This is a genomic window from Isoptericola sp. Y541, assembly GCF_059445465.1.
The window spans coordinates 449972-507642 of record NZ_JCAIUJ010000001.1 but is presented as its reverse complement, the minus strand read 5'-3'; the positions used below and the strand labels follow the sequence as shown (position 1 = coordinate 507642).

The window sequence follows — 57671 nt, the reverse complement described above, 5'->3', positions numbered from 1 at the left end:
CGTCGGTGATCTCGTACTCGCCGCGGGTCGACGGCCGCAGCGCCTTGGCGATCTCCACGACGTCGTTGTCGTAGAAGTACAGGCCGGGCACCGCGTAGCTGGACCGCGGCTCGCGCGGCTTCTCCTCCAGGGAGAGAGCGTGCCCGTGCTCGTCGAACTCGACGACGCCGTACGCCGTCGGGTCCGCGACCCGGTACGCGAAGACGGCCCCGCCGACGAGATCGTGGAAGCGCGTGAGCTGCCGGCCGAGGCCGGGCCCGTAGAAGATGTTGTCGCCGAGCACGAGCGCGACCTCGTCGCTGCCGACGAACCGTTCGCCGAGCACGAAGGCCTGGGCGAGGCCGTTGGGCTGCTGCTGCTCGGTGTACTCGATCGACACGCCGAACTGGGATCCGTCGCCCAGCAGGCGGCGGAACTGCTCGGCGTCGTGCGGGGTGGTGATGACCAGGATGTCCCGGATGCCCGCGAGGATCAGCGTCGACAGCGGGTAGTAGATCATCGGCTTGTCATAGACGGGCACGAGCTGTTTGCTCACGCCGATGGTGATCGGGTGGAGCCGGGTGCCGGACCCGCCGGCCAGGATGATGCCGCGCATGGCTGTTGATTGTGTCGCAATCGCGAGTCATCGGCCGGGTGAACTCACTGCCGCTGGTCGAGCCTGTCGAAACCCACGGCGCCGTCTGGGCTCCGACAAGCTCAACCGGCGGAGACGGTGATCCGCTCGCTGTCGCACAGCCGGGCGAGCCGCGCCGGGTCGGCGGCCAGCTCGGCGGCGGCGCCCACGGACGTCAGCACGACGGAGCCGTCGGCGGCCCAGATGGCCAGGAGCTCCCGCAGCACCTCGCCGACCGGCCGGCCGCCGTCGACGAGCACCCGCGCGCCCGCGGCCCCCGGCGCGGGGACGAGGTCTGCGTAGGACACGGCCGAGGTGTCGGGTGCGTCGCCCGCTGCCATGAGGGCCGTCCCCGACGGATCCGCCTCCGGCGCCCAGCCGATGACGTCGCCGTAGGTCATGACGGCCGACGCGGCGTCGACCGCGCCGGGGGGCAGCTCGCCGTCGAAGGACCGGGCGAGCGCGGGCAGGGCCACGGCCACGAGGTCGGCCGCCCCGGGCGTCGTCAGGACGTCGGCCCACGCCGCCGGCCGGGACGTGACAACGACGTCGGCGCCGGGCTCCGGCGCGGCACCCGCGGTGCGGACGGTCGTGCCGCTGCGCCACGCGGCGACCGCCCACACCACGCCGCGCCAGTGCACGGGCAGGTCGAGAGTCACGATCGTCCCCGGTGCGGCGTCGAACTCCTCCACGAGGAGGTTGACCGTCTTGCTGACCCAGTTCTGCAGCACGGCGCCCGAGAGCTCGATGCGCTCCCCGCCGTCCCCATACCACGTGAGACGCGGACGCCCCGGGTCCGAGACGATCAGATCGAGTATCTGCGGGATCGTTCGGGGTGCCGGGTGGACGGCAGAAAGAGAGTTCACGCAGGTCAGCCTACGAGGGGCCGGCCTCGTCGGTCCCGACACCGGGGTCGAGGGCATGTGAATGGCCGGTGGAGATCGAGATCACTAGCACATTTCGACTTGACGGTTCCGAAGGACACGCGTGTAATTCCAGGTATGCAGTTTCCGTAAAAAGAACGGCATGGAGGGGCACGCCATGTGGAACTTGCTGGATGGGGACCGGGGGGTCTTCCCGTCTGACGTCGTCCGTGAGCCCGAGCGCGTGGCGCCTGTGCTGCCGCTGTTCGGCGACGGTGCGGTGGTCGACGACGAGACTCTCCTGGGGTGGCAGGAACGAGCCCTGTGCGCCCAGACGGACCCGGAGGCCTTCTTTCCGGAGAAGGGCGGGTCCACCCGCGACGCGAAGAAGGTCTGCGCGTCGTGCGAGGTCCGGGCCGAGTGCCTGGGCTATGCGCTCGAGAACGACGAACGATTCGGGATCTGGGGCGGGCTCTCGGAACGAGAGCGTCGCAAGCTGAAGCGCCGCGCCGTCTGAGCGGTGGATATCCGGCCCGACACGCACGGGCCGGATATCCCACGACGTGGTCGGGGCCCGTCGCATCATGGCGGGCAGGATGACTGCTCCGCACCCGACCCGAGTCCGCCCCGGCGGTGAGGTCGCACCCCCGGGCGCGACCTCCGCCGCCGCGCCCTCGACCACCACCGGCGAGAGGCTGGACGGCACGGGCGCCGTCCCCCTGGTGGTCAGCGTGACGGCCGTCGTCGTCACCCACGGCCGCACCCCCTACCTCGACGCCACGCTCGACGCCCTCGCGCACCAGGAGCGCGCCGCGGACGACGTCGTCGTCGTGGACGTCGGGGCCTCCGAGTCCACCGCCCACCCCGACCTACGCCTCGGCGGCGCGCGGTTCGTGGCGGCGGCGGGCGCCCGGAGCCTCGGCGACGCCGTCGACCGGGCGAACGAGGCGGTGGGCGTCCCGGAGACCGGGTGGCTCTGGATCCTGCACGACGACTCCGCCCCCGAGCCCGACGCCCTGGCCCGGCTGTTGCGCGCCGTGGAGCACTCGAGCGCGGTGGCCGTCGCGGGCTGCAAGCAGCGGCGCTGGGGGACGGCCCCCGACGGCACCCCGGCGCCCGCGTCGGACGGCAGCATGCTGATCGAGGTCGGGAGCACGGTCTCGCCGCTCGGGCGCCGGATGACCGGAGTCGACGACACCGAGATCGACCAGGGGCAGCACGACGCGCGGGAGGACGTGCTCGCCGTGGGCCTGGCCGGCGCGCTCGTGCGGGCGCACGTGTGGGTCGAGCTGGGCGGCACCGACCCGGAGCTCGGCCCGTTCGGTGACGGCCTGGACCTGTGCCGCCGCGCGCGGCTCGCGGGCCACCGCGTGGTCGTCGTGCCCGACGCCGTGGTGCGGCACGTGCAGGCGTCGCTGCTGGGGCTGCGCGGCAGGCCGACGGCCACCCCCGACCTCGAGGCGTCGCGCTACGGCCGCCGTCGCAGCCAGCTCTACCTGCGGCTGGTCGAGGCGCCGCTGCCCCTGCTGCCGCTCGCCTGGTTCGGGGTGATCCTGTGGGCGCCGTTCGCGGCGATGTACCGGCTCGCGCTCAAGCGGCCGGCGCACGCGCGGGACGAGATCGTCGCGGCCGTGGTCACTGCGCTGCGCCTGGTGCCCCTGTACCGGGCCCGGCGGCGGGCGACCCGCTCGCGGCGGCTTCCCCGGCGGGTACTGGCCCCGCTGCGCGGCACGTGGCGGCAGGTGCTGGCCGAGCGCCGGGACGCACGCCTCGCGCGCGCCGAGGCGCAGCGCGCGCGGTGGGCGCCCAGCGAGCTGGAACGTGCCGACCTGCGGCGTCTCGGGCGGACGCGACGCTCCGTGCTGGCGGTCGTCATGGTGGCGGTGGTGGCGCTCGACGTCGTGCTTTTCGGGCCGTGGCAGGGGGTGCTCGCCGACGGCGGCCGGGTCGTGGGCGGGGGGCTCCTGCCGGCGCCCGGCACCGTCGGCGACGTCTGGGAGGCCGCCACATCGGGGTGGGTGCGGGACGGGCTCGGCGCCCGCGCGCCCGCCGACCCGCTGCTCCTGCCGCTCGCGGCGCTCGCCGGGCTGGTCGGCGGCGGGCTGCAGACGGCGGTGAACGCACTCGTCGTCGTGGCACTGCCGCTGGCCGCGCTCGCCGGCTGGTACGCCACCGGGAGCCTGACCCGCTCGGTCGTGGTGCGGGCCGTGGGCGCGCTCGTCTGGGCGGCGGCGCCGGGCTTCCTCGCGTCGCTGGGCTCCGGCCGGCTGGGCGCGGTCGTCGCACACCTGGTCCTTCCGTGGGTGCTCGTCGCCGTGCTGCACACGGTGGGGGTGCATGCACGGGACGTCGCGCACCATCCGCTCCGACGTCGGGGGTCGCTCGGCGCCGCCGGCGCGGCCGGGCTGCTGCTCGCCGTCGCGGTGTGCGCGGCCCCGGTGCTGCTGCCCGTGGCGGTCGTGCTGATCGTCGTCGCCGCGCTGGCGGTGCCGCGGTCGTGGCGCTCCCTGCTCCTCGTGCTGGTGCCCGCCGTGGTGCTGCCGCTGCCGTTCTGGGGCGAGGTGCTGAGCACCTGGTCGGACGGCGGCTGGCGGCTGCTGGTCGCCGAGCCGGGCGCCCCGCTGGTCACGCAGGGCACCCCCACGGCGATCGAGCTGCTGCTGGGGCTGCCCGGCGACACCGCCTGGTTCGGGCAGTGGCTGGGCAGCGACGGGTCTTTCGGCCGGATCGGCGTCGTGGGCCCGGCCCTGCTCGGTGGGGCGGTGCTCGTGCTCGCCGCCGTCGCGCTGGTGCGAGGCCGCGGGGTGCGCGGCGTGCGGGTCGCGTGGCTCGCGGCGGCGGCGGGACTGTCCGTCGCCGTGCTGGCGGTCGCGACGGCGGTCGCGAGCGGCACGTCGGCGGACGGTACGGCCGCGAGCGTGACCGGCTGGCCCGGCGTGGGGCTCTCGCTGCTGCTGCTCGCACTCGGCGCGGCCGCGGTGTGTGCGCTGCCGAGCACGGGCCGGGTGCCGACGCCGGTGGCAGGAACGCGCACGGAGGAGCCCCGGGGGGTCCTCCGGCGGGTGGGCTCCGCCGGGGTCGTGGCGATCGGCGTCGTGGCCCTCGCGCTGCCGGGGGTGCAGCTCGGGTCGTGGGCGCTCGAGTCCTCCGACGGCGGGGGCGTGGGCGACCTGCACGCCGCCGAGGCGCCCGTCGTGCCGGCCGTCGGGACCCAGATGCAGGCGCCGCCGCGGTCCGCGCGGGTGCTCCAGATCGATCGCGTCCAGCCCGGCGCGGACGACGGGGGCTCCGCGCGGGGGGCCCCCGACCCCGCGGTGGTCGACTACTCGCTGCTGCACGCCGACGGCACCCGGATCGAGGACTCGTCGACGGTGGTCCGTGCCCGGGCCGCCGGGCTGATCCCGCAGGGGGACGGCGCGGAGCGCGCCGACACGGCCCTGCTGGACCAGGTCGCGGCGGAGGTGGCGACGGGCCGCTCGACGGATGTCGCGGACCGGCTCGCGGCGCTCGGCATCGGCGCGGTGCAGGTCCCGGCCGGCGGCGACGCCGACCTGGCCACCACCCTTGACCTCGTGCCGGGCCTCACCCGCGTCACCGAGGAGGGCCCGCTGGTGTGGCGGGTCACGACCGACGGCCCGGGGCCCGGCTGGGCCACCGTGCTGCGCGGCGACCCCGACGCTGCCGGGACCGGCGACGATGCGCCGAGCCCCTACTTCGCGCCCCAGGACGCCGTGCGCACGCTGCCGTCCGACGGCATGCGGGTGAGCGACCGCCTGGCGGACGGCGACGAGGACCGCGCGCTGCGGCTCGCCGAGACGGCCGACCCCGGCTGGCACGCCACGCTCGACGGGCGGCGGCTCCCGGCTGCGGACGCGGGCGGGACGCAGTCGTTCGCCGTCGGCCCGACGGCCGGCCACCTGGAGGTCTGGTACGAGTCGTCGCACCGCACGGCCTGGCTCGTGCTCGCGGGGGCGGTGCTCCTGGTGCACGTGCTGCTGGCGCTGCCCGTCGGACGGCGGCGCGGACGATGAGCGCGGAGAAGGCGCCGAAGAAGGCGCCGGAGGCTCGCGGGAGGACGCCGCAGGTGACGCCGGAGCATCCCGGGGGGACGGGCACGGACGTGCGGAGCGCGCGGGTGCGGCGCGCGGTGCGCGCGGCGGTGGCCACGGTGACCGGCGTGGTCGCCGTCGCGGCCCTCGCCGCCGTGGCCGTGCTCGGCGACCAGTGGGCGCAGTCGTGGACCGGCGCCGAGGAGCGTGCCGTCGCGGCGGGCACGCGGACGGTGGGCGTGCAGCCGGCGGACGCGACCGTCGTCTGCCCCACGCCCGTCGCGCTCCCGGAGGGATCCGACGTCGGGGACTCGCAGTTCGACGCGACGCCGGTCGCGACACGCAGCCAGCTGGGCGCCGTCGTGCTCGGCGGCGCGCGGGAGGACGCGCTCACCACTGCGCTCGATGGCAAGGACGAGGCCCCGCTGGACGCCGGCGCCGGCGCCGCGGCCCAGCAGGCGGGCGTCGACGGCACGCGGGTGCTGCGCGCGACGCCGGTGGCCGACGAACCGTTCCGCGCGGCCGGGGCGATGGGCTCCGTCACCACGCAGGGCGACCTGCGCGGGCTCGGCGTCGGGGCGTGCACCACCCCCGCCACGTCCCAGTGGCTGGTGGGCGGCGCCACGGTGGTGGGTGCGACCGCGACGCTGACGGTGCAGAACCCGTCCGAGCGGCCGGCGACGGTGGCTCTCGACGCCTACGGGCCGAGCGGCCCGGTGGCGCTCGGCGGCAGTGGCACGTTCACGGTGGCCCCGCACGAGCAGGTCACGACCCGCCTCGAGTCGGTGGCGCCCGAGCAGGAGCGCCTCGCGCTGAACGTGCGCTCCTCGGGGGCGCGCGTCACGGCCACCCTGCAGAGCCAGGCCATCGACGGGCTGCTGCCGGCGGGCGTGGAACTGCTGACGGCGTCGGCCGCGCCACGCGAGTCCTTCGCCGTCAGCGGCGTGCTGAGCCGGGGCGAGGCGGTGGACGACCCGCACGCGCCGCGCCTGCGGGTGCTGGCACCCGGCACCGAGGGCGGGACGGCGCGGGTCAGCGTGTACGGGCCGTCTGGTGCGGTGGTGCTGCGCGGCGCCGACGAGGTCGAGCTGGAGGCGGGCGTCGTGACCGACGTCCCGCTGGGCGGGCTGCCCGCAGGCGGGTACACCGTGGTCGTCGACGCGGACGTGCCTGTCGTCGGGGCGAGCCGCACCGACCATCCGGGCCGGCAGCCCGAGGACTCCGTGGTGGGCGGCACGCCCTACGACGTGGCCTGGTCCGCCGGGCAGGCGGTGGCCCCGACGCCGGCGGGGGCCCCGGCCGGCCAGGTGGGGCTGCCGGGCGGCGTCCGCTCGGCGCTCACGCTGGCAGCCGTGCCGGCGGTGCGCGACGCCGACACGAAGCCCGAGGGGTCCACCTCCGTGACGGTGCGCGCCTACGACGCCGCGGGCGCCGAGATCGGAAGCCGCGACGTCGAGCTCGCCGCGGGCACCACGACCTCGCTCGCGATGGCCGACGTCGTCGACGCGGGCACCACGCCGGCGGGGGTGAGCGTCGACCGCGCGGACGGCGAGGCCGACTCAAAGGCCGGCGCGAGGGCCGGCGCGAAGAACGACGCGAAGGGGGACGAGCCCGCCGTGACGTGGGCCGCGGTGCTGCGCGCCGACGACGGGACGGCCGCCCCGGGCTCCCTCGTCGCGACCCTCGCGCCCACGGCAACCGTGACGACCCCCGGCGCCGTGGACGTGCGGGCCGTCGACTCCGCGGGCTGAGGACGCGGCGGGCTGAGGGCGCGGGCCGACGTCCGGCGGGTCAGCTGCCGTACTCGGGGTCGATCTCCTCCGGGCTGCGTGCCAGCAGGTGCGCCACCTGCTCCACGACGACCTCGCGCACCAGGTCCGCGCGGTCCGCGTCGTCGGCCGCGCGGAAGTCCACCGGGCGTCGGTACACGACGATGCGCGCGGCCTGGCCGGACTCGGCGGGGAAGCAGCGACCCAGCGGCACGCCCTCGATCTCCCACGGGGCCGGTTCGGACGGCGGCACGTCCTCGACGGCGAACTCCGCGCCCGCGAGCTGCGCGCCCCAGCGGCGCTGCAGCAGCTCGACCACGTCCAGCACGAGGTCGTCGAACTGCTCCGCCCGCGTGCGGTGGGCGGGCATCCCCGGCGGCAGGAGCGGGCCCCGCACCCCGCGGCCGCGGCGGTCGCGACGACGGACCGTCGGCACGCCACCGGGGTCGGGCTGGGCGGGGTCGGGCTCAGGGCCGGCGAGGTTGTGCACCCGTCGAGCCTAACCAGGGGGGTCCGTCGGTGGGGGCCACCGGTCGAGCGAGCTCCCGTTCCTTCGTCGGTCGAGCTTGTCGAGACCATGTTCGTTCGTCGGTCGAGCTTGTCGAGACCATGTTCGTTCGTCGGTCGAGCTTGTCGAGACCATCAACCCCGGGTTTCGACAAGCTCAACCGGCGGGGCACGGCGAGCCCCGTGCGCGGGTACCCGGCTACGGCGTAGTCTCCCCGCGTGAGATCGGTGAGGCAGTGCTCGCGCACGGCGTGCTCGCGCGCCGCCGTGGCGACGCTCACGTACGTGTACGCGGACTCGACCGCTGTGCTGGGTCCGCTCGCGCAGCACGCCGAGCCCCACAGCTACGACCTGTGCGCGGAGCACGCCGAGGGGCTGACCGCCCCCCGCGGGTGGGAGGTCATGCGCTTCACCCCCGCCTTCGAGGATCCGGCGCCGTCCCCCGACGACCTGTCGGCGCTGGCGGAGGCCGTCCGCGAGGCCGGCCGCGTGCGTCAGGAGCCGGTGAGCGAGCCGACGTCGGTCACCGAGACCGCCCGCCGCGGCCACCTGCGCGTGCTGCGCGCCGAGGGCGACTGAGCCCACCGGCGGAGCCGCGGGTCAGGGCACCCAGGCGCAGACGGCGTGCCCGGAGCCGGAGAGCGTCAGGGCACCGGCGGCGTGCGGCACGAAGACGGAGCCGCCGCGGCGCACCGTCGTCGGGCCGGCGCACCGCTCGGCGGTGAGGGTCAGGTCGCCGGCGAGGCACAGCACGATGCGCGGCCCCTCCCCGGGCAGGTCGACGTCCTCGCCCGGGACCACGTCGGCCACGGAGAGCGCGAACTCGCGCACCGGGGCCCGGTAGGTACTCACCTGGCCCCGCGCGCCCGTGGTCCGGGTGCGCGGCGGCTGCGGCGGGCGCGGCACGAAGGACGCGCACTCGACCAGCGCCGCCTCGTCCACCAGCTTGGTGGTGAGGCCGGCGCGGAGCACGTTGTCCGACGACGCCATGATCTCGATCCCGAGACCCGACAGGTACGCGTGCACCTCGCCGGCGGGGAGGAACAGGCCCTGGCCCGGGTCCAGGGTGACGCGGTTGAGCAGCAGCGACGCGAGCGCGCCCGGGTCGCCGGGGTGCTGGTCGGCGAGCTGCAGGACGGTCGCGTCCGCGCGGGTGGACGGCGAACCGCCCGCGAGGCGCGCGCCGACGGACGCCACCGTCGCGGCGACGTCCTGCCGCGTGCCGACGTCGCGGCGCGCGGCGACCAGGCGGGAGAACGCCGCCTTGACGCCGCGCGCCGACCGGTCCGCGGCGAGCAGGTCGCGGACGGCGCCCACCAGGGCGCCGTCGAGCCCGTCGACGAGGTCCAGGACGGCGCGCGGCGCGCGGAACCCCGCCAGCCCGTCGAACTCGGTGAGCGCGACCACCATCTCCGGCTTGTGCTGGTCGTCGTGGAACGACCGGCGCGGGTCGCCCGCGGACAGTCCGGCGCGGTTCTCGCGGTTGAACCCGGCGCGCGCGGCGTGCGGGCGCGGGTGCACCTGCAGGGACAGCGCCCGGTCGGCCGCCAGGACCTTGAGCAGGTACGGCAGCCGCGGGCCGTACTCGTCGGCCACGCGCCGTCCCAGCATCGCGTCGGGGGCGGAGCGCACCAGCTCCAGCAGGGACGTCGGGGATGACGACGCGGCCGACGACGGAACCACCCGCGACGGGGCGCTGGGGTGCGCGCCGAGCCACAGCTCCGCGGCCGGTTCGCCGTCGGGCGTGGTGTCGAGGAGCTCGTGAAGGCGCGTGCGCGAGCCCCAGTCGGAGTGCTGGACGGTGTTCTCCAGCGGGTACAGCTCGGGCACGGTGCTCAGCCTTCCACACCGGGCCGACGGCGGGGCCCCGCGCGGATCCGATCCACCCGCAGATCCACCCGCTGGAGCGCGGAAGGGGCACGTACGCTGTGGGGCGTGACGATCGACCTGGGCACCATCATCAAGGCGTACGACGTGCGCGGCACCGTGCCGGACCAGCTCTCGCCCGACGTGGCGCGCGCCATCGGCGCCGCGTTCGCCCGGGTGGTGGCGCTGCCCGAGGGGGCGCGGCGCGTGGTGGTGGGCCACGACATGCGCGACTCCGGCCCCGCCCTGGTGGAGGCGTTCACCCAGGGTGTGACGGGCGAGGGCGTCGACGTCGTGCGGATCGGTCTGTGCTCGACCGACGGGCTCTACCACGCGTCGGGGGTGCTGGACGCCCCGGGGGCGATGTTCACGGCGTCGCACAACCCCGCCGTCTACAACGGCATCAAGCTGTGCCGGGCGGGCGCGCGGCCCGTCGGGCAGGACACCGGGCTCGCCGCGGTCCGCGAGCTCGCGCAGGAGCTGCTGGACGGCCCGCCAAGCTCAACCAGCGGGACGGTTTCGACAAGCTCAACCAGCGGGACGGTTTCGACAAGCTCAACCAGCGGGACGGTTTCGACCCTTCGACAGGCTCAGGACGGCGCAGGCTCGACCAGCGAGCAGGACACGCTCGGCGACTACGCCGCGTTCCTGCGCGGGCTGGTGGACCTGTCGGGCATCCGCCCGCTGAAGGTGGTGGTGGACGCCGGCAACGGCATGGCCGGCCACACGGTCCCGGCGGTGCTCGGCACGGGGGCGGGGCTGCCCGCGCTGCCGCTCGACATCGTGCCGCTGTACTTCGAGCTCGACGGCACGTTCCCCCACCACGAGGCCAACCCGCTGGACCCCAAGAACCTCGAGGACCTGCGGGCCGCCGTCGTCGAGCACGACGCCGACCTCGGCCTCGCCTTCGACGGCGACGCCGACCGCTGCTTCGTCGTCGACGAGCACGGCGACCCCGTCTCGCCGTCCGCGGTCACCGCCCTGGTGGGGCTGCGGGAGGTGGCCAAGGAGCTCGACGCCGGCCGCACGCCGACGGTGATCCACAACCTCATCACCTCCCGCGCCGTGCCGGACCTGCTGCGGGCCGGCGGCGCCACGACGGTGCGCACCCGCGTGGGCCACTCGTTCATCAAGGCGCAGATGGCCCAGCACGACGCCGTCTTCGGCGGCGAGCACAGCGCGCACTACTACTTCCGCGACTTCTTCTTCGCCGACACCGGCATGCTCGCGGCGATGCACGTGCTGGCCGCGCTCGGCGGCCAGCCGCACCCGCTGTCCGTGGTCGCGGAGATGTACTCCCCGTACGTCGCGTCGGGCGAGATCAACTCGACCGTGGCGGACGCCGCGGCCGCGACCGAGCGGGTGCGTGCGGCCTACGGCGCGTCGTACCCCGACGCGGACGTCGACGAGCTCGACGGGCTGACGGTGGCGCACTGGGACGACGCGCACCCGCAGTGGTGGTTCAACCTGCGCGCGTCCAACACGGAGCCCCTGCTGCGGCTCAACGTCGAGGCGGCCGACGAGGACATCATGATCAAGGTGCGCGACGACGTGCTGTCGCTCGTGCGGGAGGGGACGCAGGCATGACCCAGGACGAGGGCATCACCGGCGCGGCGAGTGCCACCACCGGACTCGACCCGTGGGTACGCAGCGTGCTGCGGTGCCCGGTGACCGGCGCCGAGCTGGTCGACGCCGTCGGGCCACAGGGCGAGCCCGAGCTGCGTTCGACCGATCCCGAGCGGCCCCTCGCGTACCCCGTGCGCGACGGCATCCCCGTGCTGCTGGAGAGCGACGCCCGCACGCTCTGACCGCCGCCGACGACGGCGAACGCCGGCCGCCCCGGCGGTGGCCGGGTACCCCCCAGAAGCGGCTCGACCACCTCCTGCGGGCGCTCGCCGCCGGGCTCGGCATCGCCGACGCGGTGACGTTCCGCGGCCGCACCGCGGAGCCGCTGCGCGCGTTCGCGGCTGCGCGGGTCGCAGCGATGACCTCCCGGCACGAGGGGCTGCCGCTCACCCTCACCGAGGACATGTCGGCGGGCACGCCGTTCGTCGCCTACGACTGCTGCTACGGCCCCGCGGAGGTGATCCGCGACGCGAGAACGGGTACCTCGTGGCGCCCGGCGACGCGCTCAGCCAGCGGCGATCTTGGTGATCCAGGCCGCGGGGACGGAGCCGGTCGTGGTGCGGGCGCCGATCTTCGAGCGCATCGCGTCGGCCTTGCCCGTCAGGGTGGCCTTCGCGCCGTTCGACGCGGTGGCCGTCAGCGTGCGGACCTGACCGCTCGACCACTTCGCCGTCACCTTGATGGACTGGACGTTCGGCAGGCCGAAGAGCGCGCGGGCCTTCGCCTGGGTGATCTTGCGGGTCCACGACGCGTACGAGTTGCCGGGCGCCGCCTTGCTGTACGGGTCGGAGACCGAGCGCTCGTAGGCGATCCTCGACGCCCACACGTCCTCGGAGTTCGCCGTCCGCCCCCCGCTGGACGAGTAGTAGTGCGCCGCCACGGCCTTGCCGCCGTAGGTCAGCACGCGGGCCCGGGTGCGGCTGGACGTGGTGGCGTCGACGGCCTTCTTCCAGACCTTGCCGTACTTGGCTCCCGTGCCCTCGGACTCCTTCTTCCAGCCCGAGTAGTACTGGTCGCGCACGTCGTCGACGACGTTGCAGCGGCAGTCGGCGTCCACCGGCTTGGTCAGCACGTACGAGCGAGCGGTGATCGCCTGCGCGGCCAGTGCGGACAGCCCCTTGTTCAGCCCCCACGACGACGGCATCTCCGCGATGCCGTACAGGTACTCGGTGTTGAGCAGCACGTCGTTGGTGATGTTCGGGACGCCGCCCCGGGCCGTCGTCGTGAGCCGGCCGTGCTTGTACGTCCCGTGCGCTCCTGAGACGGACGCGACCGCGGCCTTCCCCGTGCGCTTGTAGTACCGGGTTCCCGACCAGTTGATGCGCAGCAGCTGGTCGTAGTACTTCTTGCCGTTCACCGTGACCCGGGAACGCCCGCCGGCCGTCACCGTGACCGCGAAGGTTTCCGTGCCGGAGCCGGTGGCCAGGGTCTTCCCGTCCTCGTTGCCCAGGCGCCAGCTGCCGCCGCGTACCGTGACCGTGGTCGTCTTCTTCGTGTCGCCGTAGCCGGACCGCCCGGCGGGGTCCTTGCCGTAGACCTGCACCAGGATGTTGTTGCCGGTGGTGGTCTTCCAGGCGACGTTCGCCCCGGAGTAGTAGTGCTTGAGGACGTCCCAGCTCGCCTTGCCCTGGCGGGCGAGCTGGTAGGCGCCGTACTGCGCCATCCCGACGCCGTGGCCGTACCCCGAGCCGGTCAGCGTGAACGAGCTGGGGGGCGCTGCCTGTGCGGACGTCGCGACGGCCACCCCGCCGCTGACCGCCACCAGGCCCGAGACCACGGCCGCGACCAGGCGGCGCGGACCACGGCGGGCCGTGCCACGGCGGCTCGTCGGTGTTCTCGGGGCACGGGCCCCTTCGCTCGTGCGGTCGTCGTTCATCGTGATCACCCCCTCGGCCACTGTGCCCCAGGGGTTCGGGACCGGCATCCGGAGGCTGCCCGGCCACGACGGATCTGCGCCTCGGGGTGCCGGGGCGCGTCGGACTCCCTATCGTCGTGCGGGTCAGGTGCCCGGCGCGACCATGGTGGACGAGCGGAGACGACCGATGGCGACAAGGGATGCGACTCGAGGAATGGCTCGACGAACGGTCCGGACCTGCGTCACGACGACGACCGTCGTGGCGCTGGCCCTCGCGGGGGTGGTCCTCCCGACCGTCTCCCTCCCGGTGCCTCAGGCCCACGCGGTGGCCCCGGACGTGGAGCGCGTGCCGATGCACGGCATCGACTCCGGCGCCCGCCACGAGAAGGGTGCGCTCGACGACGCGGTCGGGCACGACCACGTGGCGCCGGAGGGCGCCGAGGCGGCCGAGGGCGCGGACCCCGGGGACGGGGCGGAGGCGCTGTCCACGCAGGAGGCGCCGGACGAAGGCGACCTGGCGGCGCTGAGCGAGCGCACCACGACGCAGGACTTCCTCGTCGCCGGGGTCACCTGGGACGCCGCGTCGACGCAGGACGTGACCGAGGTGGCCGTGCGCGTGCGCGAGGGCGGCCTGTGGACCGACTGGCAGTCGATGGGCCTGGACGGTATCGCCCTGGAGGGCGGCCGGGCCGGGACGGAACCGATCGTGTCGACCGGGGCCGACGGCGTCCAGGCCCGGGTGCGTACCGCGAGCGGCACGCCGCCGGCGGGCCTCCAGGTGGACGTGGTGGACCCGGGCACCTCCCGCGCCGACGCGAACATCGGGAGCGACACCGGGCCGGCGTCCTCGGCGAGCGCGGGCACCGGGTTCGAGATCCGGCCCCACGTCGTGACGCGGTCCGGCTGGGGTGCCGACGAGTCCCTGTCGGGCAGCTGGCCCGAGACGTCGAAGTCCCTCAAGGCGATCTACGTGCACCACACCGCGGGCACGAACGGTTATCGCGAGAGCCAGTCCGCCGCCCTGGTGCGCGGCATCTACGCGTACCACACCAGGTCCCGCGGCTGGCCGGACATCGGGTACCAGTTCCTCGTCGACAAGTACGGCAACATCTTCCAGGGCCGCAAGGACGCGCGCGTCGACAACCCGATCGGCGCCCAGGCCGGCGGGTACAACACCGGCACGATCGGCGTCTCCGCGATGGGCAACTTCGAGACGGCGAGGCCCACCAGCGCGCTCCTCAGCGGGATCGCCAAGGTGATCGCGTGGAAGTCGTACCAGTACCACATCAACCCGAAGGGCAGGACGACCCTCATGACGGGCGGCAGCACCGGCTCGGGCACGCGGGCGAACCCCGGCACCACGGTGCGCGTGCCCACCGTGCTGATGCACCGGACCACCAACGAGACGGCCTGTCCGGGCCGATATCTCGCCGCGAAGATGGGCACCCTGCGCAACGGCGCGGCGTCGCGCAAGGCCGCCGCGATCAAGAAGTACGGCTCGATGCGGTGGGCGGTGAAGGCGCCGACCCGGTACACGCCGTCGTCCTCGCAGGCGCCCGTGCAGTGGTCCACCAAGGCGACGTACAAGTGGAAGAAGGTGTCCGGCGCGAAGTACTACCAGGTGCTGTACCGCGAGGCGCACTGGAACTCCGACATGCCCAGCACCAACTACTGGCGCGTGCTCAAGTCGAAGACCACGGCCAGGTCGATCACGGTGAACCTGAGCTACGGCAAGTCCCGCGAGATCGCCGTGCGCGCGATCAGCTCGAAGTACCACCGCGGCCCCATGACGAGCGTCGTGCGCACGAGCACCACGATCCTGCCGAAGTCGTGGTCGTTCTCCAGCGGGTGGAAGAAGGTCCACCACAAGATCTACTACGGCGACTACGCGTACCAGACGACCAAGGGCGGCGCGAAGATCAGCCTCGGCAGCGCCAACCAGGTGCGGCGGGTCATCGTCCGCGGACCGACGAACCCGGCCGACGGCAAGCTCCAGGTGCTGGTGGGCGGGAAGGTCCGCGGCACGCTCGACTTCGGCAGGGCGCGGGACGGCGACCGCATCTTCAGCGTGAAGCTGTCGAGCATGTCCGACGGCACGGTGACGCTGCGCAAGGTGAGCGACGGGAAGAAGGTACGGATCAGCAAGATCTCCATCGCGCGCTGGTAGCCCTCGCTGGTTGAGCCTGTCGAAACCACCGCTGGTTGAGCCTGTCGAAACCACCGCTGGTTGAGCCTGTCGGAACCACCGCTGGTTGAGCTTGTCGGAACCACCGCTGGTTGAGCTTGTCGGAACCACCGCTGGTTGAGCTTGTCGAAACCCCATGTGGTTTCGACAAGCTCAACCGGCGAAGGACAGCAGGGAGGATCGGCGAGGGCGCTAGGGTCGAGCGCGTGCATCTCGCCCAGCAGCTGATCCTGCTCCCTGCCGACGGGTCGTCCGACCGCCGCGCCCTGTGCGTGGAGGACGGCCCCGCGGTCGTCTCCGGCGACGGGGCGCGCGTCCCGGCGGGCACCTCGCAGGGTTTCGCGACCTACTTCTCGGCGTTCCCGGCCTCGTACTGGGTGCGCTGGGCGGGCGTGACGACGGCTCGTCTGGAGGTCGACGCCACCGGCGCCGGCACCGTGCGGCTGGTGCGCTCGGACGCGACCTCGCTGGTGGAGCCTGTCGAAACTTTGCCGGTTCAGCCTGTCGGTACCCGGGCCTCGACGTCGTCGGTCGAGCCTGTCGAGACCTCGGTTCCGACAGGTTCAACCGGCAGTGTCGTGATCGACGTCGACGTCTCGGGCATGGCCGACGGCGGCTGGCTGTGGTTCGAGGTGGACGCCGGAGACACGGACGTCGTCGTCACCGACGCGCGCTGGCTGGTGGACGTCGGCCCGCGCCGCACCGGCGACGTGTGCCTGTCGATCACCACGATGGACAAGCCGGAGTTCTGCGTCGCCACGCTGCGGCGGATCGCGGCCTCGGCGCCGCTGGCCGAGGCGGCGGGCACGGTGCTCGTCATCGACCAGGGGACGCGGCGCGTCGTCGACCACCCGGACTACGCCGAGGTGGCGGCCGCCCTGGGCGACCGGCTGACCGTGATCGAGCAGCGCAACCTCGGCGGGTCGGGCGGCTTCTCCCGGGGGATGCTCGAGGCGCTCGACCGCCCGGACGCGGACGCGGTGATCATCCTCGACGACGACGTCGAGGTGGAGCCCGAGGCGCTGCTGCGGGCGATCCGCTTCCACCGCGCCGCCCGCACGCCCGTCGTCGTGGGCGGGCACATGCTCGACCTGTACCGCCCGACGGTGCTCAACTCGTTCAGCGAGGTGGTGCACGAGCGCACCTTCAACTGGGGCCCGCCGCGGCCCGACCAGCAGTGGCACGACCTCGCCGCCGGCCCGCTGCGTGACACCCCCTGGCTGCACGAGCGCGGCGTCAGCGACTTCAACGGCTGGTGGATGTGCCTCCTGCCCACCGACGTGCTGCGCGCCGTCGGCCTGTCGCTGCCGCTGTTCCTCAAGTGGGACGACGCGGAGTTCGGGCTGCGGGCGCGCGACGCCGGCCGCGACACGGTGTCGCTGCCCGGCGCGGCGCTGTGGCACGTGGCCTGGACGGAGAAGGACGACACCGTCGAGTGGCAGGCCTACCTGCACGTTCGCAACCGGGTGATCGCGGCCCTGCTGCACGCCCGTCGGCCGCGCGCCGGGCTGCTGCTGCCCGGGCTGCTCGCCACCGACCTGAAGCTCCTGCTGGGCATGCGGTACTACGCCGTCGACCTGCACCTGCGCGCCCTGCGCGACGTGCTCGCCGGCCCCGGCGACCTGCACGCCGACCTCGAGAGGGTGGTCCCGGCCGCGCGCGCGGTGGGCTCCGCCTACCTCGAGACCACCGTGCACCGCGCCGGGGACCCCGTGTTCGACCGGGCGCCCGGCGGCGCAGCGGGCCCCGGTCCGGGCCCGCGGCCGTCTTCGCCCGTGGCGCTGGCGCGGCTCGCGCTGAGCGGGCTGGCGCGCAACCTCCGCCCCACCCCGGGCGGCGACGCCCCGGCCGCCACCCTGCGCCGCGAGCAGGCGACCTGGTGGGAGGTGCCCGGGCACGACTCGGTGCTGGTGCTGACTTCCGACGGCGGCTCCGGCGTCTGGCTGCGCCGCGACCGGCGCCGGTTCTGGCGGCTGGCGTGGGCCTCCGTGGGCACGCACCTGCGCCTCGCTCTCCGGTGGAGGGCCGTCTCGGGCCGGTGGCGGGCCGCCGCCGGGGGCCTGGTCGACCCGGAGACCTGGCGGGCGACCTTCGCACCCCCCGCGGCCCACTAAGATGTGCGGGATGTCCACCCCCTCCGTCGTTGCGGTCGTCGTGTCGTACAACAGAGCCGCGCTGCTCGGCGCGGCCCTCGACGCGCTGGCCGCGCAGACCCGCCCGGTCGATCGCGTCGTCGTCGTCGACAACGCGTCGACCGACGACGCCCTCCAGGTGGCGCGGTCCCACCCCAGCGCCCCCGAGGTCGTCGCGCTCAAGCGCAACACCGGCGGCGCCGGCGGCTTCGCCGTCGGGATCGCGACCGCCGTCGCCGACCTCGACGCCGACCTCGTGTGGGTCATGGACGACGACACCATCCCCACCCCCACGGCCCTCGACGCGCTGCTCGGCGCGCGCGACGCCTACGCCGGCGACGTGACCGCGATGGCCAGCCGGGTCGTGTGGACCGACGGCAGCGACCACCCCATGAACACGCCGCGCACGCGGCCGGGGGCCACGCCGGCCGAGCTGCACCGGGCCCGTGCCGTCGGCGCGATGCCCGTGCGGTCGATGTCCTTCGTGTCGATGCTGATCGACGCGCGCGCCGTGCGGGCCCTGGGGCTGCCGGTGAGCGACTTCTTCATCTGGAACGACGACTTCGAGTACTCCACCCGGCTGCTGCGCCGGGGCACCGGCCTGTACGTGCCGGGCAGCGTCGTCGAGCACCGCACGGCCCGCCTGGTCGGCACCGACGACGACCCCGGCCCGCGCTTCTACTACGAGGTGCGGAACAAGGTCTGGACGTTCACGCGCTCGTCGGCCCTCGCGGCGTCGGAGCGCGTGCTCTACGGCGGGTCGACGCTGCGTCGCTGGACCCGCACCGTGGAGCGCTCCTCCGACCGCGCCACGCTGCTGAAGGCCGGCGGTCGCGGGCTGTGGCACGGCATGGTGCGGCGCCCCCGTGCGGACACCGAGGTGCTGTCCGGCGTCGGGCCGGCCGCGCTGAGCGTCGCCCGGGTCGAGGTGGGCCCGGCCGACGGCGATGTCGGCCCGTCGCGTCCGGCCACGCCCGCCTCGGCGCAGGCGGCACGGACGCCCGTCGCCCGCGGCCCCCTCGACGACCAGCGGTTCTCCGTGCTGCTGCCTGTGTACGCGGGCGACGACGCGGCGCACCTCGAGCGCGGCTTCCTGTCCGTCACCCGCGACCAGACGCTCCGGCCCGACGAGGTCGTCGTCGTCCGCGACGGGCCCGTGGGCGACGACGTCGCCGCCGTCCTCGCGCGGCTGCACGAGCTCACCGACGTCCCCGTCACGCTGGTTCCGCTGGACCGGAACGTCGGCCTGGCCCGCGCCCTGGAGGCCGGGCTCGAGGCGTGCAAGCACGAGATCGTGGCGCGCGCCGACGCGGACGACATCTCGCGGCCTGAGCGGTTCGCCGCCCAGGTGCCGCTCGTCGCCGCCGGGCACGACATCGTCGGCTCCGCCATCCAGGAGTTCGACGAGGACGAGGCCGCGCCCGGCATGGTGCGCATGCCGCCCACCGGGGACGACATCGCCACGACGGCGCGCTTCCGCGACCCGTTCAACCACCCGTCGGTCGTGTACCGGCGTTCCGCCGTCGCCGCGGCGGGCGGGTACGAGCACCTGGACCTCATGGAGGACTACCTGCTGTTCGCCCGCATGATCGCGGGCGGCGCGGTCGCGCAGAACGTCACCGACCCGCTGGTGCTCTACCGCGTGGGCGCCGGGGCGTACGCGCGGCGCGGCGGGCGGCGACTGCTCGCGTCCGAGCTCGCGCTGCAGCGCACCCTGCACTCCGAGGGCTTCCTCACGGGCCCGCAGCTGGTGCGCAACGTGGTGGTGCGCGCCGGCTACCGCGTGGTGCCCGAGAAGGTGCGCAAGGCCGGGTACCGCACCTACACGCGCCTGCGCGGCGGGTACGAGCCGGACTGACCGATCCCGCTGGTTGAGCCCGTCGAAACCCGTCCCGCTGGTTGAGCCCGTCGAAACCCGTCCCGCTGGTTGAGCCCGTCGAAACCCGGGACCGTGGTCTCGACAAGCTCCACCGGCGCAACCTGGAGGAACCTGACATGACCGACCTCGTCGTCGTCGGCACCGGACTCTTCGGCCTGACCGTCGCCGAGCAGATGGCCGGCCAGGGCCGCAAGGTGCTCATGATCGACCGCCGCGACCACATCGGCGGCAACGCGTACAGCGAGCTGGACCCGGACACCGGCATCGAGGTGCACCGGTACGGGGCGCACCTGTTCCACACCTCGAACGAGCGGGTGTGGGAGTACGTCAACCGGTTCACGGCGTTCACGAGCTACGTGCACCGCGTGTACACCACGCACCGCGGCGAGGTGTTCCCGATGCCGATCAACCTGGGCACGATCAACCAGTTCTTCCGCTCGGCGCACGGCCCCGACGCGGCGCGTGCGCTGGTGCGCGAGCAGGCGGCCGAGCTCGAGGGCCGGCGGCCGTCGAACCTGGACGAGCAGGGCGTGTCGCTCATCGGGCGGCCGCTGTACGAGGCGTTCATCAAGGGCTACACGGCCAAGCAGTGGCAGACCGACCCGCGTGAGCTGCCGGCGTCGATCATCTCCCGGCTGCCGGTGCGCTACACCTACGACAACCGGTACTTCAACGACACCCACGAGGGCTTGCCGGTCGACGGGTACACGGCGTGGCTGGAGCGCATGGCCGACCACCCGAACATCGAGGTGCGCCTGGCCACCGACTTCTTCGACGACGCGCAGCCGGTCAACAAGAAGGCCGTCGTGGGTCAGGTGCCGGTGGTGTACACCGGGCCGGTGGACCGCTACTTCGACGACGCCGAGGGGTCGCTCTCGTGGCGCACCCTGGACTTCGAGCGCGAGGTGCTACCGGTCGGGGACTTCCAGGGCACGCCGGTGATGAACTACGCCGACACCGAGGTGCCGTACACGCGCATCCTCGAGTTCCGCCACTTCCACCCCGAGCGCGAGTACACCTCCGACAAGACCGTCATCGTGCGCGAGTACTCGCGGTTCGCCGAGCGCGGGGACGAGCCGTACTACCCGGTGAACACGCCCGCCGACCGCGACCGGCTCAAGCGCTACCGCGAGCTGATGACGGACGAGCCGGACGTGCACTTCGGCGGTCGGCTGGGCACCTACCAGTACCTCGACATGCACATGGCCATCGGCTCCGCCCTCGCGATGGTCGACAACCGCCTCACCCCCTGAATGCCGCCGGGGTGCCCGCCGCCCGGGGTGCCGAACAGGTGGTTGACACCGTGATGGGCGCCGAACGACGCCCATCACGGTGTCAACCACCTGTTCGGCGGGCTGTTGCCAGCGCGGACCGGACGATGGTTCCCACGGAGTCCCGGGCCACATGGCCGGCGTCGAACCGGAGCAGCTGCACACCGAGCGCGGTGAGGGCGTTGTCACGGTCCCGGTCGCGGCGGACACCGCCCGGGAGGTCGTCGTGCCACGCGCGCCCGTCCATCTCGCCGACCAGCCAGCCGCCAGGAATGCGCCAGGCCAGGTCGCCGACGGCGAGGAGGTGGCCCGAACGGTCGTGCAGGGGGAGCTGGAGCGTGTCCGGCGGGACACCTTCGTCGATGCACTGCCAACGTCCCATCGACTCCAACGGCGATGCCGCGCGCGGATCCGCGAGGTCCCACAGGTCGTGGCGGAGGGCGACACCGCGGCGTCCCCGAGCATGGTCGTGTGCGCGATCGAGACCGCGGCGGTCGATGGCGTCGAGTCGCAGCGCCGAGTCCAGCACCGCGAGGCCGTGCGCCATCGGCAGCTCGGGGACGGCCTGGGCGATCGCCCACTCGGCCGAGGCGATCTTGCGCGGCCCGGTGCGCCGGTCGCCGAACTCCGTGGTCGTCATGCCGTCGTCGAACTGACGCAGGGGGATGCCCGGGCGCCCGACGCGGCGCGACGCCTTCGGTAACGCGGCCCCCGGGCGCGGGCGGGTGGGTAGTCCGTCGATCCCGTGGAGCGCAAGAGCCGACGTGCCCACGGAGGCACCGCCACGGTGTCCACGACACCACGCGCCATGGCCCGCCATCGACCACCGGCGACGAGCCGTGAGCGTCGGGACGCGCCGACGCCGTGCCGCTCGCACTGCGGGGCGGACAAGGAGCCCTGTGGGCAGCCTCCAGCCACGTGTGCCGAACAGGCGGTGGCACAACGAGCGGGCGTCAGACCGGGATGCCCGCCTGGCGGATGCCGTCCACCAGGTACGGCGTCAGCGTCCGGGTGTACGTAGTGGTCAGGTGGTGCTTGTCGCGATACACGTTGACGCCGCCGATGACGGCGGGGCAGCGGCCGTCGCGGCAGTAGAGCCCGGTGAGGTCGACGTACGAGCCTCCGGGCACCTCGTCGACGGCGTCCTCATACACCTGCGGGTCGGGGAACGCCCGCCGCTCCGAGAGATCGCACCGGTCGGGGTTCGCGCCGAAGCTGCGGTCGAGGCACTGTGACGGATCCTCGTCGTGCCGCGGGTTGTCCGACAGCGCGACGATCGGCACGCCCCGCTCGGCCACGGGGTCCCACGCGTCGGCGAGATCGTCCGCCTGCCGGTCGGCGCTCCCGGACAGGTACTTGAGGTAGCCCGTGGTGACGACGACGTCCGTGACGGACGCCTCCCGCTCGAGCCACGGCTCGAGCCGGTCCTTCCACCGCTCGCAGGTGCGCGCCCGCTCGCCGTCCGCGTCGACGGGGCCCGCCGTCCACGGGCAGGAGCTCTTGAGCTGCACGCTGAGGCTGATCCGGTCCTGGTCGACGAGCCCGAGGAACGCCGGCATCATCGCGCGGGCGTGGGAGTCGCCCACCAGCACGACGTGCGGGACGTCGGCGTCGTCGACCGCGCCGAACTCGCAGTCCGCGAGGGCGGACTCGTCGGTGTCCACGAAGCACTCCTTGTGCTCGGCGATGTCGCCGGAGACGGCCTCGGGGGCCGGCACGACGACGTCGTCGAGCTCGGGGTTGTGGCAGGGCTCGTCGGGGTCCATGGCCTCGGCGCCGAAGCACGGGGGCTGCTCCGCGACGACGGCGGCGGCGATCGCCTCCTGCTCCTGCACGCGGTGCTGCGCGACGCCGAGCGCGCACCCGGCCACGAGGGCGAGCGCGCCGGCGCCGGCCGCCGAGAGGCCGAGGGCGCGGCCGGTGCGGTTCAGGTCCCAGCGCCGGGAGAAGCGGGCCGGGTCCTCGACGAACCTCTTCGTGAGCGCCGAGACGAGCACGACGCCGGCGAGCAGCACGACCCGCTCGAGCAGGCCGGGCTCGCGGCCCAGCACCAGGGGCGCCAGCACGATCGCGGGCCAGTGCCACAGGTAGAGCGAGTAGGAGACCTCTCCCGTGAACGGCACGGGCCGCCAGCCGTACAGGCGGGTGGGGGACAGCCGGCCGCCCGGCGCGCCCGCGGCGATGACGGCGGCCGTCGCGAGCACGGGCACGAGGGCGGCGGTGCCCGGGAACGGCGTCGCGGCGTCGAAGGTGAACGCGCACGCGACGAGGGCGGCCAGCCCCGCCCAGGCCGCGGCGGCCCGGACCCCGTCGCCGACCGGGCGCCGGCCCGTCCGTGCCAGCCACAGGGCGAGCAGCGCGCCGGCGCCGAACTGCCACGCGCGGGTGGTGGTGACGAAGTACGCGGAGGCCGGGCTCGCGGTGGTCAGCCAGAGCGAGTAGGCGAAGGACGCGGCGGTGGCGGCGGCGAGGAGCACGCCGGTCGTGCGGCGCGCGGACCCGCCCCGGCGGGCCGCGACGACCGTGGCGAGCAGCACGAGCAGCGGCCACACCAGGTAGAACTGCTCCTCGGTGGACAGCGACCAGTAGTGCTGGACGGGTGACGGGTCGTTGTCCGCCGCGAGGTAGTCGACGGCGTCGGCGGCGAGCACCCAGTTCTCGGCGTACAGGGTGGCGCCGAGGGTCTCGCGGAACCACTGCTGCCACAGGGAGTGCGGCGCCAGCAGCAGGGTCGCGACGATCGTCACCGCGAGGACGATGTAGGCGGCGGGCAGCAGGCGGCGAGCGCGGCGGGCCCAGAACCGTCCGAGGCGGATACGTCCCGTCGACTCGGCCTCGCGCAGCAGGTGGCCCGTGATGAGGAAGCCGGAGATGACGAAGAAGACGTCGACGCCCACGTAGCCGCCGGGGATCCGGCCGGGCCAGAGGTGGAACAGGACCACCATCCCGACGGCCAGCGCCCGCAGCGCCTGTACCTCAGGGCGGAACCCTCGCGGGGTGGCACGGCCCGAGGTGGCGCGGTCCGACGTGGCGCCGCCCGGGGCGCCGTCCGAGGCCTTGTCGACGGCAGGCGGGCGGACGTGGTCGTGGTCGTGCACGGAGCTGGGCATGCGGAGGGATCACCGTGGAACGTCGGGGGCAGTGCGGGTCGCGCCGTCGGTTCCGGTGACGGCGCCGGTGCACGAACGCCGGTCAGGCTAGCCGCACCCCGCGTCCTCGGGCCAAACCAACACACGTCCGCAGGGTGTCGGCCATGCACTTGCGCGCGTTCTCAGCGCTGAGAACGCGCGAAAGTGCATGGTCGGCGTGCCGGTAACCGGTCGGGGGACCCAGGCGCAGACGGCGCGTCGACGGTGAGCAACCCGCGGCGTCGGGGACGAAGCACGACTCGCCCCGTCGCAGCAGGAGCTCGCCGGTGCCGCGCACCCAGGCCGCGTACCGGTCGGCGTGCACGAGGCCGTCCGCCACCAGCGCGGAGCCGACGACGACGAGGCGCTGCGGCGGGCGCGGCGCCCGCCGCAGCGCGGCCTGGAAGGCGCCCGAGAAGGGGTCGCCCACCACCACGGTGTCGTCGGGCAGGCGCCGGGGCGCCGGGGCGGGCTCCACGTCCAGCCCGGGGGGCAGGCCGAGGGCGCGCACGGCGTCGATGCCGGCCGTGAGCGCCGGGACGTCGGCGCGGGCCAGCACGCGGGTGCTGGCGCCGGCGTGCCCGGCGGCGCAGCGGGGACCCGACGAGCGCGGTTACCTCGTCAGTGTCACCACGGCGGGCGACGCGCGGGGGACGTCGGCGTAGCCGGGGGATGAACGGTGGGTGCCGCCGACCGCGCCCACGACCGTCCCCTGGCCATCCGGCGCCCGGTGGGTTTCGATGGGCACATGCCCCAACGGAGCGTGCGGGAAAGGCTCGTGGCCGCCCTGCGGGGAGGTGCACGGGCGACGACCTCGGCGCCGGCCGACGAACGGGGGGCGGCCGAGGTCGCCGAGCTGCGCACCGAGCTGGCCCGGACCCGCAAGGAGCTGGAGGCCCGCCGCACCGACGTGCGCAAGCTGCGCAAGCGGGTCCGTGAGCTCGAGGCGGACCAGCTCGACGACCTGCCCGACCCCGTCGCGGCCATGGTCCGAGCGGTGCGGGCCGAGCACCTCACCCTGCTCGGCATCAGGCCGCTGCACGACCTCGCGCACGCCGTGCTCGGCGCCGAGGCGCGGGCGCTGCCCGGCATGCTGCTCGAGTGCGGCACCGCCCGCGGAGGGTCCGCCATCGTGATCGCCGCCGCCAAGGCGCCTACCCGGCACCTCGCCGTCCACGACGTGTTCGGCCTCATCCCGCCGCCCACGGTGGACGACGGGGACGACGTGCACACCCGGTACGCGACGATCGCCGAGGGGCGGGCGAAGGGGCGCGGCGGTGACGCCTACTACGGCTACCGGGACGACCTGTACGCGGAGGTCCGCGAGTCGTTCGCCCGGCACGGGCTCCCGGTCGAGAGCTCGAACGTCGACCTGGTGCGGGGGCTGTTCGAGGACACCCTCACCGGCGACGAGCCCGTCGCCGTGGCACACCTCGACGGCGACTGGTACGCGTCGACACGCACCTGCCTGGAGCGGGTGGTGCCGCGCCTCGTCCCCGGCGGCCGTGTCGTCATCGACGACTACTTCGCCTGGTCGGGGTGCCGCAAGGCGGTCGACGAGTTCCTCGCCCAGGACCAGCACGGGCTCGTGCGCGAGATGCACTCCCGCCTGCACCTCGTCGTGCCCGGCGGTTGAGCGCAGGCTCGACCGCCGAAGCTCAGCGCCGGGTGTCGAGCGTCTTGTCGAGGCCGTGCCGCACGCCGTCGCGGAGCCGGTCGTGCACGCGGTTCTCGATGCCGTAGTGCAGCAGCGCGGCGATGCCGAGCGACAGCGCGGTCGCGACGGCGAGCACGACCCAGCGCGAGACGTCGTCGTGCAGCAGGTCGATCACCGCGAACCCGAACTGCCCGTGCACGAGGTAGAGCGGGTACGTGAGCGCGCCGAGGGTGGAGAGCACCCGCCAGTCGACGTGTCGCAGCGGGCCGCTGCTGAGCGCCCACACCAGCACCACCATCACCGCCACCGCCGCCGCGCACACGGCAGGGGAGACGGGCGCCCCCACGTGCTCGGCCGCCGTGCCCGCGTAGTGGTACGCCTGGCGCATGCCGAGGGCCGTGGTGAGCGCGACGCCGAGCCAGACCGCCAGGTCGCCGCCGTCCTTGTACACGAGGAAGAGCAGCATGCCGACGGCGAAGTACGGGGCGTACGAGGGGATGAGCAGCGACGACAGCAGGTCGCTGTCCGTGGCCCGCGCCAGCTGCGCGACCAGCGGCCAGAGCACGGCGAACGCGATCACGCGCCGGCGGGTGATCCCCACGAGGATGAAGACGCCGATGAGCAGGTAGAACTTCATCTCGAACCAGAGCGTCCAGAACGCGCCCTGGACGTTCGGCGCGTCCCACGCCTCCTGGAGCATCGTGAGGTTCAGCAGCGAGTCGAGCAGCGTGGGGTTGCGCCCGCCGTCCCACACGAGCTGCAGCCCGACCGTGAGCACGATCGCCGCCCAGTAGGCCGGGTACAGCCGGGCGACCCGCGAGGCCGCGAACCTGCTGATCGTGCGCCCGTACGCCGTCATCATGATGACGAACCCGCTGATCACGAAGAACAGCTGGACGCCGAGGAAGCCGTACCGCGTCACGTGGTTGAGGACCGGGAACACCTCGTGCGGGGGCGCGCCCCACTGCGGGATGCCGATGCCCGTGTAGTGAAAGCCGAGCACCACCGCCGCCGCGAGGAAGCGCAGCCCGTCGAGGCCGCGCAGCCGGGGCCGGGGGCGCACCCGTGCGGGGGTGGCGGCCCCGTGCGGGGCTGCGGTGGCGGTGGGCTGGGAGGTCACGGGCGGCGACGATACCTGGTTCGGTGCTGGGGGCGACGACTGTCGTCTCAACCAGCGGCGACGGGCTCGACGGGTGTCTCGGCGCGGTCGTGCCACAGCTCCTGCCGGGCGACGTAGGCGTCGTCCCAGGGCTTCACGCGGTCGGCCCAGTGCACCAGCTTCGCGTCCGCGCCCGGGAGGTCGCGCGTGGGCACGTGGTCCCAGGCCGGGTCGAGCTCGGTGCGGTGCGGGCCCGCGTACAGGTGCAGCGCCTCACGCGCGTCGACGCGGAACTCCCGCATGGCCGTCAGGGCCTCGGCGGCGAAGCCGCGCTCCCGCAGCCGCGCGAGGTCGAGCACCAGCACGCTCGTGTCGAACGCGTTGAAGTCGAACACGTGGCGTGCGTGGATGCGCCGGTAGAAGTCGTACGCCGTCGCGGGCGCGTCGTCGAGGCGCCGGGCCGCGCGGTACAGGAGGCCGAACCCGCTGGGGTCCGCGTGCGAGGCGTGCCGGGCGGCCAGGGCGGTGTCGGCGAGGTCGACAGCGGCGAGCTCGGCGAGGTCGCCGAGCACCACTGCGTCCACGGGCAGCACCACCGCGCGGTCGACGCCGGGCAGCAGGTGCGGCAGCAGCACGTGGTGCGCGTGCTGGCCGGGAGCGATCCCCACGGACGTCAGGTCGAGCGAGGTGGTCGGGACCCGGTGCACGTCGGTGCGGGCGGAGAGCTCCGGCAGGCTGACCTGGGTGACGCGGGGGCCCACGAGCCAGACCCGCAGCGGGGTGGAGGCGGCGGCGTCCAGGGCGCGCACCGCATCCCCGACGCGGGACAACTCGTCGCGACGGGGCAGGAGCACGACGTCGACGGACCCGGCGACCGGCTCCGCCTCGACGACGGCCGGCGCAGCGAGCGCGGCCGGCGTGACGGGAAGCTCCGGGAGCGGCGTCGCGGCGGTGTGCCGCGACCGCGCGAGCTCGACCTCGGGGGCGACGGTCTCGCGCCACAGCGCGTAGACGTCCTCGGCGGCCCGGCCCTCGAAGATCGCGGACAGCACGGGCTCGAGCCGGGCGATCATGCCGGCGCGGATGGCCTCGAAGCCGTCGTGGTCCAGCGGGTGCAGACCGCTGAAGCGGACGTCGGCGTAGTTCGCGGGCTGGAAGTCCACCTCGAGGCCGAGGGACGTCGTCGGCAGGTAGCAGTGCAGGCGCTTGGTCACGACATGCGTGTAGCTGGTGCGGTACCACTCGAGCAGGCGCACGGCCTCGCGCATGTTCTCCACGAACGTGCGCGCCTTGACGCCGGGGTAGCTCTGCTTGATGTTGTCGTGCCCGTCGGGCACGGGCTCGCGCACGGCGTCGACGTAGACGGTGGCAGGCTCCGGCCGCGACTCGAGCTCGGGGAAGACGGTGCTCACCGTGGTGGTGAGGCAGCCCGAGAAGAAGGCGGGCACGTCGAGGGAGAGGAGTAGGTCGACCGTGGTCCAGTCGCGGCAGCCGACGGGTCCGTGGGCCCGCAGGTAGTCGAGCACCTCGGGCGTGAGCAGGCCGCGCTTGTTGCAGTGGAACGAGACGAAGAGCGGCTGCAGGTTCTCGTGCATGGGGAAGTCCCACACGCCGGTGGCGGCGAGGTCGTGGGAGTGCCAGCCGAACTCGAGCATCCAGGTGCCCTCGGGGAACGCCTGGAACGTGGAGCCGTCGCGGTCCACGCGGTACAGCTCGACGTCTGTGGCGTCGCCGTCGAGCTGCAGCTCCGGGCGCACCCGGCCCTGCATCTCCTCGACGAAGCCCACCAGCTCGGGCTGCCCGTGGAACCGCAGGTTCTGCCGGCGCACCACGTGGCCCAGGGAGGACAGCGTCTGGACGTGGTCGCCGATGTTCTGCGACGTCTTGCCCTTGCCCGGCTGCACGTAGTCCATGACGGCGAACGGCACCCGGGCGCCGGGGGCGGGCGCGGTGGCGTGCCGCTCCGCGCGGCGCCACCGGTCGAGCCATGCGATCTCCTGCGCGCCACCGGGCCAGCGCTGCTCGTCGCCGTGGTACGACGCGACGAGGCGGTCGTGCACCGTGTGCCGCAGCGCCGTGTCCCCGTGCGCGAACACGTAGCGCAGCACCGTGTGCCAGGTCCGCGCGCGGATCGCGACGGGCGCGTCGTCGAGCCACTCGCGGGTCCGCTCGAGGCCACGCTGCGGGTCCACGCGGTAGAGGGACTCGACGAACGCGACGGGGGTCACGGCCAGTGCGGCCCCTTCGGTCTGGTCGAAGAGGTGCAGCGCGCGCTCGTAGAGGCGCTTGTGGTGGGCGACCAGGCCGGCCGCCAGCAGGGCGTCGTCGGTGGGCGAGGCCTGTGCCAGCCCCGCGTCGACCAGCGACTGCGCCGCCTTGACGTCCTTGGCGCCCAGCTGAGCGCGCACCTGGTGCACGGACGGGTGGCGGCGCGACGCCGGGGCGTCGGCGGTCGACGACGGGCGCGGCCCGAGTGCGGACCGGACGGCTCGGCGGGCGCCGCGGAGCCAGGTGGCAGGGTGCAGCGAGCGGCGGGGCATGAACTCTCCCGGATGGGGGTCGGCGGGCCGGGCGATACTACACCGGAGCAGTCGGAGAACGGGCCCGGATCGGGCGGTCCGTCCCGGGCCTCGGACGGCCGTGCAGGGGGGTGCCAGCCCCTACGATGGGCCGGTGCCCCCCACCCACGGACACCCGACGATCCCGCTCCCGCCAGGGAGCCACGCCGCGGCGACCTGGACGATCCCTGCCACCTACGGTGGCATGACGTCGGCGCTGCTGCGGCGCTCTCGCGCGTTCGCCCAGGAGGCCGGTGTCCCCGTGCGGATCCTTACCTTCGCCCCGACGCTCGACGTCGAGGCCACCCGCGCCGACCTCGAGAAGCGCGGGGAGCTGGTGCCCGGCGTCACGCTGCACAACGTCTGGGCCGACCTGCGCGAGCTGCCCGACGACGTCGTCGCGCCCCCGCCCGGCGCCCGGCCGCAGGAGCGGCCGACGGGGGAGCCCGGGGAGCTGATGCGCGTCGAGGGCGGCCGGCCCGCCGGCGGGCAGGACGACGGCGGTCAGGACGACGGTGACGACGGTGGTCAGGACGAGGAGGCGCAGCGGTACCTGCACTTCCGGTCCGACCGGACCCTCGCGGCCGTGGACGAGCGCACGGGGACCAGCCGGAGCATCACGTTGTACTCCCGCGACGGCCGCGCCGGCCGCCGCTGGGGCTCCGTGTGGTCGCTCTACCGGTACTGGTTGGACGTCGTGCTGCCGGAGAAGCCGGGCTACGTGGTGATCGACAGCAAGACGATGGTGAAGTTCTTCGGCTCGCTGAAGCGCGAGGACCTCTACACCGCCCACCTCGTGCACGGTGCGCACCTGTCGGCCAAGGCGACCGATGCGCACGGCCCTCTCACGGTGGCGCGGACGCCGCTGATCGAGCACCTCGACGACTACGACGCGGTGGTCTTCCTCACCGAGGGCCAGCGTCGCGACGTCGTGGACCGCGTGGGCGAGCGCCCCAACACCTACGTCGTGCCGAACAGCACCGACCTGCCCGACGGCCCCGTGCCCGAGCACCCGGACCGGTACCGCGGGGCGGTGCTGGCGTCGCTGCACGCACGCAAGCGCGTGGGCCACGCCATGGTCGGGCTGGGGCGGGCCGCGCGGCGCACCGGCCTGGACCTCACGCTGGACGTGTACGGCGACGGCCCGGAGCGCGAACGGGTGGCGGCGCGGGCGGCGAAGGTCCCGGGCGTCACGCTGCACGGCTTCGTGCCCGGGGCGGCCGACCACCTCGCCGACGCGTCGTTCCTGCTGCTGACGAGCCGGTCCGAGGGGCTCCCGCTCGTCTTCGCGGAGGCCATGTCGCGCGGCTGCGTGCCCATCGCGTACGACATCCGGTACGGCCCCGCCGACATCATCACCGACGGGGTGGACGGCTTCCTCGTGCCGGACGGCGACGCCGACGCCCTCGCGGCCGCCATCGAACGGTTCGTCACGCTCGACGACGACGCCGTCCGCCGCATGCGCGAGGCCGCCATCGAGACGGCCAGGGGTTACTCGGACGCCGCTGTGGTCGCGCGGTGGGCCGAGGTGTTCGGCGATGTGACCAGGCGGCGGCCCCAGCCGGCCGACCGGGCCGCGCGTGGCACGACGACGGCCGGCACCACGACGGCCGGCACGACGACCATCACGGCGCCCGGCGCCCGGCCCGGGGTGTTCCGACGCCTGGCCGGTATGCTGCGACGCGCCCCCCGCTGACCGACGACGCTTCAGGAGACCCATTGCCTGCCACACCCCGGGGCGCCACGCTGCGGCGCCGGATCCGCTCCCTGGGGGGCAAGGTGATCCGTCGCCTGGGGCTGCTGCCCGGAGGGATGCCGGACGGCCTGGGCGAGGACGAGGCCCTGCTCGGCACGTCGTGGCCGTACGAGGTGCTCGTCTACTTCGCCGACACCCCCGAGGCGCTGTACCAGATCGAGCAGTGGTACGAGACGTTCCGCGCGCTGCACGCCGAGCACCCCGTCGTCGTCGTGACGCGCGACTCGCGCACCGCCCGGGCGATCCGCCGCGACAGTGGGCTCGACGTGCGCACGGTGGCGCACTACACGACGCTCGACGACGTCCTGGGGCGCTCGTCGACCAAGCTCGCGCTCTACGTCAACCACAACCCCGAGAACTTCACGTGCCTGCGCTTCGGCCAGCTGGTGCACGCCTCGCTGATGCACGGCGACAGCGACAAGCTGGTGACGGTCTCCAACCAGACCAAGGCCTACGACTTCTCGCTCGTCGCGGGTCAGGCCGCCGTCGAGCGCATGGCGAAGTTCAGCACCCTGTACGACGCGCACGCCCGCTGCGTCCCCGTGGGCCGCCCCCAGCTCGACGACCAGCTGCGGCTGCGGGCCCAGACCCCGCGGGGGCCGCTGCCCACGGTCCTGTACGCCCCCACCTGGGAGGGCGGCCAGCCGTCCGCCGAGTACGGGTCGGTGGCCACGCACGGCCTCGCGATCGTGCGCGCCCTCGTCGGGTCCGGCCGCTACCGCGTGCTGTACCGGCCGCACCCGCTGACCGGCGTGCGTGTCGCGGCGTACGGGGAGGCGGACAAGGCGATCCGCGAGTTTCTGGCGGCCGCTCCCGCCCCGGCCGAGGGCCCCGCGCACGGCACGGACACCCACGGCGACGTGGCGCCCGCGTTCGCGGCGGCGGACCTGCTGGTCTGTGACGTCTCGGGCGTCGCGATGGACTGGCTCGCCACCGGGGAGCCGATCGTCGTGACGCGGCCCGTCGGCGACGTGGTCATCGCGTCCAGCCCGCTGCTCGAGCTCGCGCCGGCCCTGCCGGTCGCTGGGCTCGGCGAGGTGCTGAAGACGGTGGACCGCGAGCTGACCGACGACCCGACGCGGGAGCAACGGCTCCGGCTGCGGGAGCACTACCTCGGCGACACCACGCCCGGGGCGTCCACGCGGCGGTTCGTCGCCGCGAGCGAGCGCCTCATGGAGATCCGCGACCGCGAGGTCGCGCGGATCGAGGCCTACGGCGCGCCGAGCGCCGCACCGACCGATAACGAGAGAGGAACGCGATGAGCATCCAGACAGTGATCCTGGCAGCGGGCATGGGGACCCGTCTCGGCCGGCCGCACCCCAAGCCGCTGACGGAGCTGCGCGACGGACGAACGATCCTCGCCCAGCAGCTCGGCAACCTGCGGTCGGTGTACGGCCGGGAGGCCGAGGTGCTGATCGTCGTGGGCTTCAAGCTCGAGATGATCCTCGAGGCCGCCCCGGACGTGACCTACGCGTACAACGAGGTCTACGACCAGACGAACACCTCCAAGAGCCTCATGCGCGCCCTGCGCGTCACCGGTGACCGCGGCGTGCTCTGGATGAACGGCGACGTCGTCTTCCACCCGGACGTGCTCCGCCGCGTGCAGCCGCTGATCGACTCGCAGAAGTCGTTCGTCTGCGTCAACACCTCGTCCGTGGGCGACGAGGAGGTCAAGTACACGGTGGACGACGAGGGCGACATCCTCGAGCTGTCGAAGACGGTCGGAGCCGGGGCGCTCGGCGAGGCCGTCGGCATCAACTACGTGGCACCGCAGGACAAGGCGAAGGTGCTGCAGCGCCTCGTCGAGGTGGACGACCAGGCGTACTTCGAGCGCGGCGTCGAGCTCGCCATCGAGCGCGACGGCGTGAAGATCACGCCGGTAGACATTTCCGACCTGTACGCGGTCGAGGTCGACTTCGCGGAGGACCTCGAGCGCGCGAACCGCGAGCTCTGACCGCCCGCTGGTTGAGCTTGTCGAAACCCGACCCGCTGGTTGAGCTTGTCGAAACCCGACCCGCTGGTTGAGCTTGTCGAAACCGAGAGCCCCGACAAGCTCGACCGGCGACATCGGACCTCGTTCGACCCGCAGGGCGGCGGGAACCTGCCCACAGCCACTGCTCGTCCACACATCCGAGACCAAGCGGCCTCGACGTCCGTCGACGCCGCCACGCTGGCGGCATGGCACATATGTACATCCTCGAGTGCGCAGACGGTTCGTACTACGTCGGTAGCACGACGGCGCTCGACCTGCGCATCGCACAGCACCAGTCGGGCGAAGGCGCCGCATACACCCGTCGACGGCGACCTGTGCGCCTCGCCTTTGCGGCAGAGTTCGATCGGATCGACGAGGCTTACGCCTTCGAGAAGCAGGTCCAGGGCTGGTCGCGCGCAAAGCGGCGCGCTCTGATCGACGGCAGGCTGGGTGATCTCGTCGAGCTTTCTCGAAGCGGGGCGGCGCCTCGCTCCGGTTGAGCTTGTCTCGCTCTCGCCGGTCGAGCTAGTCCCGCTCTCGCCGGTCGAGCTTGTCGAGACCACGTCGCCGGGTTTCGACAGGCTCAACCGGCAGGTTCGTCGGTCGAGCTTGTCGAGACCACGTCGCCGGGTTTCGACAGGGTCAACCAGCAGGTTCGCCGGTCGAGCTTGTCGAGACCACGTCGCCGGGTTTCGACAGGCTCAACCGGCAGGTTCGTCGGTCGAGCTTGTCGAGACCATGTCGCCGGGTTTCGACAGGCTCAACCAGCAGGACTGGGTTTCGACAGGCTCAACCGGCGGGGTGGGTTTCGACAGGCTCAACCAGCAGGACTGGTTTCGACAAGCTCAACCAGCGGCGGCGTCACTTGTCGTCGTCGGCCGCAGGTTCCGGGCGGCCGGCGAGCATGGTGTCGCGGCGGGCGACGCAGTCCGACAGGAAGTCGAGGAAGCGTCGGCTGCTCTCCCCGCGGGGGAACCCGAAGTAGTGGTCGCGCACGCCCAGCCGGGCGTCGTGCCGCGGGTCGACCGCGAGGTTCGCGCCGAGGATCTCGGCTACGTCGGCCACGGTGTCGCCGTCGATGATGTCGACGGCGCTCGCGACGGGCGCCTCGGCGACGATCCGGGCGCGGTCGGTGCGTCGGTCCGTGATCACGATGGGCGCCTCGGGGCGCAGGTACAGGAAGTCGAGGCCGACGGACGAGATATCGGTGACCAGCAGGTCGGTGCCCTCGAAGACGCCCAGGATGTTGGCGTCGAACGGCATCGCGTGCGGCACCCCCGCCTGGGTCGCCGCGGTGAGGAGCCGCACGATCTCCGCGTGGGCGTCGACGACGTGCGGCTCGGTGGCCGTGAGCACGCGCGGGTGGGGCTTGTAGACCAGGCGCACGTCGGGCAGGCCGAGGAGCGCGCGCACGATCGCGACGCCGTACACGTCGATCGACGTGTAGTTGTTGGCGTCGTCCTCGCCGGACCAGGTCGGTGCGTAGAACACGGTGCGCAGGCCCGGGGCGGGGGCCAGCACCGGGGCGACCTCGAGGTCCAGCTGGGGGCGCCCGCACACCACGAGGCGGTCGAGGTCGAAGTTGATCAGGGCGCGCTCGTGCCGCTCGATCGCGGCCTGGCCCGCGACGACCACGTGGTCGTAGGCCTTGGCCTGGTTGGAGACCATCGAGATCTTGTCGGACTCGCCGTGGTTGACGTGCACGTGCAGCGCACGCTGGTGGATGAGCGACTGGAAGTTGCGCCAGCCGTTGTTGACGTAGACCACCGTCTTGACGTCGACCTGGTCGTAGATGCGCCGCAACCCGTCGAGCTTGCGCGTGAAGAGCACCGGCAAGGGCGTGATCTGGCGCAGCAGCTCGGTCACCTCCCAGTTGCGGGTGACCAGGGCAAGCGGGTGCCGTTCGGCGACCTGCTCGAGCACGGGCAGCCACTGCTGCAGCTGGTACACCTGGTTCGGGGTGTCCGCGAAGTAGGCCACCACGGGGTACCGGGGCAGCTCGTCGAGCTCCGGAGAGAACTCCGGAGGCTCGCCCACGATGGCGCGCCTCACGAGCTGCTTGGCGCGTGAGCCCGCACCCAGGATGAGCCGTGCGAGGAGCTTGCGCCCGCGGTCCGTGAGCGTGGGCCGAGGGGTGCTGACGTGCGACATCCGTGCCTTCCTGGTGGGGCGGGGTCCGATGGCGCACCGAGTATTCCACGACGTCCTGGGCGATCCCGGGATGCCTGGGGGCGGATCTGGACCGTCTCTGCGCTGTACTATCAACGGGGCCTGGCAGCCGCTGGCCGTACCTCAGAAGACGGGTATGCAAGTTACGTGACCACCGACACCACCACGGGCGCCTCGTCGGGTGACCGCGGGACGCCGGGAGACGGCCGCGACCCGCTCCGCCCCCCGGAGCCGATCGTGCCGGACACCACCTCGGCGGAGCGCCTGGCCCTCGCGGAGCAGTTCGGACTGCGCCAGATGGGCATCCGTCCTCCGCTGGGCCGGTACATCCGCGACGTCACCTCACGCTGGGCGTTCATCCGCGTCCTCGGCACGGCGACGGCCTACTCCAAGAATCAGAACAACTACCTGGGTCAGCTGTGGGCCGTCCTCAACCCGATCCTCAACGCGACCGTCTACGTGCTGATCTTCGGCCTGCTCCTGAAGACGAACCGAGGCGTGGAGAACGTGATCGCGTTCATCACCATCGGCACCTTCCTGTTCCGCTTCGTGGAGCAGTCCGTGCACGCCGGCTCGCGGTCGATCGCGCAGAAGACCAACCTCATCCGGTCGCTGCACTTCCCGCGCGCGGTGCTGCCCATCGCGCAGGTAGTCTCGCTGCTCACCACGCTGGTGCCCGCGCTGCTCGTGATGTGCGCGATCGTGCTGCTCAGTGGGCTGCTGCCCGCGTACCCGATGGTGCAGGTCACCTGGAGCTGGCTGCTGCTGCCGGTGCTCGTGGCGCTGCTGTGGATCTTCAACACGGGGATCGCCTTCATCGTCGCGCGGGCCGTCGCGATCACCCCCGACCTCGACAACATCATCGGCTTCGTGCTGCGCCTGGTGATGTACGCGTCGGGCGTGATCTTTCCCGTCACGCACTACGTGGAGAACCTATCCGAGTCGGCGCAGACCTTCATCGGGCCGATCCTGGAGTACCAGCCAGTGTCCGTCTTCCTGTATCTCGGCCGGTCGTCCCTCACGCAGGAGCCGAGTTTTCCCCAGGACCCGTCGATGTGGGCGTGGGCGGCCGGCTGGGCCGTCGTGACCTTCGTCGTCGGCTTCATCGTCTTCTGGCGCGGAGAGGAGCGTTACGGTCGTGACTGAGTCCGATCTCCATCTCGACGTCGACCTTGACGAGGACTTCGAACCCGAGGACCTCGTGGGCCCGTCGCCCGTCGCGACCCTCGGCGACCCGGTGCTCGTCGTCGACGACCTGCACATCGTCTACCGCGTGTTCGGCGGCAAGGCGAAGCAGGTGGCCGCGAAGGGCGCCGAGAACGTGCGGCAGGCCGACGCGCCGAAGCGTTCGCTCCTCAGGCGCTTGGTCTCCTCGACGTCCCAGCACGTGGGCGCGGTGAGCGAGGTGCACGCCGTGCGCGGCATCTCGTTCGTCGCCCGGCACGGCGAGTCCATCGGCATCGTCGGCATCAACGGCTCCGGCAAGAGCACCCTGCTGCGTGCGGTCACGGGCCTCATCCCGCCCCACGCCGGCTCCGTGTACGTGGCGGGGGAGCCCGCCCTGCTCGGCGTCAACGCCGCGCTCATGCCGCAGCTCACGGGCGAGAAGAACATCTGGATCGGCGGCCTCGCGTTGGGGCTCACCCCCAAGCAGGTCGAGGAGCGCTTCGACCAGGTGGTGGAGTTCGCCGACATCGGCGACTTCGTCTACATGCCGATGAAGACGTACTCCTCCGGCATGGGGGCCCGGCTGCGGTTCGCGATCTCGTCTGCCGCGACCCCCGACATCCTCATGATCGACGAGGCGCTGGCCACCGGCGACGCGGCCTTCAAGGCCCGCTCCAAGGCCCGCATCGACGAGGTCCGCAAGGACGCCGGCACGATCTTCCTGGTCAGCCACTCGATCAGCACGATCGACGCCATGTGCACGCGCGTGCTGTGGGTGCACCAGGGGCAGCTCGTCATGGACGGCCCCACCGGTGAGGTGCTCGCCGAGTACCGGAAGTTCGTGCGCGCGCACCGCCAGGCGAACTCCTCCGGGCGGGCAGGCGGCGTCGGCCCCCGCGCGCGCCGCAAGAAGAAGCAGCAGGACTGAATCCCCGCCGCTGGTTGAGCCTGTCGAGATCGTTGGTTGAGCCTGTCGAAAACCGGTTTCGACAGGCTCAACCAACAGCGGTTTCGACCGGCTCAACCAACAAGCGGTTTCGACAGGCTCAACCGACGCGGGTGTCCAGCGCGGCGCGTACCTGCGCGACGGCGTCGGCGACGTCGACGTGCGACGTGTCGATCACCAGGTCGGCGTCCGTCGGATCCTCGTAGGGGGACGAGATGCCCGTGAACTCGGGGATCTCGCCGCGGCGAGCCTTGGCGTACAGGCCCTTGCGGTCCCGGGCCTCGCACACCTCCAGCGGGGTGCTCACGTGGACCAGCAGGTAGGCCCCTGCCGCCTCGGCGAGCGCGCGCACGCGGGCCCTGCCGGACGCGAACGGGGCGATGGGCGCCGCGACGGCCACCCCGCCGTGCGAGGAGACGAGGGCCGCGACGTAGCCGATGCGTTCCACGTTCAGCTCCCGGGACTCCCGGTCGAACCCGAGCCCCTTGGACAGGTGCTGGCGCACCTCGTCGCCGTCCAGCAGGGTCGTGTGCAGACCCTCGTCGTCGAGCTCAGCCGCCAGGGCGCGGGCCACGGTGGACTTCCCGGAGCCGGACAGCCCGGTGAAGAACACGACCGCGCCGGCGCGGCTGGCGGTGCGGGCGGCCCGGAGGACCTCGCGCGCGGAGGCCTCCGGGTAGAGCGCCGCCACCTCGTCCGCCCACAGGGTGCCGAGCCGCTCGACCCGTGCGCGCGCGGCGTCGTCGCGTCGCTCCGCCAGGACGAACGCACGCCCCGCGCCGTACCGGGCGGCGACGTCGTCCCAGCGCAGGCCCTCGGGGGCGACGGCCGGCCACGGGACGACGACGACGTCCACGGCGGGCGCGGGACTGCCCGTCGGGTCGACGCCGCTCAGTTCGGCGGCAAGGGACTCGGCCACCCGGACGAGCCCCGGCGCGCCGACAGTGCCGGCGGCGGGGGAGCGGCGGGAGGCCGGCACGAGCAGCAGCACCGACGTGGCGCCGTCGAGCAGGTCCGGCAGCGCGTCCCGCTCCTGCCGGGTGGGCGGCTCCGTCACGACGACGGCGAGAGTTCCGGCAGAGCCGTCCATGGCCCCCCCGCGGCGGACGTCGGCGGCCGCACGCCGCAGCGCCGGGTCCCAGTGCGGCCCGGCCGCGCGGGCGAACGGCTTGACCGCGCGGAGCTCCTCCGGGCGGGCACCGCGGGCCGTCACGGCGAGCGGCGTGTTCTCCGGGTCCGTGAGGGTCACCGGGCCATCCGGCAGGTCGCCCGGCGGGAACCAGGGGGCCCCGCCCGCGAGGGCGAGCTCCAGCAGGTCCAGCTCGTCGGCGGTGAGGACGCGGGTGGTGGCGGGCAGGTTCATGGCTGGTGGGACCGGTCCTTCGCGGTGGGGTCGGAGTCGTTGTCATTGTCAGCCTCGGTGGCGTCGACGGGCGCGGCGACGGCGCCGCGCGGGAGGGGTCTGGGTGGGAGCCGCTTGATGCGCTCGCGCACCACGATCCACAGCAGGTTGCCCAGGACGAGCGCGCCGGCCGCGGCGCCCGCGACGACGCCGAGCGACGCCCCGAGCAGCTTGAGGCCGGACGCGAGGAGCAGGATCGCCAGCGCGCGGCGGATGATCCCGCCCGGCGCGCGGCTCGAGACGTGGGCGCCGAACCAGGCGCCGGGGATCGCCCCGATCAGCAGCGACGTGGTGAGGCCCAGCTCGAAGTCGCCGTAGAGGAGGTGGCCCAGGGACGCCGCCGCCACGAGCGGGACGGCCTGAACGAGGTCCGTGCCCACGAGCTGGGACGCCTTGAGCGCCGGGTACAGCAGGAGCAGCACCACGATGATGATCGACCCGGCGCCCACGGAGGTGAGGCCGACCATGAGGCCGGCCACCGCACCGAGGACCACGGTCGGGACCTTGCGGACCACGATGTCCGGGGTGCTCGGCGCGGCCGGCCCCTCGCCCAGCGCCGTGCGGCGCTGGAGCATGCTGAGCACCGCCCGCACCACGAGCCCGGTGGAGGCGACGAGGAGCGCGACGCCGAGCACCCGCGTCAGCGTCTCGTCGAACGCGTCGCCGAGGGGGAGGTAGCGGATGAGCAGTGCGCCCGAGAACGCCGCGGGGACGGACCCGATGCACAACCACAGCACGAGCTGCAGGTTCACCGTGCGGCGCCGCAGGTGCACGATCGCGCCCGCGGGCTTCATGAACAGGCTCGCGACGACGTCGCTCGACACCGCCGTGAGCGGGTCCACCCGGAAGACGAAGATGAGCATCGGCGTCATCAGCGCACCGCCGCCCATTCCCGTGAGACCGACGACGAACCCGACGGCGAGACCGCCGAGCGCGAGGGGGAGGTCGATCACGATGGGCACCAGTTCTATCGGGATTATCGGAATGATTCCGCGGTACGGAGCCCCCAGGATTCACACCTGGCGGCGATGGTAGCGTCGGCCGCGGCCCGCCGTGGCCACTGTCCCAGACCATCCTGCCGAGGTGCCGCATGCCGGAGTCGACCCCGACCTCCCTCGTCCCGTCGCTGCGCGACGCGGACCTGGCGGTCGCGCTCGCCCGCGGCGCCGGTGCCGTCCTGCTCGGCCTGCGGGCCGACGTCGACGCCACCGGCGGCAAGCTCGTCGCCGCGGACCTCAAGGATGCGGGCGACGCCGCGAGCCAGGCCTGGCTCGCCGCCGCCCTCGCGCGCGCCCGTCCTCACGACGCCGTGCTGTCGGAGGAGGCCAAGGACGACGCGTCGCGCGTGGACGCCGACCGGGTGTGGATCATCGACCCGCTGGACGGCACGCGCGAGTTCGCCGAGCGCGCCACTTCGCTGGTTGAGCTTGTCGAAACCAAGGACCTGGTCTCGACAGGCTCGACCGACGGGGTTTCGACGGGCTCGACCGACGGGGTTTCGACGGGCTCGACCAGCGAGGCGTGGCGCGACGACTTCGCGGTGCACGTCGCCCTCTGGGAGCGCGGGTCGGGCCTCACCGCGGGCGCCGTGGGGCTGCCCGCGCGCGACGTCGTCCTCGACACCCTGTCTCCCGGCGCGGCCCCCGGCACGTCCGACCTCGACGCCGTGCTCGACGGCCGCCGCCCGCTGCGGATCGCCGCCAGCCGCAGCCGTCCGCCGGCCTTCGTGAGCGAGCTCGCCGCGCGCGGCGACGTCGAGCTGGTGCCGATGGGCTCGGCCGGCGTCAAGGTCGCGTCCGTGGTCGACGGCACGGCCGACGCGTACGTGCACGCGGGCGGGCAGTACGAGTGGGACTCGGCGGCGCCCGTCGCCGTGGCGCTCGCCGCCGGCCTCGAGTGCACGCGCCTGGACGGCACGCCCCTCCGGTACAACCGCCAGGACCCCTGGCTCCCAGATCTCTTCGTCTGCCACCCGGCCGTGGCGTCGCACCTGCGTGCGGCGCTGGTGACGGTCGGGGTCGACATCAAGGAAGGTGCCCAGTCGTGACGTCTCACGTCCTGAGCCAGCTCCGCAGCCTCGAAGCGGAGAGCATCCACATCATCCGTGAGGTGGTGGCCGAGATGCAGCGCCCCTGTCTGCTCTTCTCGGGCGGCAAGGACTCGATCGTCATGCTGCACATGGCGGCCAAGGCGTTCGCGCCGGCCCGGATCCCGTTCCCGATCATGCACGTGGACACGGGGCTGAACTTCCCGAGCGTGCTCGAGACCCGCGACCGGTGGGTGGAGCGCCTCGGCATCCAGCTCGTCGTGGCCTCGGTGCAGGACGCTATCGACCGCGGGCTCGTGCAGGAGGAGCCGAACGGATCCCGCAACCGCATCCAGACCCCGGTGCTGCTCGAGGCCGCCGAGAAGAACGGCTTCGACGCGCTCTTCGGCGGCGGGCGGCGCGACGAGGAGAAGGCGCGGGCCAAGGAGCGCGTGTTCTCCTTCCGCGACGACTTCGGCCAGTGGGACCCCAAGAACCAGCGTCCGGAGATCTGGAACCTGTACAACGGTCGCGTCCACCAGGGCGAGTCGATCCGCGTGTTCCCCCTGTCGAACTGGACCGAGCTGGACATCTGGGCCTACATCGAGGCCGAGGACATCGACCTGCCGGACCTGTACTTCGCCGCCGAGCGCAAGGTCGTGGACCGCAAGGGCATGCTGTTCGCGGTCAACGAGTTCACCCCGCTCAAGGACGGCGAGACCGCCGAGGCGCGGTCGGTGCGCTACCGCACCGTCGGGGACGCCAACCTCACCGCGGCCGTGGCCTCGACGGCCTCGACCCGTGCGGAGATCGTCGAGGAGGTCGCCGCCGTGCGCGTCACCGAGCGCGGGGCCACCCGTGGCGACGACAAGGTGAGCGAGGCCGCGATGGAGGACCGCAAGCGAGAGGGCTACTTCTAAAGCTATGAGTATCGAGACGAGTACCGAGACCCATACCCAGACCGCGATCGACACCTCCGCCGACCTGCTGCGCTTCGCGACCGCGGGCTCCGTGGACGACGGCAAGAGCACGCTCATCGGGCGGCTGCTGTTCGACTCCAAGACGATCTTCTCCGACCAGCTCGAGTCGGTGGAGCAGGTCTCCAAGGACCGCGGCAACGACTACACGGACCTGGCGCTGCTCACCGACGGGCTGCGAGCCGAGCGCGAGCAGGGCATCACGATCGACGTCGCGTACCGCTACTTCGCCACGCCGAAGCGCAAGTTCATCATCGCGGACACCCCGGGCCACATCCAGTACACGCGGAACATGGTGACCGGGGCGTCGACGGCCGACGTGGCGCTCATCCTCGTGGACGCGCGCAAGGGCGTCATCGAGCAGAGCCGCCGGCACACGTTCCTGGCCACGCTGCTGGGCGTGCCGCACATCGTGGTGTGCGTCAACAAGATGGACCTCGTCGACTACGCCGAGGAGGTCTTCGAGGGCATCCGGCGCGACTTCACGGACTTCGCCTCGCGCCTGCAGGTCCCCGACCTGACGTTCATCCCGATCTCCGCGCTCGCGGGCGACAACGTGGTGAACCGCAGCGAGAACATGCCCTGGTTCGACGGACGGCCGCTGCTCAGCCACCTCGAGAGCCTGCACGTGGCCAGCGACCGCAACCTGCAGGACGTCCGGTTCCCTGTGCAGTACGTGGTCCGGCCGCAGTCGCACGACGCGCGCGACTACCGGGGGTACGCGGGCACGGTCGCCGGCGGCGTCCTGAAGCCGGGCGACGCCGTGCGCGTGCTGCCGTCGGGCCTCGAGACGACGATCGCGGCGATCGACACCGCGGACGGCCCGGTCGACGAGGCGTACCCGCCGATGGCGGTCACGGTGCGCCTGGCCGACGAGATCGACATCTCGCGCGGCGACATGATCTGCCGCCCGCACAACACCCCTGCGGCGCTGCAGGACATCGACGCGCAGATCTGCTGGATGGACGAGTCCGCGCCGCTGGTGCAGGGCAAGAAGTACGCCATCAAGCACACCACGCGGTGGGCGCGCGCGATGGTCAAGGAGGTCAAGTACCGGGTGGACGTCAACACGTTGCACCGGGACGAGGGCGCCACCGAGATCCGGTTGAACGAGATCGGACGGGTCCGGCTGCGGGTGACGCAGCCCCTGTTCGTCGACCCCTACCGCCAGAACCGCCAGACCGGGGCGTTCATCCTGGTAGACGAGGCCACGAACAAGACGGTGGCGGCGGGGATGGTCGGCACCCTCCCGCACGCGTCCTGACGGCGAAGGAGAGCTCATGCCTGTCCTCACCAAGGACGGCCGGAACGTCCTGTTCATCCACGTGCCCAAGACCGGCGGGTCGGCGATGGAGAAGCACTTCCTCGCCGACGGCTGGGGGATGTCGTACCACGACGGCCGGATGCACAAGGGCGACCCTAATCACCTGCGCCGATGTACGCCGCAGCACATGCACGGGCTCCTGCTGTCCGAGACGTTCCGGCTGCGGCGCTTCGACGCGGTCTTCGCCGTGGTGCGTGACCCGGTCGCGCGGTTCCGCTCCGAGTACGTGATGCGGCACAAGCAGGAGCTCTCCACCAGCGCGGACGCGGTCGAGCAATGGGCGCAGGAGCGCTTCGAGCAGTTCGCCTCGAACCCGTACGTCCACGACAACCACATCCGCCCGCAGGTGGAGTTCCTGGTCAAGGGCGCGCGCGTCTATCGGCTCGAGGACGGGCTGGACGCCGCCGTGCAGGATCTCAACGAGCGCTACGAGCTCGGCCTACCGACCGAGGTCGCGCGCGTACGCACCAGCGAGACGACCCGCGGTATCTCGAGCAAGGACGTCGAGGTGTCCCCGGCGCTCGAGTCGCGCCTCGAGGAGTTCTACCTCAAGGACTTCCGCAAGTTCGGGTACCGGGACGTGCCGCTGCCGGTGCCGCCCAGGAGGAGCCTCCCGGCTCGGGTCCTGTCGCGCGCGTCCCGTGATCTGGCGAGGTTCTCGGAGCGCTTCTGAGTTTGCGGCTCCGTGCCGGACGGGCCGTACACTGTGCGGGCCATCCATGCGTAACCGCACGACGCACTGCTGGGAACGGGCGCGGCACGAGCCGGGCTTGATCGGCGTCGATGCTGAGGAGTTCTCGCAGCAACACCGAAGGGCCGATCACCTTTGACTGCACCCCTGACCTCTCGTGTGCGCGGAGTGCTCCGACGAGTGGCCCCGGAGCCGGTGCGGCGCCGACTCCGCCGCCGCTCGGGCGCCTGGCCCAGGCCGGCGAAACGGAACATCGAGTTCTCCCTGTCGGACGGGTCGCTGCACATCAGCGGGAACTACGTCCGGCCGAACTGGCGGGTGGGCGAGGTGACGGCAGTGCTGCGCGAGAGCGGGGCCACGGTCCGGGCTGCCGCCGACGGCGACTACGACTTCTCCGTCACACTGCCGGTCGACGAGCTGCGGCGCCTGTCCGCGGGCAACGGCGACGTGGCGGACCTCTGGATGCACCTCGTGCCTCGCGACACCCTGGAGGACGGCGACCGGCCGGACCTCTCCGACGTCCCGGGCCCCGTCCGTCTCGGCAACTTCGGCAGAACGGTGCGCCAGGTCGCCGCTGACGGTGGGAGCTCCCGCGTTGCCGACGACCGGGTCGTGGTCACGCAGAAGGGCAACCTGAGCGTCCTGCTCGGTGGCGTCCCAGGCCGCAGGTTCCAGGTGACGGTCGAGGAGCTCCGGTTCGCGGAGAGCGGGGCCGAATTCCAGGTCGATGTCCGGGGCGCGGACCGGCGCGCGCGCGAGGTGCGGATCGTCGCGGTCGCGCGCGAGAGCGGTGTTCGCCATGCGTTCGTGGGCCGACTGGCCGACCGGGCGGATGAGGCGCTCCTCGACCGGGGGCGCTTCGTCCAGCGCGCTTCCGTCGACGTCGACCTGCACGACCTGGCGGGGCGGCTCGACGTTCGTGACGAGACGCTCGACCTCTTCGTCGAGGTCGAGGACGCGGACGGCTGCGTGCAGAGCAGACGGGTCAACAGTGCCGGCCGCCACGGCGCGCTGCGCCCTGGGCAGGCGCCGGGTACCGACGGGATCGTCCAGTTCGTCCCATACGCCACCTTCCGCGGGGCGAATATCTCGATACACGTCGAGCGGATGAGCGCGGACTCGTTCGCGTACCTCCGACGGTGGACCCGCGCCGCCTGGATGCTCCCCCTGGTGCGGCCGTTCCTCGGGATCTGGCTCGTCGGCGAGCTCCCGTACAAGGCGCAGGACAACGGCTACCACTTCTTCCGATGGGTCCGCGAGAACCGTCCCCGCCGGTCCGCCTACTACGTGATCGACGAGCACGCCCCCGACCTGCAGCGCGTCGCCCCGTGGGGGAACGTGGTGCTGCGCAACTCGCGCGAGCACATCCGTGTCGCGTTCCTGGCGAGCCGGCTGATCAGCACGCACCACGCCGAGTACCTGCTGCCCTCGCGGGCGGCCGGGGCAGCGCGGGGCGTGCGAGGCGTGCGGGTGTTCCTGCAGCACGGCGTCATGGGGACCAAGAACATGGTGGCGAACTACGGCAAGCTCGCCCACGGGTTCGCCACCGATCGTTTCCACGTGAGCTCTGACCGGGAGCGGGAGATGATCATCAACGACTTCGGGTTCCGCCCGGGGCAGGTGCGGGTCACGGGCTTGCCCCGGATCGACGCGCTCCTCGCGCCCCTCGAGGCGCCGCCGACCGGCCTCCTGGTCATCCCCACATGGCGGGAGTGGCTGGGCAACCGTGACGAATTCGAGATCAGCGACTATCGCGAGCAGTGGCAGGGCTTCCTGTCGCACCCGCGCCTGAAGGAGGCGATCTCCGAGGGGCTGCCCGTCACGTTCATCTTGCACCCGAACATGCGCCGGTTTGCCGACCTGTTCGACGTGCCCGGGGTCAGGGTCGTCAAGCAGGGCGAGGTCGACGTCCAGACCCTGCTGCGCGAGCACGCATGCCTCGTGACCGACTACTCCTCGGTGGCGTTCGACTTCGCCTTCCAGCGCCGGCCCGTCCTGTACTTCCAGTTCGATCGCCAGCGGTTCATCGGGCCACGCGGATCGCACCTCGACCTGGAGAGCGACCTGCCGGGCCAAATCGTTCGCGACGCGGACTCCCTGGTCGAGGAAGTCGTCCGCGCCGCTGCAGGCGGGTTCGTGATGGCCGACGAGCACTGGGAGCGCGCGTCACGGCTGATACTGCACCACGATCGGTGTAACAACGAGCGGGTCATGGCCTCGATCGCCGCCGCCGGCGGGCCTGCCGTCCAGTGGTGGCGTCTGCTGGACGGCTCAGCCGTCCAGGGGGCCTGGCTGAAGTTCCGCGCCGGTCGCTCCTATCCGCGCGCGATGGCCCTCCTCATGGGCTTGGCCCGGATGCTGCCCCGCCGCGACACCGTCGTCTTCGAGGCGGGCAACGGCCGGCAGTACGCGGACAGCCCGCGCGCCGTCTACGAGGAGCTGGTCCGTCGTGACACCGGCCTGAGGACTGTGTGGTCGACGACCGGGACATTCCGGCCGCCGGACCTCACCACACGCAAGGTGGTCCCGCGCTCTCCCCAGTACTACTGGGAGCTGGGCCGCGCGAAGGCCTGGGTCAACAACCAGAACTTCCCCATCGACGTGCGGCCGTCGCGTCGGACGTTCTACTTGCAGACGTGGCACGGCACGCCGCTGAAGCGGATGCAGTTCGACGCCGTCTCGACCACGGGTCGCAGCGACGGATATCTCGAGCGCGTTGCGCAGATGACGGGATATTGGAGCGCCCTGGTCTCGCCGAGCCCGTTCGCCACGGCCCGGCTCACGAGTGCCTTCCGGTTCGGCGGGCGGGTCGTCGAGACCGGATACCCACGCAACGACGTCCTGGTGTCGGGCGACCGTGACGAGCTGGCGCGCCTGGTCAAGGGACGTCTGGGGCTGGACCCGCAGGTCCGGCTGATCCTGTTCGCACCGACGTTCCGGGACAACGAGAAGGTCGGCGCGCAGTTCGCTTTCGACCCCCACGTGGACCTTGAGGAGCTGGCAGACCGGCTACCGGTCGGGACCGTGCTGGGGATCCGCAAGCACGGGATCATCCGGCAGGCGGTGCAGATACCGGAGTCGGCACGCGGCCGCATCGTGGACGTCTCCACGTACCCCGACGTGCAGGACCTGCTCGCCGCCTCCGACGCGCTCGTCACCGACTACTCGTCGCTCATGTTCGACTACGCCCTGACGCGGCGTCCGATCGTCTTCTACTGCTACGACATCGAGACATATCGCGACGAGCTGCGCGGGTTCTACCTCGACTTCGAGTCCGAGGCGCCGGGGCCTGTGCTGCGTACCGAAGAGGAGCTGTTCCGGGCGCTCGAGGCGATCGATGCGGTCGAGGCGGAGTACGCCGGCAAGATCGAAGAGTTCGCGCGCACGTACGGACCCTGGGAGGACGGCCGCTCTGCTGCTCGGGTGGTCGACGAGCTGCTGCGGATGGCCTCGTAGACGGGCCGTCCAGGTAGAGTGCGCCGCGCTGTGTCGTCGCGCACCACGGTACGGCTCATACCCAGATCCCCGGTGAACGAGGAAGACTCCTGATGAACCCGCTCCAGCTTTCCGCCGTGCTCGAGAAGGAGCTCGCGCGTCACCTCGACGGTGGCCCGCGCGTGGTGGTTCGTGCCAGTCCTGACGGCTGCGCGGTGACTGGCGGCGCGCGCTCCCACGAGTGGGAGGTCGTCGTCGCAGTCCGGGACGGCGCCGCGACCGTCACGGTGTCCGGGGCAAGCCCCGAGAGTCGTCGCGCACTGCGCGACGCGCTGATCGGCAAGGCACCGCTGCGGACGGAGCCGGGCGAGCACCACGTCCTCGCGCACGTCGCGGCGAGCTCGCCCCCACGACGCCGGGATGCCGCGATGGCGGCCGTTCTCGGGGCCCGCTGGGTGCGGTGGCTCGCAGGCGCGGTCCGGCGCACGCCGGCTGGTGACGCCAAGGCCCCTGCCCTTGCGGCCGACGAGGTTGCCGTGTACTGGTGGGACGAGCGGGCCAACTTCGGCGACGCGATCGGGCCGTGGCTCGTGCAGCGGATCTCCGGGGCGGAGCCGGTCAACGCGCGACGCCGACGCACCCTGAAGCCCGCGCTGTACGGTGTGGGCTCGATCATCGGCTACATCGACCGCAACGATGTCGACGTGTGGGGCGCAGGCCTGATGGAGCCGCTGGCGGGCGCCAAGCTCGAAGGGCTCCGCAAGCGGCGCGACGTCCGGGTGCACGCGGTCCGCGGGCACCGGACCCGCGAGGAGCTCGTGACGAAGCTCGGCTGGAACGTCCCCGAGGTGTACGGCGACCCGGCGCTGCTGCTGCCGCGGTTCTACACGCCGACGACCCCGGCCGGCGCGACACGCGCCAAGGTCGCCGCCGTCCCGCACTACGTCCACAAGAAGTACTTCAGCGGCTCGGCCGAGCCCGGCGTCACCATGGTCGACGTCGCGGCGGACCTGGAGCTGGTCATCGACCAGATCGCGAACGCCGACGCGTGCGTGTCGACGTCGCTGCACGGGGCCATCATCGCCCAGGCCTACGGCGTGCCGTGGGTCTGGCTGAGGGTTGAGGACCACCCCCTGGGTGGGGACTCGTTCAAGTTCGGGGACTTCTTCTCGACCGTCGACGAGTCGGCGGCGGTCACGCGCGACGTCCGAGCGGAGGAGCTCGCGACCCTCGACCTCGCAGCCGTGGCGGCCGACGCCGCGTTGCCCGAGCTGCGCACGTCCCTCGACGCGCTGCTGACGGCGTTCCCCGTTCCGACAGGGGCGCGTGCCGGTCGTCCGTTCGAGCTGCCGCCGCTTCCCGCCCGGCCGCCGCGCCTGGTGGCCGGCGCGCGCTCGGGACTCGGGCGGGTCAAGCGTCGGATCGCGAACGGGACCTCCGCAGGGTCGAAGGCCGGGGAGATGGCCGCCGGCCCGCAGGCGCCCCAAGGGCTCCCGTCGGACGATCTCGCGGAGCTGGTGACGGCGGTCCGCACGACCAACAGCTCGCTCGACGCGGTCCTCCGGGAGCTCAAGGACCATCGCCGGCTGATCGACTCGGTGCGACTCGCGACGTCGTCCGAGACGATGACCGAGGTGCAGGAGTTCGTCAACGCACGGCAGCTGAGCATGCTCACCACGCTCCGCCGTCTCGCGACGACCAACCACTCGATGGCGCGCTTCGGCGACGGCGAGTTCCGCCTGATGCTCCGCGGCGACTTCAACCTCCGGTTCCAGCGCAACAGCCCGGAGCTGCAGAACGAGCTGCTCGACATCTTCCAAGGCGTCGACGAACCCGGCCTCGACGTCGGGTTCCCGCAGGTCTTCCGGGACGCGCACTGGACAGGCGTCTGGTCGGAGCTCTGGCCGCAGCTGCGCACGCGCGTGCCGGAGCACGGCACCTATCTCAACAGCCACGTGACCCGGCCCACCGTCTTCGACCTCCTGCGCGACGACGCCGTCGAGCTCTGGCGGCAGGTCTGGCAGGACAAGCGTGTCGCGCTCGTGACGGGCGCGGGATCGAGGTTTGACGCCGATCCTGCGTTGTTCTCCTCGGCGGCGTCGACCGCCGTGGTCGAGTCCACGGCGACCCACGCCTACGCCGACGTCGACCGGGTCGTCGAGCTCGTGACGTCGGGGGGCTCGTTCGACATCGCCCTGATCGCACTGGGCCCGGCCGGCACGGTGCTCGCACGGCGGCTGCACCGAGCCGGGGTTCGCGCCCTCGACATCGGTCACCTGAGCGACAGCTATCAGAACGTGTATGCCGGCAAGCCGCGCCCCGAGGCCAAGCCGGTGTCCAGCAAGCGCTGAGGAAATTTCACCCTGGCCCCAGGTACCTATCTGTCGGAAGATAGGGCCCGCTGCCAGATCGGGATCAACCGTGCGAATCGCGACGACGCGGTGACACGGACGAACTCCGCACGAGGCGCTCCATCAGTTACCTCGTCAGAGCTCGAGCGATCTCGAGAGAAAGCGGTACTCCATGAAGCGCATCCTCGGCACCGCGCTCGCCGCGGTGCTCGCCGCGGGCGCGGGCCTCGTCGCACCGGCAGTCGCGACCGCCGTCCCGTCGAACGTGGTGACGTCGGCGGAGTTCGCCAAGGTGGCCTACGGCAACTCGATCGACTACGTGCGGTCCACCTTCGGGACCAAGGGGACGATCACCGAACGCATCGACGGGCCGGGCACCGTGGACGACTACGTGTCGCTCGAGTTCCCGACCTACTACGACGACGGCTTCGTCCAGGTCGACTTCGCCCGCCGCACCAGCGGCACCTGGTACCTCACCGCCAAGTACGCCTCCTGGGGTAGCCCGGTGGCGCGGACGGCGGACAAGGCGACCCAGTCGGAGTTCGACAAGGTCAAGCAGGGCAACTCCATCGGGTACGTGCGGAGCACCTTCGGCACGGCCGGCACCATCACGGAGTACTACGACACCCCCGGTACTCAGGGCGACGGCGTCGTCGTGGAGTGGCCCACGGAGTCCGTCGACGGCTGGCTCCAGGTGTACTTCGCCAAGAGCTCCTCCGGCGTCTGGAAGGTCGACACGCGAATGGCCTCCTGGGGGGTCGCGACGAAGCGGACCACGGACAAGGCGACGGAGTCCGAGTTCGACCAGGTCAAGGTGGGCAACTCCCTCGATCACGCCCGCAGCACCTTCGGCACCGCGGGCACGGTCGTCAGCCAGTTCGACGCCCCCGGGAGCGACGCCGACTCACTGGTCGTCGACTGGCCCACGGAGTCGGAGACCGGCTACCTGTCGATCGACTTCGTCCGGAGCTCCTCGGGCGTGTGGAAGGTCGGCTACCGGTGGGCGTACTGGGGCGTCTCGGCGACACCCACCAGCGACCTCGCGACCGAGGCGGAGCTCGCCTCGCTCCGGAAGAAGCTCGTGAACGGGGACACCGTTTCCCTCGACGAGGCGCGCAGCGTGTTCGGCAGCGCGGGCACCATCGTGTACCGCGCTGACGAGCGGGGGACGGAGTACGACCAGCTGCTCGTCCAGTGGTACACCGGGACCGAGGGCGAGGACGTCGTCATGAACTTCTCCGTCTCGTCGGGCACGTGGAAGGCCATGACCGTCGACGACATCGCGGGGCCCTGGAGCGACGGGGCTCCGTCGCGGTCCTCGGAGGTCGAGGAATCGCCCGATCTCGGCGTGCCTTCTGAGAAGGAGTCCCCGTCGCGCCCGACGTGGGACCTTCGCAACGCGGGCTGAACCACCCACCTGGCACGGCGACGGGGCGCAGCGTTGCGGCCCCGTCGCCCTGCCGATCCACAGAGAGAGAATGAGGGCTCAATGAAGCGAATCCTTGGCATTGCCGTCGCCGCGGTGCTTGCCGCAGGTGCTGGTCTCGTGGCGCCGGCGGCGGCGTCCGCCGTCCCGTCGAACGTGGTGACGTCGGCGGAGTTCAACAAGGTGGCGTACGGCAACTCGATCGACTACGTGCGGAAGACCTTCGGCAACAACGGCAAGGTGATCGACCGCGACGACCCACCGGGGTACGGCGGCGACTACGTGAAGGTCGCGTTCCCGACGTACTACAAGGACGGGACCGTCGAGGTCGAGTTCCTGCGCCGTTCGTCGGGCGCCTGGTATCTCGTGACCAAGTACGCCCTCTGGGGCAACACGGCGACGCGGACGGCCGACAAGGCGACCCAGTCGGAGTTCAACAGGGTCAAGCAGGGCAACAGCATTGCGTACGTGCGGAGCACCTTCGGCACGAACGGCACGATCACCGAGTATTACGACGCTCCCGGAACAGAGTACGACGGCGTGGTCCTGGAGTGGCCTACGGCGTCGTCCGAAGGCTGGGTCCAGGTGTACTTCATCAAGAGCTCGTCCGGCGTGTGGAAGATCGACACCCGGTCGGCCTACTGGGACGTCGAGCCGGCCCAGACCGCGGACAAGGCGACCGACGCAGAGTTCGACAAGGTCCAGGCGGGGAACTCGATCGACTACACCCGCTCCACGTTCGGCACCGCGGGCACGATCGGCTACTACTACGACGCACCGGGGACGGCGGACGACGCAGTGTCCCTCGGGTGGCCGACCGCGTCTCCTGACGGCCTCGTGCAGGTCGACTTCGTCAAGAGCTCCAAGGGCGTCTGGAAGGTCGAGAGTCGGTGGGCGTACTGGGACCGCTCGGCGGAGCCCACCGAGGACCTGGCGACACAGGACGAGTTCGCCATGCTGGCGACGAGTGACACCCTCCAGGACGTGCGCACCACGTTCGGCTCAGCCGGGACCATTACCTCCCGATGGGACGGCCCGGGGTCTGACGAGGACCGGTTGGAGGTCGCCTGGTACACCGGGCCGGACTCCGAAAACGTGTTCGTCTCCTTCTGGAACACGCCGGACGGCTGGATGATCAGGAGCACCGACGACATGTGGGGCCCCTGGTCCGCCGACGCACCGCAGGTCAAGGCCTTCTCGGAGAGCCAGGAGTCGCCGGCAGCCAAGGATCCCGCGGGCGCGGAGACTCCCGTGCGGCCGTCGTGGGACCTGCGCGACGTGGACTGACGCGCCCGGTCGCGATCCGTCCATGAGCGGGTGCCGGGGCCGCCGCGGTGCGGCCCCGGCACCTCGCCGATCTCAAGAATGCGGGTTCGATGAAGCGCATCATCAGCACCACGATCGCGGCGGTGCTTGCCGCGGGTGCTGGCCTCGTGGCACCGGCGGCTGCGTCCGCCGTCCCGTAGAACGTCGTGACGACGCCAGAATTCTTCTAGGTCATGGAGGGGAACTCGGTCGCGTCCGTGCGGACGACGTTCGGAAGCCGGGCGATCGGGTGGTGCGACCGCCGACTTGCGCCCGGGCCCTAAGATGGCCCGGGCCCGGAACGGGGTCACGACGACTGCCGTACGACGAGAGGCCCTGGTTTGCTGGAGACTGCTCCGATCGCGGAGCGTGGCGCTGAGCGCACCGCACCCCGTACCGGCGGGACCCGCAAGGACATCCAGGCCCTCCGCGCGCTCGCAGTCGGCGCCGTGGTGGTCTATCACCTGTGGCCGGGCAGGCTCCAGGGCGGATTCGTCGGCGTCGACGTCTTCTTCGTCATCTCGGGATTCCTGATCACGTCCCACCTGATGCGTCGCCCGCCGCGCAGCGGTCGGGACCTCGCGGACTTCTGGGCCCGGCGGGTGCGGCGGCTCCTGCCCGCGTCCTTCCTCGTGCTCCTGGTCACGGCGGTGGCGATGTTCGCCCTGGCCCCGAGCACGCTCTGGGCCGACACCCTCCGCGAGATCGGGGCGGCGGCCCTCTACGTCGAGAACTGGTCGCTGGCGGCCTCGTCGGTGGACTACCTGGGCGCCGAGGCGGCCGCCTCGCCGGTGCAGCACTACTGGTCGCTGTCGGTCGAGGAGCAGTTCTACCTCCTCTGGCCCTTGGTGCTGATCGTCGTCGCATGGTCCGCGGCACGTCGCGGGGGGAACCTCGTGCGGCGGGCGTCCGTGGCGATCGGGATGATCGTCGTGGCCTCGTTCGCGTGGTCGGTCCTCGCCACGGAACTGCGGCCGGCGAGCGCTTACTTCATCACGCCGACCCGGATCTGGGAGCTCGGCGTCGGTGCGCTGCTCGCGACCTTGACGATCCGCGTCGCTGCGCGCTGGCGCACCCCGCTCGCCTGGACCGGGATAGCGATGATCGTGGCCGCGGCCGTGGCCTTCGACGGGTCGGTCCCGTTCCCGGGGTACACCGCCGCCCTCCCCGTACTCGGGTGCGCGCTCGTGATCGCGGCGAGCTCCGAGCGCACACGCTGGTCGCCGCGGAAGGTCGGGGACGCCGCGCCGGTCCAGTGGCTCGGTGACGTCTCGTACTCCGTGTACCTGTGGCACTGGCCGCTCATCGTCCTCGCGCCCTTCATGCTGGGCCACAACCCGGAGCTGCTCGAACGGGTGGGCGTCCTCGCGGTCGCGCTCACCCTCGCCGCGGCGACGAAGCCGCTGGTCGAGGACCGCTTCCGTCGTGGTGCCGCCGGGTCCGGGCGCGCGCTCGCCGTGGCTCTGTCGGCGTCCGTGGTCATCGGCGCCGCAGCCATCGCTGGCTCCGTCGCCCTGGACGCGCGTGCCGAGGCGCACATCGCCGAGGCGGCCGACGCCGTACATGCCCCGTGCGTCGGCGCGGCGGCCATGGAGCCGGGCGCCGACTGCGATCTCGCCGGCGACCTCCTCCTCGGGCCGGCGGAGGCGGCGGACGACAAGCCGAGCGCGTACGAGGACGGCTGCTGGGAGTCGCCGCCGTTCACCGGAACAGCGACGTGCCACTACGGCGACGATGAGGCCGACACCCGGGTCGCGCTCATCGGCAACTCGCACGCGGGCAACCTCCTGCCGCCCCTGCAGGACCTGGCGGAGAAGAACGACTGGTCCCTCACCACGATCGTCGCGTCGCAGTGCCCCACGTCGGACATCCGCTGGCAGTTCGAGACCCCGCAGGACTCCGAGGGCTGCGAGGCCTGGGGACAGCGGGTGCTGGACGAGGTCGGCTCGGGCGGCTTCGACCTCGTCGTCACCTCGCAGCTGTCGCCGTTCAAGGCTGCGGGTGTGGCCCCGGCGGACAACGACGCGACCGTCGCCGAGGGGTACACCCATTACCTCGAAGACCTCGTGGGGACCGGCACCCCGACGCTCGTCGTGCGTGACATGCCGTACCCGAAGCTCACGATCCCCTCCGTGCCGGACTGCCTCGCGGCGGCCGGGTCGCCCTCCGAGTGCGACGGGGAGCGGTCGGCCTGGCTCCCACCCGACCCGCTGTACGACGCGGCAGAGGCCCTCGACGAGCCGGGGTTGTCCACCCTGGACCTCAGCGGTTACGCGTGCACGGCGGACACCTGCCCCGCGGTGATCGGCGACGTGGTCGTCTACTTCGACGCGTCGCACCTGACGGCGACGTTCTCCCGGACGCTCGCGCCCCACCTCGAGCCCGCCCTCGCCTCTCGCCTGGGCTGACGCGACTCCGGCTCACGGCAGCGCGCCGACCGCGCGCAGCTCGCGCAGCAGGTACGGCGCCATGGTGCGCGTGTAGGTCGTGGTGAGGTGGTTGCTGTCCCGGTAGACGGTGACGCCGCCGATCACGGAGGGGCACCTGCCGTCCCTGCAGTAGTAGTCCGTCAGGTCGACGTATGCCGTCCCCGGGACGGCCTTCGCCGTCGCGGCGAACGTGTCCGGGAACGGGAACGCCTCGCGGACGGATGTGTCGCAGCTGTCGGGCTCGATCACGTCGAGCTCGGCGAGGCAGTCGACCGGGCGCGAGTCGTGCCTGGGGTTGTCGGACAGGGCGACGATCTTCACGCCGAGGTCGGCGACCGGGCGCCAGGCAGCGGCCATGTCCTCGACCTGCTGGTCGGCGTCACCCGACAGCTTCTCGAGGAATCCGGTCGTGACGACCAGGTCGATCTGGGACGCGTGCTCGACGAACCATGAGTCGAGCTGGTCCTTCCAGGTCTCGCAGGTCGCGACCCGTTGGGGCTCGTCGTAGTTCATGACGCCCGTGGTCCAGGTGCACGTCGCCTTGAGCTGCAGGGTGAGGCTGATCGTGCCGTCCTCCGCCAGCGCCGTGAAGGCCGGGAGCATGGCCCGGGTGTGCGAGTCGCCGACGAGGACGACGTGGGGCACGTCGGGGTCGTCCACAGGGCCGAACGAGCAGTCATTGAGATCTTCCTCGGCGCTCTCGACGAAGCACGGGGTGTGGTCCCAGTCGCCGGCGACGGCCTCGAGCGAGGGGACCAGCATCCCGTCGAGGTCCGGGTTCTCGCAGGGCTTGTCGGGGTCCATCGAGGCGGCGCCGAAGCAGGGCGGCATGTCCGCGACCAGGCGCGCGGTGACGTCCTCCTGCTGGCGCGCGCGCTGGTCGGTGACGAACCACACCGAGCCGGCCGCCAGCGCCAGCACCGCCGCGCCCGCCGCGGTCAGCGCGAGGACGCGGCCGGTCCGCTGGAGCCCCCAGCGACGGGTGAAGCGCACCGGGTCCTCGACGTACCTCCTGGTGAGGGCGGACAGGACGACGACGCCCGCGAGGAGGGCGACGCGCTCGAGCAGCCCGGGGACGTGGCCCAGGACGAACGGGGCGAGCACGATCACCGGCCAGTGCCAGAGGTACAGCGAGTAGGAGATCTCGCCCGTGTACTGCACCGGGCGCCACGTGATCAGGGCGGCGGGGGAGCCGCGCGTCCGGGGCGTCCCGGCCCAGATCACCGCGGCCGTGGCCAGCACCGGCCACAGCGCTGCGGTGCCGGGGAACGGCGTCGACGTGCCGTAGATCAGGCCGGCCAGGGCGATGCTCGCGAAGCCCGCCCAGCAGACCACCGTCCGCCACGGCGTGTCCTGCCTGTGTGCCGGGCGCGCCAGGAGCAGTGCGAGGAGCGCGCCCGCCCCGAACTGCCACGCCCGCGTGGTCGTGACGAAGTAGGCGGACGCCGGGTTCGCGACGGTCAGCCAGAGGGAGTACCCGAAGGAGGCGAGGGTCGCGACGGCGAGCACGGCGAAGGCGACCACCCCCAGGGAACGTCGGGCACGGGCCGCCACGACCGCCGACAGCCCGACGAGCAGGGGCCAGACGAGGTAGAACTGCTCCTCGGCGGAGAGCGACCAGTAGTGCTGTACCGGCGACGGGTCGGTGTCCGCGGCGAGGTAGTCGACGGCGTCCGCGGCGAGCACCCAGTTCTCGACGTACAGGGTGGCGCCGAGGACCTCGCGGAACCACTGGAGCCAGACCGTGGACGGGGCGATCAGCAGCGTCGCGATGGTCGTGACGGCGATCACGAGATAGGCGGCGGGCAGGAGGCGGCGCGCGCGGCGCGCCCAGAACCGTCCGAGCGCCACCCGCCCGGTGGTCGCCGCCTCCCGCACGAGGTGTCCGGTGATGAGGAAGCCGGAGATCACGAAGAACACGTCGACGCCGATGTATCCGCCCGGGACGCGGCCCGGCCAGAAGTGGAAGGCGATCACCAGCAGGACGGCCAGCGCGCGCAGGGCCTGCACCTCGAGCCGCAGCGGACGCGAGGTGACCGGCGGGGCCGGCGAGCCTTGGTGGGCGCGGCCCTGAACGGGTGCCGGTGTCAGACGCACGGCGGGTGCCCGTCCGTCCTGGGGAGGGCGGCTATCGGTCGTGATGCCTGCCGACCTCGAGCACGGTGCTGCGCCCGACCGTCTTGACGACGCGCAGGGATCGGCCCGAGGAGACGATCTCCCTCCAGCGCCGCACGACCTCCCGCTCCTGCGGGCGGTTCGTGTCGTCCAGGACGACGAACGCGCCGTCGCGCAGGTGCGGCAGCAGCTGGGGCACCGCGGGGAACCGCGCCATCCGGACCGTCACCCCCGGGGGGCCGTCGACGAACAGGAGGTCGGCGTCGGCGACGGCCGCCGGCCACCCGGACAGGTCGTACCAGGGCTGCACGGTGCCGAGCTCGGCCACCGGCGTCTCGACCAGGGGAGCGTCGATCACGGTGGCCCAGGCCTCCAGGCCGTGGTGCTTGAGGTTCTCCCGGGTGACCTCGGCGTACGCGGCGTCGGACTCGAGCGACCAGACGTGCCCGCCGTTGCCGCGGTGGCGCAGGGCGGCCGCGGTCCACAGCGTCGAGGCGCCGGATCCGCACTCGATGACGGTGCGCCGGGCGTCACGGCCCAGGATCTCGTCGACGATGAACAGGATGGTGGGCGCGGTCGCGGCCCAGTTGGCGCCGAGCACCGGCATCGGTTCGTCGGTGGTACCGATGAGCTGCGCGTAGCGGCGCTGCAGCTCGGCGTGCACGTACGGCTGGTGGTCGATCTGCCGGACCAGCGCGGCGATGCCGGCGTTGATCGGCTTCGTGCGGCGCTGGACGATCTCGTCGACCTGCGCGGTCTCGGCGTCGCGCTGCTCGGCCAGAGTGGCGACCGCCTTGGCCGCGCGGCGGGACGGCGCCGTCGCCTCGCGGACCACGTCCGCCAGGGCGCGGAACGACAGGAACGCGCCGCCCCCGAACGCGAGCACCGCCACCCCGAGCAGCGCGAGGGCGACGTCGCCGGCGCCGGCGAAGCCGGCCACGACGGCGCCGAGGGCGGCGAGCGCCCCGAGGAGCCAGGCGGCCTTACGAACGGCGTGCAGCATCTGCGGTTCCTTCCTCGTCGATGTCCTTGTCGATGTCCTTCTCGATGAGGTGCAGCAGCCGGCGGCCGCTCTCCCCGAGATCGTTCTGGAGGATGGTGCGATAGGCGTTCATGACGCGGG

Annotated in this window: 42 protein-coding genes and 1 pseudogene (2 of these 43 running past the window's edge); 27 read left to right on the top strand and 16 right to left on the bottom strand. The window is 72.6% G+C overall.

The genetic code is table 11. From position 1 onward, the window contains the following. Both rfbA and AC1C2V_RS02300 read right to left on the bottom strand, forming a co-directional pair. Positions 1–595 carry the 5' portion of a glucose-1-phosphate thymidylyltransferase RfbA gene (gene rfbA / locus AC1C2V_RS02305; protein ID WP_495387948.1) on the bottom strand. 272 nt of this gene lie to the left of the window's left edge, so 595 of the gene's 867 nt are visible here — the first part of the coding sequence; the start codon lies at positions 593–595; its stop codon lies beyond the left edge, outside the window. 101 nt (positions 596–696) lie between these two features. Further along, positions 697–1479 carry a TIGR03089 family protein gene (locus AC1C2V_RS02300; RefSeq protein ID WP_495387947.1) on the bottom strand — a complete coding sequence of 261 codons (783 nt, stop codon included), beginning with the start codon at positions 1477–1479 and terminating at the stop codon, positions 697–699. 175 nt (positions 1480–1654) lie between these two features. Here AC1C2V_RS02300 and AC1C2V_RS02295 point away from each other — a divergent pair, with 175 nt between their 5' ends. The 3 genes from AC1C2V_RS02295 (at position 1655) to AC1C2V_RS02285 (ending at position 7276) form a co-directional block, all read left to right on the top strand. Next, a complete protein-coding gene (locus AC1C2V_RS02295) occupies positions 1655–1993 on the top strand; it encodes a WhiB family transcriptional regulator (RefSeq protein ID WP_495387946.1) in 339 nt (112 codons plus the stop codon). A 79-nt stretch (positions 1994–2072) separates the two neighbouring features. Continuing rightward, positions 2073–5507: a glycosyltransferase gene (locus tag AC1C2V_RS02290; protein ID WP_495387945.1), complete on the top strand. Its 3435-nt coding sequence runs from the start codon at positions 2073–2075 to the stop codon at positions 5505–5507. Beyond that, positions 5504–7276: a DUF5719 family protein gene (locus tag AC1C2V_RS02285; protein ID WP_495387944.1), complete on the top strand. Its 1773-nt coding sequence runs from the start codon at positions 5504–5506 to the stop codon at positions 7274–7276. Before AC1C2V_RS02290 ends, AC1C2V_RS02285 begins: the two co-directional genes overlap by 4 nt. Positions 7277–7316: 40 nt before the next feature. On the opposite strand, the gene AC1C2V_RS02280 is transcribed toward AC1C2V_RS02285, so the two are convergent. Continuing rightward, on the bottom strand, positions 7317–7784 hold the full coding sequence (locus AC1C2V_RS02280; RefSeq protein WP_495387943.1) for a metallopeptidase family protein: 468 nt from the start codon (positions 7782–7784) through the stop codon (positions 7317–7319). A 236-nt stretch (positions 7785–8020) separates the two neighbouring features. Between AC1C2V_RS02280 and AC1C2V_RS02275 the strand changes: the two genes are divergently transcribed. Continuing rightward, positions 8021–8380, top strand: a complete 360-nt coding sequence (locus tag AC1C2V_RS02275; RefSeq protein ID WP_495387942.1) for a DUF3499 domain-containing protein — start codon at positions 8021–8023, stop codon at positions 8378–8380. Positions 8381–8401: 21 nt separating this feature from the next. Here AC1C2V_RS02275 and manA read toward each other — a convergent pair whose 3' ends face one another. Then, a complete protein-coding gene (manA, locus tag AC1C2V_RS02270) occupies positions 8402–9631 on the bottom strand; it encodes a mannose-6-phosphate isomerase, class I (protein ID WP_495387941.1) in 1230 nt (409 codons plus the stop codon). A 105-nt stretch (positions 9632–9736) separates the two neighbouring features. Between manA and AC1C2V_RS02265 the strand changes: the two genes are divergently transcribed. The 3 genes and pseudogenes from AC1C2V_RS02265 to AC1C2V_RS02255 form a co-directional block, all read left to right on the top strand. Continuing rightward, positions 9737–11254: a phosphomannomutase/phosphoglucomutase gene (locus AC1C2V_RS02265; RefSeq protein ID WP_495387940.1), complete on the top strand. Its 1518-nt coding sequence runs from the start codon at positions 9737–9739 to the stop codon at positions 11252–11254. Further along, on the top strand, positions 11251–11475 hold the full coding sequence (locus AC1C2V_RS02260; protein ID WP_495387939.1) for a Trm112 family protein: 225 nt from the start codon (positions 11251–11253) through the stop codon (positions 11473–11475). Before AC1C2V_RS02265 ends, AC1C2V_RS02260 begins: the two co-directional genes overlap by 4 nt. Further along, positions 11472–11768: pseudogene (locus tag AC1C2V_RS02255) on the top strand (glycosyltransferase); the annotation flags it as partial. The gene AC1C2V_RS02260 and the pseudogene AC1C2V_RS02255, both read left to right, overlap by 4 nt. Before the next feature lie 30 nt (positions 11769–11798). On the opposite strand, the gene AC1C2V_RS02250 reads toward AC1C2V_RS02255, so the two are convergent. Further along, positions 11799–13169 (bottom strand): SpoIID/LytB domain-containing protein, encoded by a 1371-nt coding sequence (locus AC1C2V_RS02250; RefSeq protein WP_495387938.1) that lies wholly within the window; start codon positions 13167–13169, stop codon positions 11799–11801. 193 nt (positions 13170–13362) lie between these two features. On the opposite strand from AC1C2V_RS02250, the gene AC1C2V_RS02245 reads away from it, so the two are divergent. The 4 genes from AC1C2V_RS02245 (at position 13363) to glf (ending at position 20597) form a co-directional block, all read left to right on the top strand. Continuing rightward, on the top strand, positions 13363–15315 hold the full coding sequence (locus AC1C2V_RS02245; RefSeq protein WP_495387937.1) for a peptidoglycan recognition protein family protein: 1953 nt from the start codon (positions 13363–13365) through the stop codon (positions 15313–15315). A gap of 224 nt (positions 15316–15539) precedes the next feature. Next, positions 15540–17447, top strand: coding sequence for a glycosyltransferase (locus AC1C2V_RS02240; protein ID WP_495387936.1), 1908 nt, complete (start codon positions 15540–15542; stop codon positions 17445–17447). 10 nt (positions 17448–17457) lie between these two features. Then, positions 17458–19323: a glycosyltransferase gene (locus AC1C2V_RS02235; protein WP_495387935.1), complete on the top strand. Its 1866-nt coding sequence runs from the start codon at positions 17458–17460 to the stop codon at positions 19321–19323. A gap of 137 nt (positions 19324–19460) precedes the next feature. After that, positions 19461–20597: a UDP-galactopyranose mutase gene (glf, locus tag AC1C2V_RS02230; protein WP_495387934.1), complete on the top strand. Its 1137-nt coding sequence runs from the start codon at positions 19461–19463 to the stop codon at positions 20595–20597. Between the two features lie 82 nt (positions 20598–20679). Here glf and AC1C2V_RS02225 read toward each other — a convergent pair whose 3' ends face one another. The 3 genes from AC1C2V_RS02225 to AC1C2V_RS02215 all read right to left on the bottom strand — a co-directional run bounded on the left by AC1C2V_RS02225 (position 20680) and on the right by AC1C2V_RS02215 (position 24302). Beyond that, positions 20680–21255 carry a putative endonuclease domain-containing protein gene (locus tag AC1C2V_RS02225; RefSeq protein ID WP_495387933.1) on the bottom strand — a complete coding sequence of 192 codons (576 nt, stop codon included), beginning with the start codon at positions 21253–21255 and terminating at the stop codon, positions 20680–20682. Positions 21256–21568: 313 nt separating this feature from the next. Further along, a complete protein-coding gene (locus AC1C2V_RS02220; protein ID WP_495387932.1) occupies positions 21569–23725 on the bottom strand; it encodes an acyltransferase family protein in 2157 nt (718 codons plus the stop codon). A gap of 82 nt (positions 23726–23807) precedes the next feature. Next, a complete protein-coding gene (locus tag AC1C2V_RS02215; protein ID WP_495387931.1) occupies positions 23808–24302 on the bottom strand; it encodes a hypothetical protein in 495 nt (164 codons plus the stop codon). Between the two features lie 189 nt (positions 24303–24491). Between AC1C2V_RS02215 and AC1C2V_RS02210 the strand changes: the two genes are divergently transcribed. After that, complete coding sequence (locus AC1C2V_RS02210) at positions 24492–25379, top strand: TylF/MycF/NovP-related O-methyltransferase (RefSeq protein WP_495387930.1); 888 nt, start codon at positions 24492–24494, stop codon at positions 25377–25379. Positions 25380–25401: 22 nt separating this feature from the next. Here AC1C2V_RS02210 and AC1C2V_RS02205 read toward each other — a convergent pair whose 3' ends face one another. Together AC1C2V_RS02205 and AC1C2V_RS02200 are read right to left on the bottom strand one after the other, a co-directional pair. Further along, positions 25402–26520, bottom strand: coding sequence for an acyltransferase family protein (locus tag AC1C2V_RS02205; protein WP_495387929.1), 1119 nt, complete (start codon positions 26518–26520; stop codon positions 25402–25404). A gap of 47 nt (positions 26521–26567) precedes the next feature. Beyond that, positions 26568–29039, bottom strand: coding sequence for a glycosyltransferase (locus AC1C2V_RS02200; protein ID WP_495387928.1), 2472 nt, complete (start codon positions 29037–29039; stop codon positions 26568–26570). Positions 29040–29172: 133 nt separating this feature from the next. On the opposite strand from AC1C2V_RS02200, the gene AC1C2V_RS02195 reads away from it, so the two are divergent. From AC1C2V_RS02195 to AC1C2V_RS02180, 4 genes are all read left to right on the top strand, one after another. Then, positions 29173–30753: a glycosyltransferase gene (locus AC1C2V_RS02195; protein ID WP_495387927.1), complete on the top strand. Its 1581-nt coding sequence runs from the start codon at positions 29173–29175 to the stop codon at positions 30751–30753. Positions 30754–30776: 23 nt separating this feature from the next. Then, positions 30777–32075 (top strand): CDP-glycerol glycerophosphotransferase family protein, encoded by a 1299-nt coding sequence (locus tag AC1C2V_RS02190; protein ID WP_495387926.1) that lies wholly within the window; start codon positions 30777–30779, stop codon positions 32073–32075. Next, complete coding sequence (locus tag AC1C2V_RS02185; RefSeq protein WP_495387925.1) at positions 32072–32767, top strand: phosphocholine cytidylyltransferase family protein; 696 nt, start codon at positions 32072–32074, stop codon at positions 32765–32767. The genes AC1C2V_RS02190 and AC1C2V_RS02185 overlap by 4 nt, the downstream gene beginning before the upstream one ends. 224 nt (positions 32768–32991) lie before the next feature. Beyond that, positions 32992–33285: a GIY-YIG nuclease family protein gene (locus tag AC1C2V_RS02180; RefSeq protein WP_495387924.1), complete on the top strand. Its 294-nt coding sequence runs from the start codon at positions 32992–32994 to the stop codon at positions 33283–33285. Between the two features lie 361 nt (positions 33286–33646). On the opposite strand, the gene AC1C2V_RS02175 is transcribed toward AC1C2V_RS02180, so the two are convergent. Then, positions 33647–34936: a CDP-glycerol glycerophosphotransferase family protein gene (locus AC1C2V_RS02175; protein WP_495387923.1), complete on the bottom strand. Its 1290-nt coding sequence runs from the start codon at positions 34934–34936 to the stop codon at positions 33647–33649. 165 nt (positions 34937–35101) lie between these two features. Here AC1C2V_RS02175 and AC1C2V_RS02170 point away from each other — a divergent pair, with 165 nt between their 5' ends. Further along, positions 35102–36100: an ABC transporter permease gene (locus tag AC1C2V_RS02170; protein ID WP_495387922.1), complete on the top strand. Its 999-nt coding sequence runs from the start codon at positions 35102–35104 to the stop codon at positions 36098–36100. Then, positions 36093–37049, top strand: a complete 957-nt coding sequence (locus tag AC1C2V_RS02165) for an ABC transporter ATP-binding protein (RefSeq protein ID WP_495387921.1) — start codon at positions 36093–36095, stop codon at positions 37047–37049. The genes AC1C2V_RS02170 and AC1C2V_RS02165 overlap by 8 nt, the downstream gene beginning before the upstream one ends. A gap of 118 nt (positions 37050–37167) precedes the next feature. Here AC1C2V_RS02165 and cysC read toward each other — a convergent pair whose 3' ends face one another. Both cysC and AC1C2V_RS02155 read right to left on the bottom strand, forming a co-directional pair. After that, entirely contained in the window at positions 37168–38430 is a 1263-nt protein-coding gene (cysC, locus tag AC1C2V_RS02160) for an adenylyl-sulfate kinase (RefSeq protein ID WP_495387920.1), read from the bottom strand. Next, positions 38427–39431, bottom strand: coding sequence for a sulfite exporter TauE/SafE family protein (locus tag AC1C2V_RS02155; protein WP_495387919.1), 1005 nt, complete (start codon positions 39429–39431; stop codon positions 38427–38429). The genes cysC and AC1C2V_RS02155 overlap by 4 nt, the downstream gene beginning before the upstream one ends. 128 nt (positions 39432–39559) lie before the next feature. On the opposite strand from AC1C2V_RS02155, the gene AC1C2V_RS02150 reads away from it, so the two are divergent. The 9 genes from AC1C2V_RS02150 to AC1C2V_RS02110 all read left to right on the top strand — a co-directional run bounded on the left by AC1C2V_RS02150 (position 39560) and on the right by AC1C2V_RS02110 (position 54412). Beyond that, the gene (locus tag AC1C2V_RS02150; RefSeq protein WP_495387918.1) at positions 39560–40516 is read left to right on the top strand and encodes an inositol monophosphatase family protein; all 957 of its coding nucleotides are present in this window, start codon (positions 39560–39562) and stop codon (positions 40514–40516) included. Beyond that, the gene (gene cysD / locus AC1C2V_RS02145; protein ID WP_495387917.1) at positions 40513–41415 is read left to right on the top strand and encodes a sulfate adenylyltransferase subunit CysD; all 903 of its coding nucleotides are present in this window, start codon (positions 40513–40515) and stop codon (positions 41413–41415) included. Before AC1C2V_RS02150 ends, cysD begins: the two co-directional genes overlap by 4 nt. Positions 41416–41419: 4 nt before the next feature. Next, positions 41420–42736, top strand: a complete 1317-nt coding sequence (cysN, locus tag AC1C2V_RS02140) for a sulfate adenylyltransferase subunit CysN (RefSeq protein WP_495387916.1) — start codon at positions 41420–41422, stop codon at positions 42734–42736. Between the two features lie 16 nt (positions 42737–42752). Beyond that, positions 42753–43469: a sulfotransferase family 2 domain-containing protein gene (locus AC1C2V_RS02135; RefSeq protein ID WP_495387915.1), complete on the top strand. Its 717-nt coding sequence runs from the start codon at positions 42753–42755 to the stop codon at positions 43467–43469. Positions 43470–43655: 186 nt separating this feature from the next. Then, positions 43656–46943: a CDP-glycerol glycerophosphotransferase family protein gene (locus AC1C2V_RS02130; RefSeq protein WP_495387914.1), complete on the top strand. Its 3288-nt coding sequence runs from the start codon at positions 43656–43658 to the stop codon at positions 46941–46943. A 92-nt stretch (positions 46944–47035) separates the two neighbouring features. Then, complete coding sequence (locus AC1C2V_RS02125; RefSeq protein WP_495387913.1) at positions 47036–49273, top strand: GT-D fold domain-containing glycosyltransferase; 2238 nt, start codon at positions 47036–47038, stop codon at positions 49271–49273. Between the two features lie 172 nt (positions 49274–49445). After that, on the top strand, positions 49446–50681 hold the full coding sequence (locus AC1C2V_RS02120) for a hypothetical protein (RefSeq protein WP_495387912.1): 1236 nt from the start codon (positions 49446–49448) through the stop codon (positions 50679–50681). Between the two features lie 81 nt (positions 50682–50762). Next, positions 50763–51986 (top strand): hypothetical protein, encoded by a 1224-nt coding sequence (locus AC1C2V_RS02115; protein ID WP_495387911.1) that lies wholly within the window; start codon positions 50763–50765, stop codon positions 51984–51986. A gap of 359 nt (positions 51987–52345) precedes the next feature. After that, positions 52346–54412, top strand: coding sequence for an acyltransferase family protein (locus tag AC1C2V_RS02110; RefSeq protein WP_495387910.1), 2067 nt, complete (start codon positions 52346–52348; stop codon positions 54410–54412). A gap of 12 nt (positions 54413–54424) precedes the next feature. Here the strand turns inward: AC1C2V_RS02110 and AC1C2V_RS02105 are convergent, their stop codons facing one another. The 3 genes in view from AC1C2V_RS02105 to AC1C2V_RS02095 are tightly spaced (at most 31 nt apart) and all read right to left on the bottom strand, a layout consistent with a single transcriptional unit that may run on beyond the window. Further along, a complete protein-coding gene (locus tag AC1C2V_RS02105; RefSeq protein ID WP_495387909.1) occupies positions 54425–56530 on the bottom strand; it encodes an acyltransferase family protein in 2106 nt (701 codons plus the stop codon). 31 nt (positions 56531–56561) lie between these two features. Then, positions 56562–57551 (bottom strand): O-methyltransferase, encoded by a 990-nt coding sequence (locus AC1C2V_RS02100; RefSeq protein WP_495387908.1) that lies wholly within the window; start codon positions 57549–57551, stop codon positions 56562–56564. Next, a protein-coding gene (locus tag AC1C2V_RS02095; protein ID WP_495387907.1) for a glycosyltransferase family 92 protein crosses the window boundary here: on the bottom strand, positions 57532–57671 show its 3' portion. It continues 1849 nt past the right edge of the window; only the last 140 of its 1989 coding nucleotides appear in the window; its start codon lies off the right edge, out of view; its stop codon occupies positions 57532–57534. The genes AC1C2V_RS02100 and AC1C2V_RS02095 overlap by 20 nt, the downstream gene beginning before the upstream one ends.

What these genes read in the sequence shown, in the direction of transcription:
- AC1C2V_RS02295 (WP_495387946.1), top strand. Translation starts at nt 1,655, where the DNA reads ATGTGGAACTTGCTGGATGGGGACCGGGGGGTCTTCCCGTCTGACGTC.
- AC1C2V_RS02290 (WP_495387945.1), top strand. Translation starts at nt 2,073, where the DNA reads ATGACTGCTCCGCACCCGACCCGAGTCCGCCCCGGCGGTGAGGTCGCA.
- AC1C2V_RS02285 (WP_495387944.1), top strand. Translation starts at nt 5,504, where the DNA reads ATGAGCGCGGAGAAGGCGCCGAAGAAGGCGCCGGAGGCTCGCGGGAGG.
- AC1C2V_RS02260 (WP_495387939.1), top strand. Translation starts at nt 11,251, where the DNA reads ATGACCCAGGACGAGGGCATCACCGGCGCGGCGAGTGCCACCACCGGA.
- AC1C2V_RS02250 (WP_495387938.1), bottom strand. Translation starts at nt 13,169, where the DNA reads ATGAACGACGACCGCACGAGCGAAGGGGCCCGTGCCCCGAGAACACCG.
- AC1C2V_RS02245 (WP_495387937.1), top strand. Translation starts at nt 13,363, where the DNA reads ATGGCTCGACGAACGGTCCGGACCTGCGTCACGACGACGACCGTCGTG.
- AC1C2V_RS02235 (WP_495387935.1), top strand. Translation starts at nt 17,458, where the DNA reads ATGTCCACCCCCTCCGTCGTTGCGGTCGTCGTGTCGTACAACAGAGCC.
- glf (WP_495387934.1), top strand. Translation starts at nt 19,461, where the DNA reads ATGACCGACCTCGTCGTCGTCGGCACCGGACTCTTCGGCCTGACCGTC.
- AC1C2V_RS02225 (WP_495387933.1), bottom strand. Translation starts at nt 21,255, where the DNA reads ATGACGACCACGGAGTTCGGCGACCGGCGCACCGGGCCGCGCAAGATC.
- AC1C2V_RS02220 (WP_495387932.1), bottom strand. Translation starts at nt 23,725, where the DNA reads ATGCCCAGCTCCGTGCACGACCACGACCACGTCCGCCCGCCTGCCGTC.
- AC1C2V_RS02210 (WP_495387930.1), top strand. Translation starts at nt 24,492, where the DNA reads ATGCCCCAACGGAGCGTGCGGGAAAGGCTCGTGGCCGCCCTGCGGGGA.
- AC1C2V_RS02200 (WP_495387928.1), bottom strand. Translation starts at nt 29,039, where the DNA reads ATGCCCCGCCGCTCGCTGCACCCTGCCACCTGGCTCCGCGGCGCCCGC.
- AC1C2V_RS02185 (WP_495387925.1), top strand. Translation starts at nt 32,072, where the DNA reads ATGAGCATCCAGACAGTGATCCTGGCAGCGGGCATGGGGACCCGTCTC.
- AC1C2V_RS02180 (WP_495387924.1), top strand. Translation starts at nt 32,992, where the DNA reads ATGGCACATATGTACATCCTCGAGTGCGCAGACGGTTCGTACTACGTC.
- AC1C2V_RS02175 (WP_495387923.1), bottom strand. Translation starts at nt 34,936, where the DNA reads ATGTCGCACGTCAGCACCCCTCGGCCCACGCTCACGGACCGCGGGCGC.
- cysC (WP_495387920.1), bottom strand. Translation starts at nt 38,430, where the DNA reads ATGAACCTGCCCGCCACCACCCGCGTCCTCACCGCCGACGAGCTGGAC.
- AC1C2V_RS02150 (WP_495387918.1), top strand. Translation starts at nt 39,560, where the DNA reads ATGCCGGAGTCGACCCCGACCTCCCTCGTCCCGTCGCTGCGCGACGCG.
- cysN (WP_495387916.1), top strand. Translation starts at nt 41,420, where the DNA reads ATGAGTATCGAGACGAGTACCGAGACCCATACCCAGACCGCGATCGAC.
- AC1C2V_RS02135 (WP_495387915.1), top strand. Translation starts at nt 42,753, where the DNA reads ATGCCTGTCCTCACCAAGGACGGCCGGAACGTCCTGTTCATCCACGTG.
- AC1C2V_RS02125 (WP_495387913.1), top strand. Translation starts at nt 47,036, where the DNA reads ATGAACCCGCTCCAGCTTTCCGCCGTGCTCGAGAAGGAGCTCGCGCGT.
- AC1C2V_RS02120 (WP_495387912.1), top strand. Translation starts at nt 49,446, where the DNA reads ATGAAGCGCATCCTCGGCACCGCGCTCGCCGCGGTGCTCGCCGCGGGC.
- AC1C2V_RS02115 (WP_495387911.1), top strand. Translation starts at nt 50,763, where the DNA reads ATGAAGCGAATCCTTGGCATTGCCGTCGCCGCGGTGCTTGCCGCAGGT.
- AC1C2V_RS02100 (WP_495387908.1), bottom strand. Translation starts at nt 57,551, where the DNA reads ATGCTGCACGCCGTTCGTAAGGCCGCCTGGCTCCTCGGGGCGCTCGCC.